This window comes from Rhizorhapis sp. SPR117 (assembly GCF_021742065.1).
On sequence record NZ_JAKKIE010000003.1, the window covers coordinates 1 to 55,977 of the forward strand.

The following is a 55,977-nucleotide window of genomic DNA, read 5'->3' on the forward strand; positions in this document are numbered from 1 at the left end:
TCATGCGTTACCTGGACCGGCATTCCCACAGAAACGGCTTCAGCCCCTCCACTTGATCCTACCGGCATCAGCCGGTCAGTCATTCAGGTGACTAGGATGATATTGTCCTGAAGCATACCGGCCGGTTGAGGTTTTTGTTCGATGCTGTTTTATGCCGTGTATGACCGAACCATTACCGAAATTCCGGGTCCGTATATCATGCAACATACTGAAAAGGTTGGTGACCCCTACGGGAATCGAACCCGTGTTTCAGCCGTGAAAGGGCCGCGTCCTAACCGCTAGACGAAGGGGCCCCGAAACAGGGCTGTGCCAGAGCCGACGCCATTAGGGTAGGGGGCGATGCGGGTCAAGCCCGGATAGCGGCCAAATACAAAGATTCTTGCGCCGGCTTCGGTTTACATCTGATCTGCCCAGGCGGCATCCTCAAGATGGAGTTCGGCGGAGGGGCGCGTACCCCAATCATCAAGCTTTGCACGGCCTGCCATCCACAGGCGACGGTCGCGGGGAGCGCCCAGCAAGGCTTGACCGAGTTCGGATTCGGCGTGGCGGAATGCAACCGTTTTAAGACTGCAACCATCATCCCCAGACACGATGGCGCGGACATGGCCGTTGCCGACGATATCCGCCTTGATCACCCGTACAGGGCCAGTCGCAATACGCGGTGCTGGCCAGCCCGTGCCATAGGGGCCGCCTTCCTCTATCGCCTCCAGAAAAGTGGGATTAACGCCTCTTGGCGACAGGATGGCGTCCAGCAACAGCGCCCGTTCACCTCTTGCCCGCGCGACGTCGGCAGACAGGCGTTCGTCGAGAAAATCGGCCAGCGCGTCCATCTGTCCTTCCGCCACCGTTATGCCCGCCGCCATCGCGTGACCCCCACCGGCCACAAGCAAACCATTGTCCTTTGCCGCCAATATTGCCGCGCCCAAATCTACCCCGGTGATCGAACGCCCCGATCCTTTGCCCAAGCCATTCTCGTCAAGCGCAATGACAACGGCGGGGCGGCCCAGTTTCTCCTTGAGCCGGCCAGCAACAATGCCGATGACGCCAGGATGCCAGTCCTTGCCCGCCATGATGGCGACGGCACGGTTATGCTGGCTGTCGCTCATTGCTTCGGCCTCTTCCTGAACGTTTGCCTCAATCACCCGGCGTTCGGTATTCAGGGCGTCAAGCTGCGCCGCAATATCACGGGCCTCCCCAGGGTCCAGCGTGGTTAGCAGGCGAACACCCAGATCGGATTTGCCCACACGTCCGCCCGCATTGATACGCGGTCCAAGCGCGAAGCCCAGATCGGAACAGATCGGTGCGCGCTGTAGCCTTGACGCTTCGATAAGGGCAGCCATCCCTATATTGCGGCGGTTGGACATGATCTTGAGCCCTTGTGCGACAAAAGCGCGGTTGAGGCTGCGAAGAGATGCCACGTCCGCAACGGTTCCCAGGGCGACAAGGTCAAGCAGATCGATCAGACGTGGTTCAGGGCGATGTTCAAAATAGCCCCGTCCACGCAATTCCCGTATAACAGCCGCGCCCAGCAGAAAAGCGACGCCGACCGCCGCAAGATGTCCATGGGCTGCGCCTGCTTCGCTTTCATCCAGGCGGTTGGGGTTAACCAGCGCAAAGGCGCGGGGGAGGGCGCTCGCGCATTTATGGTGATCGACCACGATGACATCCACGCCGGCCGCGTGCGCCATGTCCAGCGCTTCGAATGCCTGCGCGCCGCAATCGACCGTAACGATGAGGGAGGAGCCACCCTGCGCCAGCCGCACCAGGGCTTCGCCGCTTGGTCCATATCCTTCCATCAGGCGGTCGGGAATATAGGCTGCGGCATCCACGCCAAGATCGCGCAGCAAGCGGATGAGAAGCGCCGCACTGGTCGCTCCGTCAACGTCATAATCGCCGAAAATCGTGATGTTCTCACGCGCTTCGACGCCGTCGGCAATCCGGGATGCGGCTTTGTCCATATCCTGAAATATGCTGGGGTCCGGCATGAACGCTCGAATGGTCGGGTCGCGGTGGGCGGCCATATTCTCCTGCGTACAACCACGCGCCATAAGGATTTGCGTCACCAGATCATTGGGTTGAAAGCCGCTCTCTCTTCCATCCGCGCCCGCGCCTCTCCATTGCCATGGTTGACCGAGGATGGAGCGGGTTACGTTAAGAGCGTTGGACATGGAGTTCTGTTATCCCGTGCGCCATCAGGGGGAAAGGCGAAGATGTCACATTTTTTCAAAGAAATTGGTTATGCGTGGTGGGTAAACAGGTTTGAACCTTGATTTGCTTGTAAGCGGGGGTTTTCTTCCTACCTTCACCGCACGTCCCAAGGTTTATGTTCAGGAATTCCAGCTCCATGTCATCCATGATTTCCGTTTCCGGCCTGTCCAAAAGCTATGCTTCTGGCACCAGGGCGCTCGATGCCGTTGATCTGGACATCAGGAAAGGAGAAATATTTGCGTTGCTGGGCGCCAACGGTGCGGGCAAGACGACGTTGATCAGTATCATATGCGGTCTTGTGACGCCCAGCAGCGGCAGCGTGCTGGTCGATGGCAAGGATATCGTGCGCAATTACAAAGCAGCGCGTGCGAAAATCGGCCTCGTCCCCCAGGAAATTTCGCTCGATATGTTCGAGGACGTTATCTCTACCGTCAAATTCAGCCGCGGTCTGTTTGGCAAAAGGCCTGACCCCGTTCTTATTGAAAAGGTTCTGCGTGACCTGACGCTTTGGGACAAACGCCATGCCAAATCGATGGAATTGTCAGGCGGCATGAAACGTCGCCTGATGATAGCCAAGGCTTTGGTGCATGAACCCGAAATATTGTTCCTGGACGAACCAACTGCTGGCGTTGATGTCGAGTTACGCCGGGATATGTGGGAACTGGTCCGGCAAATGCGCAAGGAAGGCGTCACCATCATCCTGACCACCCATTATATCGATGAGGCAGAGGAGATGGCGGACAGGGTCGGGGTGATCAACAAGGGACGGCTTATTCTGGTTGAGGAAAAAGAAACGCTCATGAAAAAACTGGGCAGAAAAACGCTCACCGTGCAATTGGCCGATCCTTTGAAGGCAATCCCGCCCGCCCTTGCCGACTGGAACCTGTCGCTGAGCGAGGATGGCAACACCATCGAATATGTTTTCGATACCAAAGCGGAACGGACAGGGATTTCTGCGCTATTGGGACGCATGGCCGATCTCGGCATCAGCTATCGGGACCTGAACACGCAGCAAAGTTCGCTGGAGGATATTTTCGTCGATCTGGTACGCACGCCTATGGAGGCTGCGGCATGACAGGATTCAGTGTGCGCGCCGTCCTGACGATTTACCTGGCGGAGCTGGCGCGGTTCCGGCGCACGATGCTGACCAGTTTATTGACGCCGGTCATTACAACATCACTGTATTTCATTGTCTTCGGCTCGGCCATCGGATCGCGGATGACCGATATTGGCGGCGTGGCCTACGGTGCATTCATCGTCCCAGGCCTCATCATGCTTTCGATGTTCACGGAGAGCATTTTTAACGCCAGCTTCGGTATCTTCATGCCCAAATGGACAAAAGCGATTTACGAGCCATTATCCGCGCCGATTTCGCCTTTCGAAATTGTCATGGCCTATGTCGGCGCAGCGGCAACCAAATCGATATTATTGGGGCTCATCATCTTCGCAACGGCGCACCTGTTCGTTGATGTTCAGGTGGCTCATCCGGTTGGCATGATCGCGTTCATGGCGCTGATCGCCATCAGTTTCAGCATGTTTGGCTTCATTCTGGGTATATGGGCAAAATCATTCGAACAGTTGCAGGTGATACCTCTACTCGTCGTCATGCCGATGACATTCCTTGGCGGAGCTTTTTACTCCATCGACATGTTGCCGCCAGCCTGGCGCGTCGTGACCTTGTTCAATCCTGTGGTCTATCTGATCAGCGGTTTCCGCTGGACTTTTTTCGAGCGGGGCGACGTCAGTATTGGCATCAGCATGGCTTTCGTCATGCTGATGCTCACAATATGCATGGCCGCTATTATAATGATTTTTCGGACGGGCTACCGATTGAAAGAATAAGGGGTTTTACCGCTTATATTCTGTGTTGACCCTTTACCCAGCGGATCGTGCCGGAGCTTGCGCGCATGACGACGCTTTCGGTCGTCATTGTACCGCCACGCAGGCGCTTGACGCCTTCAAGCAGTGAACCGTCGGTAACACCTGTCGCGGCGAAGATGCAGTCGCCTTTTGCCAGGTCATTCAACTCATAGATTTTGTCCAGATCCTCGATACCCCATTTACGGGCGCGACTGCGCTCGTCGTCATTGCGGAACAGCAGGCGCCCCTGGAACTGACCGCCGACGCAACGCAAGGCAGCAGCGGCCAATACCCCCTCGGGCGCACCGCCTGCGCCCATATACATATCGATGGTCGTGTCCGGATCGGTAGTCGCAATAACGCCAGCGACGTCGCCGTCGGGTATCAACATAATGCCGCACCCAATATCACGCAATTCGGCAATCAGTTTTTCATGGCGCGGGCGGTCCAGAACGCAGACGATGATCTCGTTCGCATTAACACCCTTTTCCTTGGCTACAGCTTCCACATTTTGCCGGACCGATTTGTTCAGATCAATAATGCCGGGGGAATAACCGGGACCAACGGCAAGCTTGTCCATATAGACGTCGGGTGCATTCAGAAGGCAGCCTTCTTCCGCAATTGCCAGCACTGCCAAAGCATTCGGTCCGGCCTTGGCTGTGATGGTCGTGCCCTCCAACGGGTCGAGCGCTATGTCGATTTTTGGACCTTTTCCCGGCGACGCGCCGACCTTTTCACCAATATAGAGCATGGGCGCTTCGTCGCGCTCTCCCTCGCCAATGACGACTGTGCCATCAATATCAAGGCCATTGAAAGCTTTGCGCATGGCCTCTACCGCCGCAGCGTCCGCAGCCTTTTCATCGCCACGGCCGATCAATTTTGAAGCTGCAATTGCGGCGGCTTCGGTGATCCGCACCATTTCAAGGACAAGAACGCGGTCAAGAACGTGGCTGGCGCTTACCATTTTAATTCCCTCTAACATCGACAAGTTAAACTCCCGATAGGCGAGGGGTGTTACATTGTCGAGAATGACGGACGTGGCGCAGGCGCTTTTTGTCGCATTTCCATCGCTGTATTAGACAGCTGAGATTGCGCGCCGTTCCATCCGCCCCCGTCGAAAGCTGTCTGCCGTGTACAGGATGAGGCCGGTCCAGATAAGCCCAAAGCTCCATAGCTGACCACGACCGAGTGTTTCGCCAAAGACCAGCACGCCCAGCAGAAATTGCAGCGTCGGCGCGATATACTGCAGAAGACCAAGCGTTGAATAGGGCATGCGCTTTGCCGCTACTGCAAACAATAATAGCGGCACCGTCGTAATCACGCCTGAAGCGACAAGCAAGCTGTTGGTGGTGAGATCCGAAGCTATGCCAAAAGCCCCGATATCGCCAAGCCAGATGAGGTAGAGGACCGAAACGGGCGTCAGGATTAGCGTTTCGCCTGCCAGCCCCTGCAGGGGCGTGACCGGGGCCATTTTCCGGATGAGACCGTAAAGCGAGAAGGAACAGGCCAATGTCAGACTGATCCATAGCGTGTCCAATGCAGTGGCCGCCAGAATAGCGACACCCAGCGCGGCAAGTCCCACCGCCGCCCATTGCAACCTGCCATGCCGCTCCTTCAATATCCAGAATCCAAGAAGCACATTGACGAGCGGGTTGAGAAAATAGCCGAGGCTGGCCGCAATGACATGGCCATTGTTGACGGCCCATATATATCCGAGCCAATTGCAGGCGATCAGCCTGGCGGTCGCGCCCAGTATCAACATGGACTGCTTGTTGCGGACCAGTTTGCCGAATTGCCTCAGCGTCCTGCGAAAGGCGAGGATAACGAGCAGAAGAAAAAATGACCAGATGACCCGGTTAGCGACGATTTCCATTGCCCTGACATGATCCAGCATGCGGAAATAAAGTGGCAGGAAACCCCAGGAAAAATATGCGGCAAAGCCATATATGATGCCGTTCCGATGAAACCCTGCACTATTGCCGGCCGTATCGTCGGTTGCGGCAGTATTCTGTGATGTTTGATTCATGATAGCGACTGCCGGATCAAAGGTCATTACGGTCGGGCTCGGCGCTCCAATACACTGAATACGCGTATGAAAGTAGTCGGCCTGAAAGCCGATGTAGGTCCTGACTCTAGATAATGCCACCACCAATGAACAGGCGGATGATACCTAGAGCCGCAACGATCAGGCAGAAGTTGCGTCCGGTGTTATACGATGAAAAGCTCCCGACGACCGCACCCAGCAAAGCGATGGGAACGATCAACCAGTTGGCCCAGCCCAGAAAGGGTACCACGGTCGGGATCATCAGAAGAAGAGCAGCTATGCCGATGATAGAGGCTAATACGCTGAGCATCGCACAGGAATGCCTGCAATAGCCGCACACAGCAAGCAGTTTGTACCGGAAAAACCCCGGCATTGTACCAAATTCCCCCGATTGTGTTTGATTCCTAACGGAAATTTAACGCAATTGCGAGAAGGCTGTTTTTGAACAGAAGGAGCAAATCGGCATGGTTGCCAAGCTATTCACTCTTACTGCTGCGGCTCTTGTGCTACCGTTCGCGCTGTCCTCTTGCGGCGGTGACGATGAAGCCGGTGGCAACTTGACTGCATTGGATGAAAGTCTGGCCAATGCTGACGATCCGGCATTGCGTGGGGCATTGGAAGATCAGATTGTTGTCGACCCGGAATTGGCGGGGCAGTCCAACGCCCATGCCGTGCGACCAGGTGCAAAGCCCGCGAATGGTGCGATACCGGCTGCTGTCATTGCTACGGAATATCAGGCTCCGGTTGGGGGCAAACTTTATCGCGCGCCCAAGGCGGTCAAGGCAGCGCCATGTAAAGCATGCGATACGGACAAACCCGTTACATTAGGCGCGCTCGCACGTGAGCAGGGTAATCGCCAGGGAGGCGGATGCGACGCCAAGCTGGAATATGGCATGGCTTGGGCCAATCGCTTGCCAAGCGAATTCCCATTGTATCCCAAGGCCAAGCTGATGGAGGCCGCCGGGGCCGACAGCGATTCTTGCAACTTGCGTGTCGCAAGCTTTGTCACTGGTCAACCCATGCAAAACGTCATTGATTATTATTACACCAAAGCGCTTAAATCCGGCTTTGACGCCGAACACCAGCTTCTAAACGGGGAACATGTTCTGGGCGGCGTGCGCCAAAAGGATGATGGCGCCTATTTCATTACCTTCGCCGATCGCAAGGGTGGGGGCACTGCTGTTGATATTGTCGCCAATAATGGACGGTGAGTTCTAACTTTTTCTGAAATGCCCAGAGGCGGCCTCCGCCATTGACAGCTTGATCGGCGGAGATTATCTGCCCGACCTCTGCTGTGCACATCGGCAATGCGCTGTTGCAGCCGTGCACATGATGCCCCGTCGTCTAATGGTAAGACAGCGGACTCTGACTCCGCTAATCGAGGTTCGAATCCTCGCGGGGCATCCATAGAAATTTCTGAAAATTCCTACGAGCGAGGCACTTACCGCAGCGGCTATGGCGCGATTGCGGCCCATTTTCCAATATGTTGGGGCGTTCTTATTCCTATGATACCCATCCGGTTACTTGCGTTCCTGGCGTGGTCCGATAGGAGGCGTAGAGACGCAATGGGGAGTATTTTGTGATATTGCCGTCACTCCACGCTATTGCCGCGATAGGTATCTCAGGCATTACCTTTTGGCTTTTCGCCAGTGGGCGGATGCGTGTGGAGCTTGTCTCGCTTCTTCTGATCGCGGTTCTGGCGGTCGGACTGTATTTTTTCCCGATCAAGGTGAATGGCGCTTATACTGGGTTGGAACTCGCGTTCGGCGGATTTGGTCATGAAGCGCTGGTCGCTATTTGTTGCCTGATGATATTAGGCCGCGGCCTTGTCGTCACCGGTGCTCTGGAACCTGCGGCCCGGGTCCTGACAAGGCTTTGGCGATTCAGCAGTTTGCTTGGCCTGCTATTTTCCCTGGTCCTGGGCGGCATGATGAGCATGTTTGTCAACGATACGCCCGTTCTTGTGCTGACAATGCCGATACTTCTTAACCTGGCCTTACGAACAGGCGTTCCGGCATCAAAGACGTTGATGCCCATGAACTGCGCCATTCTGATCGGTGGAATGGCCACGACCATTGGCACATCCACCAACTTGCTGGTCGTGTCCATTGCCGAAGATCTGGGCCTGCCGCGCTTTGGCATATTTCAGTTCACCGATACGGCGCTTATCGCCGGAGCAGTCGCACTGCCTTATCTCTGGCTTGTCATGCCGCGCTTGCTGCCGGCACATAGTTCCAGCGACGATCAGCTTTACCGGAAGTTTCACGGAACACTTTTCGTTACTGCGACATCGAACCTTGAAGGGCTTTTGCTGGGCGATCTTCGCCGGAAACTGGGGCAGGGCATCAGCATTCTGGGCGTTAGCCGTCAGTATGGATCGATGGACGATATTGCTTCGCCGCTGGCAGCCGGGGATATGGTTCAGATTGAAGGGACCAGCGATCAATTGCGCGATGCCAGTCTGGCCATGAATGCACCGCTTTCGCATGATGCCATATTGGAAGTTGCGCGCGACGTGGGCGGCCAGGCGGGCGGCGATGAAGTCATTGCCGAATTGGTCGTTGGCGCGGATTCCGCGCTCATAGGGAAAACGGTCAAGACGGCGCAGATTGCCGATCGCTACGGCGTAGTGGTGATCGGGCTTTATCAGCCGGAACGTACATTGTTTCATGGCAAGTCGCATCCCGATGACGAGCGGCTTGAAATCGGCGATGTGCTGTTGGTTCAAGGCACCAATGGTGCCTTGCGGCAACTGCAACTCGGCGAAGGGGCGATGGTTCTGGAAGGCGCAGCGGAAATGCCGCGCAGTTCCAAAGCCGGTGCGGCCTTGTTGATTTTCGGGGCGGTCATCGTCTTTGCCGCTACCCATCTGGTGCCGATAGCGATTTCCGCGTTGGCGGGTACTATTGCGATGTTGGCGACGGGATGCGTCAAATTCGATAGCCTTGGCCGCGCCTTAAGTGCGAAAGTCATCGTACTCGTTGCCGCAAGCATCGCTCTTGGCCGGGTGCTATTGGAAACGGGTGCAGCCGAATGGCTTGGCACGGTATTGGCGTACACATTGCAGCCATTCCCGGCAGCGGGTGTTCTGGCAGCCGTCATGGCATTTGCCGCCCTGCTCACCAATTTTTCATCCAATACGGCAGCTGCTGCCGTGGGTACGCCGATTGCTGTCAGCCTCGCTAACCAGATGGGCGTGCCCGCCGAACCGCTGGTGCTTGCGATCCTGTTTGGTTGCAACCTGTGTTATGCAACGCCGATCGCCTATCAGACGAATATCCTGATCATGAGTGCAGGCGGATATCAATTTCGCGACTATGTGCGCGCGGGCCTGCCGCTGGTGTTGCTTATGATCTTCACACTGTCATTCCTGCTGGTGGCGAAATATAATCTTTAAAATTCATTTCAGGCTTGATGGGATCAGCCTGCCTTCTTCGCCTTATGTGCACGAAGAAGTGCATCTATCTCAACGATCCTCAAGCGTTCGGGAGTGCCTTGGGCAAGGCCCTTCAATCGGCATGCGGCCCAAAGGCTGCGGCGCTCCGATTCCAGCGCCTTCAAATAATAATCCGCCATTATGGTCTCCATGCCTTGCAGCTACAGCATAGTTGCGGGACGCGATCAGTAGATACAGCAGGCCCCGCCAACGCAGGGGGGTAGCAGGAATCCAGCTATTAACCCCGTGATTTGCGCTTCTTTCGCGCTGCATATTGCGCATCGCGGGCCAGCTTCTTCTCGGCTTCCGTTGCAACGATGGCGTCTTTGGCAATTTGTGCCGCAGCTTCAGCTTCAGCAGCTTGAGCCAGCTTGTCCGCCTTGGCTTGCTCCAATGCCTCTTTCCGGGCGCGGGCCTTTTCTGCCTGCGCCGCTTCCCGTTCAATGCGTGCGGCTTTGCGCTTGGCTAAAACCGCTTCATCGACGGGCGGCTTGGCGCGTAGTTGTTCCAGTGCCCGTTGCCTGGCCTTCTGGGCGAGCGCCACCCTCTCCTGAAAACCGGGATCCTTGTACGAAGCCATAGTGAGTTAAACTTTCTGATCTGGGTAATCGTGACTGCGACTGGCCTATATGCCATGATGCCAGACTGGTAAGGTCTGGACTTGGTCGCGTCATCATTATTGCCGGATGGATATGCGTGAACATGGTCCAAGCCACGCCAAGCATCCATGCACGGATATAGAGGAACGAAGGCGCGGAAAGCCTGTTCAGGCCGTCCGCGCCCTCAAACACATGTCAGGCAGATTGAAGATTTACAGCCGACATCTTGCCGCGCTGATCTTTTTCAAGTTCGTATGAAACGCGCTGATCTTTATCCAGCGTCCGCATCCCGGCGCGTTCAACAGCTGAAATATGCACGAATGCATCATCGCCACCCGATTCAGGTGCGATAAAGCCATAGCCCTTGTCGGCGTTGAAAAATTTTACAGTTCCAGTGATCATTCAGGTATCCTTTGACCCTATTTGCATAACGAACATGTACCCGCGTTGGTACATGTCGGCTTCGGTGAGGCTAGAAAGGGACAGAAGGGCCGTAATGGTCCGATATCCGTGACAGGCAACTTCGGCTTCGCTGACATAGAGCATTTATATGCAAAATGCAAAGGAACTGAAACAGATGGGTTCTATTTCAGAAAATGCGGGTCAGCCGCAAGAGTTTTGGCATCGGTAAAACCTGCTCATGCCTTTATGCGCGGCCTGCCAAGATAGTCACGTTTGCCGATCGGAACACCTTTCCAACGCAGAATGTCGTATGTCGTGGTGGCGTGAAAATAGAAATTGGGTTGCGAGAACGAGAGAAGAAAATTCTCGGCGGTGAAGTCCATCTGACGTTGGCCCATGGAAAAACGCATATCCTGGCCCACAAAGCCATCGATTTCGGCCGGGTCGATCGCCTCCAGCTTGGCACGCGTTTCGTCAATGCGTGCCTTGAGCGCGGAAAAGGTTTCGGGGGGAGGTGTGACGTCCGGTGAGAAAATGCCTTTCCGCACGCCTTCGATCGCGCCGATCGAATGCACCGCACAGGATTTTACTTGATAGGCAAATGGCAGCATGTCTTCGTAAAGGCAGGCCTGGATGATGTCGTCCGGGGCCATGTCCCTTTCAGTGCAGAAGGCTTCCGCCTTACCAAGCAGGCGCGAGATGGATTCAAGGATTTGCTGATAAGTAGGGATGGTGGCCGCATAGAGTGAAATGGTCATGCTGTTCCTCTCAATTTATCGACGAATGGTATAGTCGCCCCCGGCGTTCCAGTCATGCCTCAAATCACGGCGCTGCCCTCGCCTCCGGCTAGGACTGACCAGATTGCGATCAGACGGTTGTGGAGAGGATGACCTTTCTTTTCGGCTACGCAATCGCTCTTTTCGTCGCAGGTAGCGACATAAGGCGTCATCCCGCGTTGTTAATTGCACCTGAAACATGCTCAAATCCCCTAATGCAACGACTCGCATTAAACCCGAACCTTGGCCCCCTTGCGAGCGCGATAGCAGAGCTTCCCGAATGGGTTCGGCTCGAACTTGCCTCAAAAAATGAAGATCTGCGCCAACGTGCGGAGGAAGTGCTGGTCGCGCGGATTGCAGCACATTTGAACCAGACAGCCCAATATGATGATGAACAGCTGATTTTGCCTTTGCAATAATTGTGGGTCACAGGCCAATCGCTATTCGTTTGAGCGACTCACATCGAACTGCTATGAAGGTTAAGTCTTGCCGGGAACCCTCCGCCGGGAGTGACCGGAGAGAGGGCGCGCTGCAAAGAGATTTGCAGGCGAACCAGGGCAAGAAGATACGCATCCCTCGATCTGAGAGTTGGCTCAGAAAACCTCTGATATGCCAACAAGTCTCTGAGTTGAGGGGTGCGTTTTTCATTCATCCGCGGTGGCTTTACGGCTAAAGCGGGCAGCATGAAATCTGAATCAACATGCCTGCCAAGACTTTGTTATTGAACCGTTTTTTGTAGAGGACTGGTTCCACTTTTCCGCACGATGCTCTGGTTTTTGGTCCTGCGGGAAATTTATCCGATTCAAAGCCCCCATGCACCCCCTGCCTTTGAGATATCCGGGCTAGCGCCGATCAGGATTTCTCCTTTCGCGGCCTGCTGCGGTGTCTTTTTCTTCACCCTTCCGGGTCATCGTGCGGGGATTATAATCGGGCGGGATAGCGCCGCCGCTTTGAGGGTCGCGATCGGGTTCACGATCCAGCGTGTCACTCGGTCTTCCCGCTGCGCCTTCCGGCTGGTTTTCGGTGGATATATTGGGCCTGTCGATGTCTGCATCAGGCTTTCGCCCGCGACTGCGGTACTTCTCATTCATGGTCGTCGTCCGGCTGTTTGTGCTATCTGAAAAAAGCCTGACGGCCTCCTGCGTTCCCGTTCGCTAACTTTATCTTCCTGAGAGGGGAGCAATGGAACGCATAGCATTCCGCACCGTTTTAAAGCGCAATCGAATGTAATGGCGGTGCGATTGTCAACGGAGGCCGTCTCGAAATGGTGACAGCACGTTCCGATGGCGGAACAAATCTGGCACAAGCGCCTGAATGGGAGACGGTGCGTGATGAGGCAAGCCAGTGCAGGCGCTGCCATCTCTATTGCGACGCTACGCAGACGGTTTTCGGAGAGGGGCCGTCCAACGCCGCTCTGCTGCTGGTTGGCGAACAGCCCGGCGACCGGGAGGATATTGAGGGGCGTCCCTTTGTCGGTCCCGCGGGCCGAATTCTGGATTGCGCCCTTGATGAAGCGGGGATAGATCGCACGCGCGTCTATGTCACCAATGCGGTCAAGCATTTCAAGTTCCAGCAGCGTGGCAAGCGGAGGCTGCATTCCAGACCCGATGCAGGCGAAATCGAAGCCTGCCGCTGGTGGCTGGACCGGGAACGTGAAATCATTGATCCGGCGCTCTCCGTTGCATTGGGAGCGACGGCGGCACGTGCGCTACTGGGAAAGACCGTCACTATCTCCCGCTTGCGTGGCGAGGTTCAGATTTCGGATATTGGAAAACGCGTACTGGTGACGGTCCATCCCAGCTATTTGCTGCGGATTCGTGACCGGACGCGGGCCGAAGCCGAATATGGGCGCTTTGTCGCCGATCTGGCTCAGGCTAAACGGTTGGCCCGGCGGCGCTGAGTTCGCGCTGGCGAGCGCAGGGGCGAAAACCCAAAAGCAGGAATTGGCTCCGAGTAGGACTATAACTATGTTTGAATAAGTAATTGAAAATATTAAATTAAATAATAAAATATGACACCATAGTATTGCATATTCCCCCACTCATTCCCCCACAGTGGCGCGGATAAGGGCGAATGTGCGCGGTCAGACTGGAGCGCATCTCGCCTTCTGAATCCGCCGATTTTCAGGCACCAGCCCATGAGGTGCCACCTTGCCGTGCCTGCGTCATCAGGTGCGCCAGCACAGCATCGGTCTTCGCTTCGATTTCCGGCTCGTCATAGCTGCCCGGAAGCCCCTTGTTTTCGTCCCAGAGGTAGTTTCGGATCGTTACCCTGATCTGATCGCGCGTGGCTTGCTTTGCGGCGAAATCCTGCATTGCGTCTATTTGCGACTGAAGGGTTTCATATAGGCCTACCGCCACCTGCTTCAGCCGTTTGATGTCGGCCTTGTCGAGATCGGGTTTCATCAGCAGGTCGAATAACGCCTGTGTTTCTTCCGTCAGCCCTTCCCGAACGGCCCGTTTCTGTTCCTCGTCCAGTTCCCCCGCGAGCACCAGCAGCGCCTCGAACACGCGCTCGATGTTCACCGCATCCTTCTCGCTGTTGTATTCGGCAACCAGTTCTTCGTAGTGCTTCTGGAAATCGGTGCGCAGCGGGTTCTGGCGCAGCATCAGTTCCAGTTTGCGCTGCAAGGCGTCCTTCAGGCTCTGGACCGTGGTGTTCTTTGTCGGGCTGCGCTCGAACTCTCGCTTAAGCTTCTCGAAGTCAATCTTGCTGATGTCATAGAGCCTATCGCCATCGGCGGCTGGATCGGGCTGAATCTCGATGCTGTCATCGACCACGCCCTGCAAAATCCGCATGATGTCGGAAATGTCGGCCTTTTTAACGTCCTCTTCCAGGCTGTTGTAGATCACCTTGATCGCCGCAAACCGCTGGCGATAGGCGTTAACGGCGCGGAAATTGACGCAGGCCTTGAACTTCTTGAACACTTCGCGCGCCATGATCTGGAAACGCTTGCGGCTCTCGTCGTTCTCGTTGACTGCTTCCTTGGCGTCGATGATCGCCTTGTTACGCTCGAACCCGGCTTTTTCGAGAATGTCGAGCAGGCGGAAATTGCGCGCGGCGAGGAATCCTGCGGCGGCGTCGATCGCCTCTTCCAGATCGGCCAGCAGTTCCTCGGGCGGGCGGACAGGATCAGTTTCAGGGCTATCAGGTCCTGCGCCACTGTCGCCAAGAGTCCCGGCATAGGTCGCCAGAGCCTTGCGCAGGTTCTTCAGGATGCCGCAATAATCGACGATCAGGCCGTTGTTCTTGCCCTCGTTTACCCGGTTTGCCCGCGCTATCGCCTGCATCAGTGTATGCGCCTTCAACGGCTTGTCGAGATAGAGCGTGGCAAGCTGACTCGGCTGTATGAGGCCATTGAGAATGGTCTCGCTGAAATGGACGATTCCAACCTCAAGGGACGGATTATCGAGTTGAAGCGGATCCGTGATTCGGCACGGGCCGATGCGGACCGGGCCGAAAACAGGGGAGAGGGCGACGACAATCGAGTGACGCCGGAGCTGCTGCGTCGGTTCGGCATCGAGGCTCGTAAGAAGATCAGGGATCGAGAGGGCGGTTTCCGGCGCCATCATCTCCAGGCGCTAGTTCAGCGGGTGGAGGTCGGAGCCGACGAAATTCGGATCAGGGGATCGAAGCCAAGGCTCCTCCAGACGCTTGTGGCGTCTGGAGGAAACTATGGAGTGGAAACTGCGGCGCACGGCGTTCGCAGTTTCGTTCCGAATTGGCTCCCATTTCCGGATACGTCTAAAACAATTTTACGATTTGCATCAGACGAGGCCCGACAAACCATATCACGATATCGAGCTGTCGCAAGATCTTCCTTATTCCAGCGTGCAGAAGAATCTACCGCATTTGCGTCTGACGCGACCCTCGCACCTCCTCGGGAGCCGACACACGGAATTCGAAAGCGTGACCGCGATCGCGCGGAGCGCGTGCGCTTGGCGGGAGGTCCGAAGCAATCATTGAGGGAGCGTGCCGTCGCCTTCGCTCGAAAGCGAGGTGAGGTTCGGACAAAGGATCTCACCGAGATTGGCGTCCATCGCTGCTATCTAGCCCGCATGTGCGACGAAGGCTTGCTCGTGAAGGTGGGCTATGGCCGCTACCGGGCACCTGATTCAGGGGCTGACCGCGCGGGCGGCGCTGCTTGAGCGTGGGATTACCCAGGTGCAGTCCCATAACTTTTCGTCCCACTGGCGGTCGCGCCTTAGGTGTGATGGAGCCAGCTTATCCGCGGCTTATCCCAAGCAATAGATTGATACACCAAACGTGCTACGTCTTCATTCGAGATCGCTGATCACCTCGGCGCATTGGTGGCCAGAAAGTGAGGCCCGGTCCCGACAGACCGGGCCGTCACGCTTCAATATTCCATCGCCGGCGCAGGCATGGCCGCGCCCTTTTCCTCCTTCGGGGCCTCGGCGACCAGCGCTTCGGTCGTGATGAGGAGCGAGGCTACCGAGGCCGCGTCCTGCAGCGCGGTGCGCACAACCTTGGCCGGATCGATCACGCCCGCCTGGACAAGATCCTGATATTCGCCGGTCGCGGCATTGAAGCCCCAATTATAGTCTGGGCTTTCGAGCAGCTTGCCGACGATCCAGGCTCCGTCCTCGCCGGCATTCTCCGCAATCTGGCGGGCCGGGGCGCGCAGCGCCCGCCGGACAATATCGATGCCCGACTGCTGGTCGTCGTTCGCGGCCTTGAGGCTGTCGAGCGCCTTCAGGGCCCGGAGCAGCGGGACGCCGCCCCCCGGAAGAACGCCTTCCTCTACCGCGGCGCGGGTTGCATGGAGCGCGTCGTCGACCCGGTCCTTCTTCTCCTTGACCTCGACCTCGGTCGCGCCGCCGACACGGATGACCGCGACGCCGCCGGCCAGCTTGGCAAGGCGCTCCTGCAGCTTCTCGCGGTCATAGTCGGATGTGGTGGTGTCGATCTGCTGGCGGATCTGGGCGACACGAGCATCGATATCCGCCTTGGTGCCGACGCCATCGATGATGGTGGTGTTGTCCTTGTCGATCGTGACCTTCTTCGCCCGGCCGAGCATGTTGATCGTGACATTTTCGAGCTTGGTGCCGAGTTCTTCGCTGACGACATTGCCGCTGGTGAGCACGGCGATGTCCTCGAGCATCGCCTTGCGGCGATCGCCGAAGCCCGGCGCCTTGACCGCCGCGACCTTGAGGCCGCCGCGCAGCTTGTTGACGACCAGCGTCGCCAGCGCCTCGCCCTCGACATCCTCGGCGATGATCAGCAGCGGCCGCCCCGATTGGACGACCTTCTCGAGCAGCGGCACCAGCGCCTGCAGGTTCGAGAGCTTCTTTTCGTGGATAAGGATATAGGGATCGTCCAGTTCGACCTTCAGCTGCTCGGCGTTGGTGATGAAATAGGGCGAGAGATAGCCGCGGTCGAACTGCATGCCCTCGACCACTTCCAGTTCGGTGGCGAGACTCTTGGCTTCCTCGACGGTGATCACGCCCTCATTGCCGACCTTCTCCATCGCCTCGGCGAGGATACGGCCGACCTCGCCGTCGCCGTTGGCGGAGATCGTAGCGACCTGCGCGATCTCGTTGTTCGCGCTGACCTTCCTGGCATGGCTTTCGAGATCGGCGACTACCGCGCTGACCGCGAGATCGATACCGCGCTTGAGATCCATCGGATTCATGCCCGCGGCCACGGCCTTCGAGCCCTCGCGGACGATCGCCTGCGCGAGGACGGTGGCGGTGGTGGTACCGTCTCCCGCCAGGTCGTTGGTCTTCGAAGCGACCTCGCGCAGCATCTGCACGCCCATATTCTCGAACTTGTCGGCAAGCTCGATCTCCTTGGCGACAGTGACGCCGTCCTTGGTGATGCGCGGCGCGCCGAAGCTCTTCTCGATCACGACGTTGCGGCCCTTGGGGCCGAGCGTGACCTTCACCGCGTTCGCGAGCGTATCCACGCCGCGCAGCATGCGATCGCGCGCGTCCGACGCAAACTTGACTTCCTTGGCAGCCATCTTGGCTCAACTCCTTTCCAAATTCCTTCCTGAATGTTTGAGGAATGGCGGTGGTCAGGCCGCCTGCTTGAGTTCGGCGTGCGTCTCGATCACGCCGAGGATGTCGCTCTCCTTCATGATGAGCAGCTCCTCGCCGTCGATCTTGACCTCGGTGCCCGACCATTTGCCGAACAGGATCCGGTCACCGGCCTTGACCGACAGGGCAACGAGCGTGCCCTTGTCGTCGCGGGCGCCCGGCCCGACGGCGACGACCTCGCCTTCCTGCGGCTTTTCCTTGGCGGTGTCGGGAATAATAATGCCGCCCGAAGTCTTTTCCTCGGCTTCGATGCGGCGGACGACCACACGGTCGTGCAAGGGGCGGAATTGCATAGGCAGAACCTCCGGTTGCAAAACAAGATGTGATGGTCCTGTCGTTCATCGGAACGACAGGTTCCGCCGAGCTAGGAAAGCCGATTTTTCGGTTCAAGAGGGCATGTGAAAAAATTTGGCACTCGCAGTACAACGGTGCCAATGTTGTCCTTATCAACCACTTGACGCGGCGCGGGGCCGCACCAAAATTCTTCACGCGGCTGTTTGCCGCACCGACGAGAAAGGAGCGACACAAGGAAAGGAGGCGTGCCCATGTCGCAGCCATTTTCGCGTTTTCTGCATCCCTTCGAAGTTGCGCGCCATCCGAGCCTGGAGCCGGAAGTCAAGCGCGCACTGCTCGCATCCTGGGCGTCCGACCGCTCGGCGGTCAGGGATCATCCCGCGCTGCGCAAGCCGCCCGGCGCGCGCCGCGCCGTTCCGATCGACGATGTGCTCGCCGCGATGCGCTCGCTCGACGAGGGTGCCGATCGAGGGCCGTCGCGGCAATGAGCGATCCGGAGTTCATCGCCCAGCTGGAGGGCTATCGCCTCACCACCGCGGAGGTCCACTTTTACCGTCCCGACGCGCCATCGCTGCTGCAGCTGTTCGTCTGGCAGGCGTATGACCTAGCACCGAATTTTCCAGTGCTGTTCGAGTTCCTCGACCATTGGCGGCGCGAGATCGAGGCCGTGCTCCACTCGGTGCGGATCGCGCACGAGCGGCTGATCCGCCCCGCGGAGTGGCGCCCGATCGACGGCGTCATATCGATCCAGTGAAGCGTGGTCCGCTCCGGCGCTGGCGTGAGCGAGGCGGGCGCAACGTCCGCCTCCTGCTCCCGTTCGACGATATCATGGAGTTCGCCTTCGCGCTGCTGTCGCTGTCACCGACCGAGCTGGAAGGCCTGGGCTGGACTTTTGCCGACCGCAAACGGCTGCTCGATCATTTCCTGCGCTCGGGCAAGGCGGCGCAAGGGGTCGCCCCGGACCGTCTCGGAACCATGCCGATCGCGCTCAACCTGCCGCAGCGCGACGTCGACCGGCTGCAGTATTTCGCGCGCCGCGAGCTTCCCAAGGCGGCGAGCAATGCCGGCATGATCGACCGGGTGCTGGCCGCGCTCGATCGCGCTTCCCATCGATAGCGCGGGTGATCCATGAAAGGCCCGGGAGCCAACTGCTCCCGGGTCATCGCTCAACTGCTGTTGGGGCGAGCTTCCGGCTTTTCCGGCGTGGCAACGGCCGGAATTGGCGCGCGCGTTGGCGCTCCGCAGTCGCCCGAGCTGCTCGAGACGACCTTCGGCTGCCGATCGGCCCCGAGCGAGATCACCTGGATGCTTCGGCTGCACATGCCGTTGCCCGTGCTTGTCGAGACGAAGCGATAGCTCACCGTTCCGGCTGGCAGGCTGTCGAACGTGGCGCGGTCCTGGGTTGCGCCGGTTGCCGTCGCGGCGTCGATCATTCGCACCCGCTGCAACATGGCATAAAACTGCCGATCCATGTCGGCGGCGATCCGGTCGAACAGGGTGATAGGCGAGGCGATCGCCAGGTCGGTGAGGCCCACGGGCACGAACTGCAACACCGGTTCGACAGTGACCTTGGGCGCCACATCGCCCTGATACTCGATCCGCGCCAATGAGCCGTCGGGCAGGTCGACGGTCATGACCCGGTTGTGATTGGCGGCCGCCAGGGCCGTTCCCGCAATGGCAGCCGCCGCCGCGCCGGCCAAGACGGCTGTACGAAGCAATTTTCGCATCAAACGTCCTTTCATTGCTGGTTGTGGAGTCGTGAAATCTATCCGGCCAAGCTGAACCGCGGATGACAATCCTCCTCCATATTGGAGACCGGATCGACGGCGCACCAACGTGCAGGCGGCCCCTTGGACGAGCAGCATGAAATGCGGAGCTGCTCTGTTGACAGGGGAGCGGCGACCGAACGCCGATCGGAAGGCGGCCCATGGATCGAGAACCGCACGCCCTGACGCCGGCAAAAGTCCATCGCCGAATCGCGATCGGCGAAGCGCAGCTCGATCGTCTCGAGCGGATCGCCGCTGCCGGTCCAGCCGGTCAGCGGATCCGCTCTCGGGGCCCAGCGGGGCGCGAAGCGGATCCGCCACTGGCCAAGCCGGGCGCGCCCGCCCTGATGGGTGGCGCGCGGCACCGGCTCGACCACGGCGCAGGCATCGGGCGGCAGCGCGCTCGCTGTGCCGGGCCCGGCGCTGTTGTCATTGGCGGATGGCCCGGAACCGGGGTTCCGGGCCGGGCCGTCAGGCCGCCTTGCCATTGACGGGAATGCGGCGGACATTCTCGTTCGCCGCCTCCGTCTTAGGCAGGGTTACCGTGAGCACACCGTTCTTGAAGGTCGCGTTTGCCTTGTCGCGGTCGACACTCTGGGGCAGGCCGATGCGCCGTTCGAAGCGGCCATAGCTGCGCTCCGAATAGCCGCGGTCCCTGTCCTCGACCTCCGAGCGCTTTTCACCCCGCAGGGTAAGGACGCCGTCCTCGACGGTGATCTCGACATCCTTCTCGTCGAGACCCGGCAGTTCGGCCGTGACGCGGATCTCCTTGTCGGTCTCGCCGAGCTCGACATGCGGCCAGCCGGCAGCGCGGTCGAAGCCGGCGAAGGCGGGCACGCCGAAGCCGCGGAAGGCGTCGTCGAACAGCCGGTTCATCCCGCGATGGAGCGAGAGCAACGGATGAGTGTCATTGTCGCGGTTGCGCTCGACGCCGACCGGGACGGGGAGCCGGTTTTCCTGCCGGCTCCAGGGAATGAGATCACGAAATGCCATGATGATCATCTCCTTTTCTGGCTGGAAGTTGGTGGACCCTGCCGGTCGCCGCTGGCGGGGGGTTGCGGCGGCGCCGGCAGGCCACTTTGCCAAGGATCAGGCCGCTTCGAGGGCCTTGTCCTTGGGCGCTTCGATCCGATCCTGGGCAGTCGTGCTGCCGCTGATCGTGATCTTACGCGGCTTCATCGCCTCGGGGACGACACGCTTGAGCGCGATGCTCAACAGGCCGTTCTCGAAGCTGGCGTTGCCGGCCTCGACGAAATCGGCGAGCTGGAAGCGCCGCTCGAAGGCGCGCGCGGCGATACCGCGGTGCAGATACTCGGCCTTGCCGTCGTCGTCGGCGCGCTTGCCGGTGACGCTGAGAAGGTTCTGCTGGGCGACCACCTCGATATCCTCGGGGCGGAAGCCGGCGACCGCCAGCGTGATGCGATAGCTGTCATCGCCTTCCCTCAGAATGTCGAAAGGCGGATAGCCATCGTCTTCACGCGCGCCCGCCTCGAGCAGGTTGAAGAGGCGGTCGAAGCCGACGGTCGAGCGCCGATAGGGCGCAAAGTCGAAGTTGGTTCTCATCTCCAAATCCTCCTGGTGAAGCAACTTGGGCATGAGAAGCGCCGGAAACGGAGAGCCGGCACCCTCTGTGTCCAGCCGGACCCGGTATTGGCGTCCGGCATGGATCAGATAGGAGCGCAAAAGCTCTCTTCAAGATCCTATAAATCATGTCGCAATCGCGTCGGGCGAATTGATATTTCCTCGTCCGTAGATTCGCCAGCGCCGAGAAGGGCGGCCAGCCAAGCTCCCGCCAGGAACCACCAAAATCGAGAAGCAATGATAGCAACCAAATGCTGTTCCTCATTTTCCGATGGCACGTTCGCGCACTGCTAACGACGGGGCGCATCGCCGATTCGCTAGCCTTGTATTGCTCAGGGCAGATATCGGCTTGGAGGAACACCCAAAATACGTCGGAACATCGTCGAGAAGTTCGCCGGGCTGTCATAACCGAGATCGAGTGCGATCGCTGTCACAGATTCGCCCGCAGCGAGCCGCGGCAAGGCCACGGACAGACAAGCCTGCTGGCGCCACTCCGCAAAGCTCATTCCCGTCTCGCGCCGGAAAAGCCGAGTAAAGCGACGGCGATTCATCGCGAGAACATCCGCCCATTGGTCGATCGTCGCTGTCGCTTGCGGTCGCTCCAGAAAAAGGTGGCACTGCGCTGCCAGCTTGGCCTCGCGTGGAAAGGGAACGGCCAGCGGGATCACCGGCGCCTCTTCGAGTTCGGCCACGAGCAGCTTCATGACAAGTCCGTCGCGCCCGACCTCGTCATATTCGAGCGGTACCACGGCGGCTGCGAGCAGGAGCTGGCGCAGCAAAGGTGAAATCGCGACGACGCGACAGGATCGGCCGAAGTCGCGACAGGCACGCGGTTCGATCAGCACGCTGCGGGTTTGGACCGCGCCAACCATGCGTGTCGCATGTGGTGTTCCACCCGGAATCCAGACGGCGCGCTCTGGCGGTGCGACCCAGGCGCCGTCGGGCGTGCTCACTGCGATGACGCCGCTTGCCGCATAGAGCAACTGTACGCGCCGATGCTTGTGCTCGGCGAGCTCGAAGGACGGCGGATAATCATTCCCGATCCCGACCACGGGCCTCGGAACATCCTCATGATCATCTGGATGGCGGTGCATAGGACTGCCCTGCTCTCAAAGTCGATTGGCCCATATGTCGAAGCGGGACGCGCTGGGAAAGGCTAAGCGCCCCTCTCCAGGGAAGGAGCGCGAATGAACGAGACGATAACGCCGACGTCGAAGCCTCAGGCAGCGACCGAGACAGTGTTCGGCGTGATCGTTGCGATCAGCTTCTGCCACCTGCTCAACGACATGATGCAGTCGCTTCTTCCGGCCATCTATCCGGGGCTCAAGGCCGAGTTCGGTCTAAGCTTCGGCCAGATCGGCCTCGTAACGCTCGCCTACCAGGTTACCGCCTCGATCCTACAGCCTTTGGTCGGCCTGTATGCGGACAAGAGGCCGACGCCGCTTGCATTGCCGGGCGGTACGCTCTTCTCGCTCGCCGGCCTCGCGGTGCTATCCGCGGCGCACAGCTACGCCCTTGTGCTGCTCGGCGCGTCGCTGCTCGGTGTAGGTTCTTCTGTCTTCCATCCCGAATCCTCCCGCGTCGCCCGCATGGCCGCGGGGCGACGGCACGGCCTAGCGCAGTCGCTGTTCCAGGTCGGCGGTAATGCCGGCCAGGCGCTGGGCCCACTCGCCGCCGCTTTGGTCGTCGTGCGCTGGGGGCAGTCGAGTCTCGCTTTCTTCGCATTGCTGGCGCTGCTCTCGGGCGCCGTGCTTTGGAACGTCGCCAGCTGGTATCGCCACCACGGCTTGATTCGCTTGAAGGCGGGAGTGCGGGTTTCCGCCGTGGGTCGGCTGGCCGAGGTTCGCGCCGCTCGTGGTATTTCGATCCTGCTGGCGCTGATCTTCTCGAAATATGTCTATCTCGCCAGCCTCACGAGCTACTTCACCTTTTATCTGATCCACCGCTTCGGCGTGTCGGTGCAGAATGCGCAGCTCCATCTTTTCGCCTTCCTCGCGGCGGTAGCGATGGGCACTGTCGCCGGCGGTCCGCTCGGCGACCGCTTCGGACGCAAATACGTAATCTGGTTCTCGATCCTGGGCTGCCTGCCGTTCACACTGCTGCTGCCTCACGTCGGCCTGTTCTGGACAGGGCCGCTGACGATTGTGATCGGCCTGATCCTGGCCTCCGCGTTTCCCGCGATCGTCGTGTTCGCGCAGGAGCTGGTGCCGGGCAAGGTCGGGATGATCTCGGGACTGTTTTTCGGCTTTTCCTTCGGCATGGGCGGGCTCGGCGCAGCGGTGCTCGGCTGGCTCGCCGACCTGACCAGCATCGAGACGGTCTATCAGCTCTGCGCCTTCCTGCCTGCGATCGGGTTGCTCACCGCGCTGCTTCCCGACATCGAACAGAACTGAGTGGCCGGCCTTGCGGTGCCGGTAATGCAGCAATTGCCGCATCTGAAGCGCGCCGATGAAGAGGTCGGTATGCCTTTCATGCCAGAAAAGGAGAGCCGTTGTACCTCTTCGGCTGAGCGCGCCCGGCTATCGGACGCCTTGGCAGATCCCGCAAAGCTGCGGTCGTCTGACCCATACGTAGATGACCCGATAGGGAGGCAAGGCTTCGTGGCCTAGTGACTGCGAAACGCGGGATTAAAGCCCAGCGGACCGACACATCGCAGGAGGTTCACAGGTGAGTTACGCACGTCTGATGGTCCATCTCGAGCTCGGCAAGTCGAACGCCGCGCTGCTCACTGTCGCCGGTGATCTCGCCGAGCGATCTCATGCCAGCCTTGTCGGAATTGCCGCCGCGCAGCCATTGGTCGCCACCCCATATGCCGGCGCCTTCATCTCCGGAGAAGCGATCGAGCTCGACCGAGCGGAGATCGAACGCGAAGCGAAGGTCGCACAGTCCGAATTTCAGACGATATTGAGTGGTCGCGTCGCTGATCTGGAATGGCGCTGCATGGAAACGACCGCGCTGCTTTCGGACTACTTGGCGAGCGAGGCGCGCAGCGTCGATGTCATTGTTACGGCACCCGATCGTGGCGGAGGGTTGCTTCCGGATACCCGACGCACCAGTGTTGGTGACCTGGTGATGCGCGCCGGACGGCCGGTAATCATTGTTCCGACGCATGCTACCGGGCTAAAGCCGGAGCGCGCGCTCGTCGCCTGGAAGGACTGTCGCGAGGCACGGCGCGCCGCGCTCGATGCTTTGCCGCTGCTCGAAATCGCCGGTCATGTGACAGTGGTCGAGGTCGCGAGGAAGGAGGACGAGGCTGCGGCGAGGCGGCGCCTGACAGATGTGGCCGATTGGCTCAAGCGCCATGGGATCCTGGCAGAGATCCTCGTCTCGCCGGCGACCGGTGATGATGTCGCGGCCCTTTCGACACTCGCGAGGGCAGAACGCGCCGACGTCATCGTCGCGGGTGCCTATGGACACAGCCGGCTCCGAGAGTGGACGTTCGGAGGCATGACCGCTGATTTGTTGCTGAATCCCGCATGTTGTGTGCTGCTGTCCCGCTGACCATTTTCGAGACGCTGCAGGACAGCCGGGTTCGGCGCGAATGCGCGATCAATGCCGATGACCGGACATAATCGCGCTGCTCGTGCCGCACACGCGCGCCTCGCCGGCGAATTGACGCTCGCGCCAAATAGCGACGAGTATCCGTAACACTACCGATATGCCCGTCAGGGTCGCAAAGCGAAGCTTTCCTCGCTTACGAAAAGGGGAATCTCCATGCATACGATAGCTAGAATTCGTCAGTCGGTCGATGTCATCTTCCTGTACGGTTTGGCAGCGGGGCTGATGTGGCTCATCGCCGCAACCATCATGGCAAAGCTCCCGGAATGAAGTGTCATCCGCGTGGCGGATGTCTGCTGGCGCTTGGTCTGAGCGCCTTGCTCGCCTTTCCGGTTTCCGCCCCGGCTCGAACCGCTTCTGCCGCCGCCGAAGCAACCACCCCTACCGGCTTCCGCCTCGATCCTGACGGAACCCTGGTGCATGAGGGAAGCGGCACTCGCTTTCCGCGGACGCTCGCGGGCTTCACGCGCGTGACGGAACAGGGCTATGATCCGAGCGGCCAGTATGTTTCGGTCGAATATCGTGCGCCAGCGCGTGATTCAACAATCGTCGTGCGGATTTCACTGGTTCACATCGAGCAGATGTCCGCCAGAGATCACTATGAAATCATGAAATGGCTTGCGCGAAGGTATTTCGATGAAAGCACACCGGTATCCGAAGGCCCCGTTCTTCTTCCCGACATGCCTGAAGATTCGGTGTGGCGCGGGCGATTCCGCGGCAACCGACAAGGCCGGCCGTTTGAATTCAGCCTTACGACGGTCGATTTGGGCTATTGGGGTGCCCGAATTGCAACGGCCTATCCCGAAGCCGGGCATATCGAAGCGGAACAGCGGCTCGATGCATTCATACATGGATTGCGCGCCTTGGCACCGTCCAGGACTGCCCGTTAGGGTCGACTTCTTCCGCTGGCTGTTTGCGCAAGCAGCTCTTCAGGGACGATCTGCGACAATCTATCCTTGGGCGCGCGTCGACCCTTCAATGCGATCTGCAGGATAGGGGTCGCTGCATCTGAAAAGGTCCGGGTGAAAAGCAGTGTTGTGCACGCGCTTTCGCCGACCAGCCGCTGGGCCGCCCACGAGATGGCCAACATCGACGGCTGCTTCCGTCCGAAGCTTCGCGAAGGTAGCGCAACAGCCGGGCGATAATCTCGCGATCGAGTGCCGATCCCGCGATCCACCTTCACCTGGGAAATTTACGGAGTTCGGAGCGTTCACCCTGGCGTTAGATTCTCTGAACCGAATTCCCGGAGGGTAGCTCAGATTGCCTGCTGCGCGTGACAGATAATCCCGCAGATCCGCAGGTTTCAGAACCGATGGTCCTCGTGGTCGAAAGCGACGCCGGGCTAAGGCGCGCGATGCACCTTTTGCTCATCGCGCGGGGTTATGGCGTGAAGGCCTACGCAGATGAGGGCTTCCTCATCGGCGACCCTGCGACGAGGGATGGAGCGTGCCTGATCGCCGAGTACCGCCCCCCATATGCCGACGGCATCGGTCTCCTGCGTCAACTTCGGGCTGCCCGCTGGCACCATCCCGCCATCTTAACAACTGACGATCGTTCGGCCGAGACTGAGTCGCGCGCTCACGGTGCGGGCTATGCGCATGTTCTCCGCAAGCCATTCGCTCATCACGTCCTACTGGACCTCGTCGACGGGGTTCTGTCGCGCGGCCCGCGTCAGGCGCGAGAATGACACTTCCGGCCATCACGCATTTAAGGTTTGATCGCCGGCATAGGTCTGCGGTGCGGTTTCACGAGGGAGCCGTACTGAAGGCGGCTGGGTTCGCCGTGATACGGGCGACTGCGTCAACAAGCGCGTGCTCGCGCAACGGCTTGTCGATGACTATGCTGAAGCCATCCTTCGTCGCCCGCTCCACCAGTTCTGGTGATATATAGGCGGTGATGAGTATCGCCGGTTGCTGCCATCCTCTCGCACGAAGGAATCGCAGAACTTCGATTCCGTCCATTCCCGGCATGCGATAGTCCGCAACGAGGCAGATCGCCTCATCCGCGAGCGGATCTGCAAGCAGCGCCGCGCTGGATGCGTATGACCGTATGTCATAGCCTTTGCCATGAAGGAGAAGCTGGAGGGACCGCCGCACGCCCGGGTCGTCCTCCACTAGCAGGATCTTCGGGCGCGCCGTCGGGAGAACTCCGATGTTGCTACTCATGCTCGTCTCACATTGACCGGCTCAAAAAGCTGGCCGGGTGCAAGGAATCGCAGCAAAACCGGATCAAGTCGCTACGTAGAGGTCCCTATGACCCCTGTCCGACATTGGCGGCGAACGCGATACGTAGCGCGTCGGAGAGGCTGCGGACCCCCAGCTTTGCCATCAGATTGGCGCGATGCACCTCCACGGTTCGTGGCGATATGCCAAGATCATAGGCGATCGTCTTGTTGGGCAATCCATCAGCCAGGCCCTTGAGAACGTCCTGCTCGCGCCCCGTCAGCGCCGAAATCATGACCGCGGCGTCGGCGGCGCGGGCCGCACGCCGGCCGCTGTCGTCGAGCCGCTCGAAGGCGGCGGCGATGGCGTCCAGCATCACTGCCTTCTCAAATGGCTTTTCGATGAACTCGACGGCCCCCGCCTTCATCGCGCGCACTGCAATTGAGATGTCCCCATGTCCGGTGAGAATGATGACGGGCATGACGACGCCCCGTTCGCGGAGCGCCTGCTGCACCTCAAGGCCGTCCATCTCGGGCATGCGCACATCGAGCAGGATGCATCCCGGCTCGGCGTGGCGCACCTCGCGAAGAAAGGCGACACCCGACGGATAGGTGGAGACCGAAAATCCAGCAGTCTTGAGCATGAAGCCAGCGGATCGCCGAATCGATTCCTCATCGTCCACGATATGGATCATACGTCTAGTCGTCATTGGCGTTCTCCGGCTCGGCTTCAACGAGCGTAAAGTGAAATTGAGAGCCGCCCTCGGCGCGCGGTTCCAGCCATATTCGACCGCCATTCGCCTCGACGATGGTGCGGCAGATCGAAAGCCCAAGCCCCATGCCCTCGCTCTTCGTGCTGACAAAGGCGGTAAAAAGCTGCTCCGCAACTTCAGACGACACGCCGGGCCCTGTGTCGGCGACCGTGACGCGGATGAAGCCTGCTCTCTCGCGGCGGGAGATGACCCACAGATGCCGTTCGGATGAGCCAGCCATCGCCTCCACCGCGTTGCGAAGGAGATTGATCAGCACCTGCTGGATCTGCACCTTGTCGAGGAGCACTTTCGAGGCGCCGGGATCGAGATCGAACTGGGCGTCGACACCTTTCTCCTGAGCGCCCATAAGCCCCAGCGCCGCCGCTTCATGGATGAGGGAAGGGAGGTCTTCGACCGTCTTCTCGACCTCCCCGCGCGCCACGAAGTCGCGTAGCCGCCGGACGATCTGTCCGGCGCGAAGAGCCTCTCGAACCGTATCCTCGAGGGCTTCGCGGATCATCGGCAGATCCTCGGGATTCGCCTCGGCGAGAAGGTCGCGCACAGCCTCCACATAATTGGCGACCGCTGTGATCGGCTGGTTGAGCTCGTGGGCGAGGGTCGACGCCATGGTCCCCATCGCGCTCACCCGCGCGACATGGATCAGCTTGGACTGCAGTTCATCGAGGCGCTCCTGGGTCTCCTGCCGTTCTGTCAAATCCCGGATGAAGCCGGTAAAGACACGCTGGCTCTCGCCGATGGCTTCACCCACGGACAGTTCCATCGGGAAGGTCGAACCGTCGCGCCGCGCACCGATCACGACACGTCCGATCCCGATGATCCGCCGCTCGCCGGTCGAAAGATAGCGCTGGAGATAACCGTCATGTCGCTCGCGATCGGGCGATTGCATGAGCATGCTCACGTTCAGTCCTCGAACTTCGCTCTCGGAATAGCCGAACATGCGTTCCGCCGCGGCGCTGAACGAGAGAATGATGCCTTGCTCGTCGATCACGATCATTCCATCGGGAACCGTCGAGAGGATTGACCGGAGATGGTTGGCGCTGGCCTTGTGAGCGCTCTCGGCCGCACGTTCGTTCGTCGCGTCGCGGACCACCTTGCCAAAGCCCCGCAACTCTCCACTGTCATCGCGAAGCGCCGTGATCGAGACATGCGCGAGGAACTCGGAACCATCCTTTCGCAGCCGCCAATCTTCCTCCTCGAATTTCCCCTGCTCGCGCGCGCGTCTCAGATCGGCTTCGGGCTTGCCGGCCTGGACGGCATCCGCCGGATAGAAGACGGAACAATGCTTGCCGACGATCTCCTGCTCGGTCCAACCCTTCAGCCGCTCGGCTCCCTCGTTCCAGATCGTGACGCGCCCTTCGGGATCGAGCATGTAAATGGCGTATCCCTGTGCGCCATCGATGAGGAGGTTGAGTTCGTCGGCAATCTCCGAAAGCTGGCTCCGGCGGCGCTGGTCCAGCGCGGCACGTCCGCGTCGCAGGAACGTGCTGCGCACGTCGAGCAGGGCGATGCCTGCGGCCACCAGCAACGACAGCACGAGATCGAAGGAGGTGGTCGCGGGCGATGCGCGATATGTCGCGATCAGCCCGCCGATCAGGATCGCGAGAACGGCCGCGATCGTCGCCGATCCGGTCGGACCCAGTGCTGCGGCGATAATGATCGAAAGAACCAGGAGGAGGTAAGGGCTGTGGTTGACGCCCGAAGCCCGAAGCGCAAGTTCTAAAGGGACGACGAGAAGGACAGGCACGACGGCGATTGCACAAGCCCCGCCGGAGGGAGGAGTGAATTTATCGTCGACATCGCCCTTCATTGCACTTCCATCTAAAATTCGTCCGTTCCTTCGCGCGCGTGCTGCATTCTGCTCCTCGGGATATCCGATTAGACATTTTTTCATCAATCGCTATTCGCCAGGAGAAGATCGTCTGTTTTCCTTCAGCCATCCGCCTTTCTGCGGTTCCAGAGCGCCACCCGGAAAATGTGCGAATCGGTCGATGCGTCCGTTGCGCCGTTCGCACGGCACCCGAGGCTTCTATCTGCGGCGCGGCCATTCGGCAGCATCAAAACGCTCCTCCACGACAGGGCTCGCTCACAATCTCCCGCCGCCCCAACGTCCGGCCGGAGCGGACCGGCTTGCCACAAACAGCCATCCATCGTTTGATCGGGGGGCAGAAATCTAGGATGCATCACGCCGCATAGTGGCTTTCCAATGCTGCCGCGCGCCCCGCCAGCCGGGACGGTTGATCGCGCGCAAACATAGGAAAACGCGCCCGGCGTATTCCCCGAAGGTATTGTATTCCGCAGGCCGCCCGACCGAAGCCGAGAACCCATGTTTGCCGCGCGATTGCGGACCCCTCCTCACGATCAAGATTGGAGGGGCAAGGTGAGGCTATGCCGATCGTATCCGCTTGTCCATAAGCTAACCCGACCGGTGCCTTCGCCGGCGTGCCAAGTTGCTGGAAATTAAGGCTAGTCGCCGACGCATCGGCTAGGCTGGCCCGAGCGATCGCTCGCACCGCGCCGGACCGCGCGACCGCCCCGCCTGGTGTGTGGAGGCTTCAGGGCTGATATGATCGCAGGAGGGCCAGGATATCCGGAGCGTCGCGTTGAGCGAAGTCCTTGGCAATCTCCGCGAGAATTTGGGCATGCCTCTTCGGGTCGAGCTCGCTCCGGAGCGTGCCCAGCATATGCGGCGGCGCGATCAGGATCAGGGGGGCGTCCTCCCGATTGAGCGAGGCGATTGCCTGCAGCGCTGCGTGGCCGAACCTGTCCTCCCTGCGCTGGTGAAGGTCGGAATTCTGATAGGCACTACGTTTCGGAACCGCGCTGCCGAAGCTGCGTCCTGGAGCGCTCGTGCCCATGGCGCTGGTCGGTGGATTTCTAATTGTCTGCTCTTTCAGAAGCTCCAGATCGGGTGCGGCGTCGGTGCCACGGTTGCGCAGCACCTGCATGTGGCTGCCATCGACGACCAGGATTGTCGTATCATGAGGAATGAGCATCTTCTGTTCCTTATCCGAGGGCTGATCTGTCAACCGCGAAAGGAGGGGGCGCGCGCTGGCAGGCGCCTCGGCCGGCCGAAGGCACGGGCCTCGCGAACCAGCCGGATCACCTCCTCGTCCGTCGTCTGGTCGAACACGACATAATGCGCGCCGACGGCATAAAAGGGTTCGGGCTGCGTGAGGCAGACGACCTCGTCGCACTCCGGAGCAATCTCCGCGAGGCTGTCGCGCGGGGCGACAGGTATGGCGAGAACGAGGCGGGCCGGGTGATTCTTGCCCAGCCCCATGACCGCGGCCTTGACGGTGCCGCCGGTCGCGATGCCGTCGTCCACGACGATCACAGTGCGTCCCGTCACCTCCGCGGCGACGCGACTGCCCACATAAGACCGCCGGCGGCGATCGATTTCAGCGAGCTGGCGTCGCATCTCGGCGCGGATATAGTTCGGGCTCGGCGCGAGCTGGCGGACGATGTCCTCGTTGAGCACGAGTTGCGGGTCGGCGCCGTCCACCACCGCGCCGATGCCCAGTTCCTCATGACCCGGCGCCCCGAGCTTGCGGACGAACAGCAGATCCATCTCCGCGTCGAGCGCCCTGGCGACCTCGAACGCGACCGGCACACCGCCGCGCGGGAGCGCCAGCACCAGCGGATGTGCCGCCGCCAGATGCGTCAGCGCCGCCCCCAGCGTGCGGCCCGCCTCAAGCCTGTCCTGGAATTCGGGTTGCTGCTGGACCATGTTCATATGTCCCGGAAATATCGCAGGAACCACCGCGCGGCGTGGTCGATCACTTCGTCGAGCGTTCCCGGCTCCTCGAATAGGTGGGTCGCGCCGGGTACGACCGCCAACTCGCTCTCCGCGTGAAGGTGCCGCATCGCCACGCGGTTGAGCTCGATCACCGGCAGGTCCCGGCCGCCCACGATCAGAAGCGTGGGCGCGCGCACATGTGCGAGGGCGGCCGAGCCCGCGAGGTCAGGCCGACCGCCGCGCGAGACGATCGCGGCCACGCGCGAGGCGCCATCGGACGCGGCGAGCAGGGCGGCGCCCGCGCCCGTGCTCGCGCCGAAATAGCCCACCGGCAGCGCGGCGATCCCGGGCAGCAAACCCGTCCATTCGGTGGCGCCCTTCAACCGGCTCGCCAGGAGCGGGATGTCGAACACATTGGCGCGTTCCTGCTCTTCCCTCGGCGTCAGCAGGTCGACCAGCAGCGTCGCCAGACCCGCATCGCGGAGACCCCGCGCGACATGATTGTTGCGCGGACTGAGGCGCCCGCTGCCGCTGCCGTGCGCGAAAATGACCATTCCCCTAGCGCCGGGCGGCACGCCCAGCAGCCCCTTGAGCCCATCCGGCTGAACGGTGACGGGAATCGGATCGTGCGCGGCGATGGCGACCATGGTCACAGTCCGAAGGGCCAGGTTTCGGGCCGCCGTGGGGGCGCTCATGTCCCAGCGGGGTCACCGCTGTCGTCTGCTCGAACCAGACCCAGGCATCGAATTGCTCCGCCAGCACGGCCTCGAAATAATGGCTGAGGCGCTCGGTCTCCGGGCGGTAGACGACGCCTATCGCGCGCTCGAGCAATGGCTCGCGCAGCAACTCGGCGAGCGCCGGGTTCCTGCGCCAGTCGGTCAACGTCCGAACGAGGCCGGTGGACCGGAACGCATGCTCGTAGCTGTCGGGGCGTGCCGGCTGCACGGTCTTGATCTGCATGTCGGCGCCCCAGTCGCTGGCGGCGGCGACTGTGCCGGTATCGGTGCCGAAGCCGATCGACACGACGTCATCGCCATGCGCCATCCTGCACAGCTCGCCGATGTTGAACTCTCCCTGCCAGCCCATCGCGGTGGCGGCGGCGTTGCCGACATGGCTGTTGTGCGCCCAAACCACCGCCTTCGCGCCGTCGCCGCGATGCGCGAGCAGCGCTTGGAGCGTTTCGAACATGTGCCGGTCGCGCAGGTTCCAGCTCTCGGTCGAGCTGCGGTACATGGCGCGATAATAGCGCTCGGCCGCCCGCACGATGCGAGCATTCTGCACCGCGTCGAACCAGGCTTCGCCGTCTCCGGCCAGATACTCCAACCGATGGACCAGCAGCTCACGGAGCTGCGCAATCGCCCGGTCCTCGCAACTCGGCCGGCCGCCGTGAACCACCGCGCGACCGTAGTGCGCGGGCTCGTCCTGCCATGGTGTGAGGCAGCCATAGCGATGGCGCGCGTCGGCCGCCGCCGCCGGATCGACCTTGTCGAGATAGGTGAGGACGGCATGGATCGACTCGCTGAGGCTGTAGACGTCGAGACCGTGGAACGAGACGCGTTGCGCCTCGGCCAGCGCGGCGTTGTGGCCGCGCATCCAGTCGGCGAACTGCAGCACCTCGGTGTTGCGCCACGTCCACGTCGGAAACCGCACGAAGGAATCGCCGCGGCGCGGGCGCGGCGCCTGATGGCGGACATAGTCGTCGATCTGCGCCGCATCCGGCCAGTCGGCTTCGACGGCCACGATGTTGAAGCCATGGCGCTCGATCAGGCGGCGCGTGATCGCGCCGCGCGCGCGATAAAATTCGGAGGTGCCGTGGGTCGCCTCGCCCAGCAGGACGACGCGCGCATCGCCGAAGCGATCGAAGAAACCGCCGAACTCGTCGAAGCGATCGGGCGGGGGGAGGGGCTCGGCGTGGCGGCGCAACGCCGCGACAAGGTCCGCCGGCGCTTTCCTGCCGATCGGATCGTGCAGTGCCGCGTTCGCCATCACGCTCTCCTTTCAGCGTCGCCGCGTTCAATGGCCCAGGAGGAGCGGCACCGGGCTCTCGGCGAGCATCCGCCGGGTTACGCCGCCGAGGAGGGTCTCACGCAGGCGCGAATGGCCATAGGCTCCTACAACGCAGTAGGCCGGCTGACGCTCCCGACAGAGAACCAGAAGTGCATCGCTCACCTTCGATTCCGGCGGAACGTCGCGATCGATGCGGGCATGGATGCCATGGCGCGAGAGATAGGCCGCGGCATCTTCCGCGGGCGCGCCGTCGGTCTTGCCGATCTCCAGGATCGTCACTCCGTTCGCGAGTGCGAGGAGCGGCGTCACCGCGCGAAGCGTTTCGGCGACCGCCGGAGAACCGTTCCACGCAACCAGCACATGCCCGCCGGCATCGAGTTTCCGGGCCTGCTGCGGGACCGCCAGGATCGGCTTCCCGGCACGCATCACGACGTCCGATACGATTGCCCGCATGTCTGGAGGTTCGTGATCGGCGAATGCGGTGTTGAGCACGATGATGTCGGCGAGGCCAGCCTCTGCTTCAACCAGCGCCGCAATATCGCCGGTTCCATCAGCCCAGTCCCAGGCGACGTCCTCAACGGCAAGCCGCGCCTCGATCCGGCTCTTATTCAGCGCTTCGCGGTCGCGAGCGTCGGCGAGCAGGGCAACTTCGGCATCGATCATCGTATAGTCCATCACGGCTGGCAGCTGCACGACATCGAGGCACGTGAGATGCCCGGACAGGGCCCGGACGAGATCAAGCGCCGCCTGAAAGCGAGCCTCTTCACCCGCGTCGTCGTGTATCAGCAGCAGAACATTTTTCATGTCGTTCTCCGGTCCGTCCAGCCTGCAAGGGCATTGAAGTGCCGCTAGAATGGCGGCGGACTTTCCGAAGATCATTACGTGAGGATACGGAGGCCGCGGCGGATCTGCGCACTGCGTAGACTTCCGGATATCGAGCATGTGCCGCGCTGCATACGATTGTCCGGATTAGAATTGAGGAACCAAAGTAGGAGGCCAGCATGAACCGGCCAGTCGAAGTACACGCCAAGCGTCCCAGCGACGGTGCCACTCGCTTGCGGATCGGATTGATCATGCTCGGTGGCGTGGTCGCAAGCCAAGTCATCGTAACGGTGGCGGTCGGAGCCGACCCCCTGCAGCGATGGGCGCCGACGCCGACGGTCCACGTCCAGGCCGAAGCGCGCGATTCGGGCGTGACGCAACATCTTGTCAGCTCGCGCTGACGCGCATCCAGCTTGGCTCGGCTGCTGAACGGTCGGCATTCTGGCGCAAGCAAAGGCCGCGCCGGGTCAGAGAAGCAGTCGATCATCACCCGCGCCCGAGATCTCGGATCGCCGGGTTGCTGCAATTTGCTGATGGGATTTCAACTTATTGCAAGGTGCTGATCCTCAGCAACAGCGCGCGCATCCTTCCGTTCGGCGCAGATTGTCAGGAGGGCCGCCGGGCAGGCCCGGCGGCCCTCGACGCATCCGGCTCGGTAACGCTCAGTAGGCGACGACGATATTGTCATCGACCTTGGTGACTCCGGGAGCGGACCATGCGGCACGCTCGGCAATCTGGCGCTCGTTCCACGCCTTGACCTTTCCGCTCAGCGTCACCTTGCCGCCGTCGGTAAGCACCGTCACCGTCGCCGCATCGAGGTCGGCCTGGCGCTTGATCGCGGCCACGATCCGGTCCTTGACATCGTGGGCGGTCGGCAGCCTACGCAGTTCGATCTGGTTGCTGACGCCGGTGACGCCAGTGACCTTTCCGGCGACCTTGCGGGCTTCGTCGCTCTGATAATACCAGTCGACGGTGCCGGTAAGCGTGACCCAGCCATGCTCGACCTTCACCTTGATCTTGTCGTCCGGGATCGAGACATTCCAGGCGAACATGTCGAGGATGCGCTTGGCGATCTCGTGATCGGCCGTCTTCGGATCCGACGCGAAGCGCACCTTGATCTCCTCGGCGATCGCCTTGACGCCGGCCACGCGCCGCGCCGCCTTCTCGGCCGCCAGCTTCTCGGAGTAGGTTTTCACGAACCCCGACAGTGTCACCACGCCATCGGTCACCGCCACGCCGATATCGGCATGGTCGACGCTCGGCTCCCATTCCAGCTCCGCCATCACGTCGCGCTGTAGTTGACTGTCGCTCTTCATCTCAGCTCTCCTTGCTCGCAGAAATGACCGTCCCAAGCCGGGAGGCCACAGATTAAGGACCATCGGCACATCATCGCAGGTTCGCCGACGGCTTGCTCACGCATCGAGGACTCCTGCAGCATCTCTTGTCTGTCGGGCGGCGCGACGGCAGAATCCGTAATGTCCCGGAGGCGTCGAACATCTGCGATCGTGCGCGGCGCCCTGCGGCGCGCCTCCCTCAGCCAGCCGGCAGACTTCACGGTTTGTGTGGCGGGCACGGCGCCGGCTAGGTAAACTCCCCAATATAGACGCTGATGGGCGACCCCTATTCTCCGACAGACTCGGGCAAGGAGGTCAGCATGAGCTACGAGAAGACCATCGGGGCGGGCCAGCGTCCGGGTGATCCCGACCCAGCCGCAGCGGTGCTTGGTGCCGAGGGTTTCTGGCAGCTGCCCCTGACATTCTATACGAACTGGTGGAACGCGGGTGTCGAGGCCCTTTGGCCGCGTACGCATTCGCACCATCCCGTCCATCGCGACGAGCATGACCAGCTCGTGGTTCCCGAGCCGCTCGAGGCTGACGGCGAACATGTCCTGTTCGCCTGATGACGCGTCCTTCCCGCATCACGGGATCGACCATCTTTAACTTGAGGAGAAGCAAGATGAACGATGTGACCAATGTTCCGGTGACCAAAGCGCGTCCGACATCATCGCTGCGCGATTTCGCAGCCCAGTTCGAGCCGGTCGGCTGGTTGAGGTCGGAAATCGACCGCTTGTTCGACGGTTTCGACAGCCCGGCCCGCGGCCTTTTCAGCTTCGCGCCGCGCGGCCCGTTGGCCATCGTGCCGGCGCTCGAGATGGTCGATGATGAGAAGGCCTATCGTCTCACCGCCGAGCTTCCTGGCCTCGACGAGAAGGATGTTGAGATCAACGTCGCCGATGGCGTGCTCAGCATCTCGGGGGAAAAGAAGGAGACGGAGGAGCGCAAGGAAAAGGGCTTCCTGCTCAGCGAGCGCCGTTATGGTTCGTTTCAACGGCAGATTCCACTTCCCGCCGACGTCGATCCCGAGGGCATCAAGGCGCAGTTCAAGGACGGCGTCCTGTCGGTGACGCTGGCCAAGGACGAAAAGGCTGCGGCGCGCACGCGCAAGATCGCGATCGAAAAGGCCTGAGCCGATGGCGGCGACGTCGCATGGTCCCGGGACGCCGGACGGCCAGGCTGATGTCGTCGCCTTCCTCGAAGAAGGCAATGCCTTCGAAGGAACGCGCCCGGCGCGCATCGATACCCACTGCGCGACGATTTTCCTCGCCGGCGACCAGGCATGGAAGCTCAAACGCGCGGTTGAACTCGGCTATCTTGATTTCTCAACGCCGGACAAGCGCCACGCGGCGCTCGAGGCGGAGCTTCGCCTCAACCGCAGAAGCGCACCCGACCTATATCGTGGCCTTCACGCGGTCACGCGGGAATCCGGCGGGCTCCTGGCGATCGACGGCACCGGTGACGTTGTCGACTGGCTTCTCGAAATGCGACGCTTTCCCGATGATGCGCTGCTTACTCACCAGGCCGACCGAAACCGCCTCGATGAGCGCCTGCTGATCCGGCTAGCGGACCGCATTAGCGCCTTCCACTCCGCGGCGGAGATTGATCGGACTCGTACGGGCGCGGCATCGTTCCGGCGCGTCGTGGAAGGCAATATCACCAGTATGGCTGCCTTTTCCGATATCCTCGACCCGGACAAGGCAAAGCATCTCGGCGACAGCCTGCTCCAGATCACCGATCGCATGGCGCCGCTGCTCGACAGCAGGGCTCGGGAAGGCCGTGTCAGACATGGTCATGGCGACCTCCATCTCGCCAACATCGCGCTCGTCGATGGTGAACCGACCTTGTTCGATTGCCTCGAATTCAGCGTCGAACTGGCCACCATCGACGTGCTTTATGATCTCGCCTTCCTGCTGATGGATCTCTGGCATCGCGATCTCCACACTGAGGCGAACATTGTCTTCAACCGTTATCTCGACCTGTCGCAGGCGGATGAGAGCGGATTGGAACTGCTGCCGCTGTTCCTGTCGGTTCGCGCCGCGATCCGCGCGCATGTGCTCGCGGCCCAGAGCTTTCGTGCCAGCCGGGACATGATGCTTGCGCGAGAAGCGCGATCCTATCTGGATCTTGCGCTTGCCATGCTGGCGCCGGTGCCGGCACGGCTGGTTGCGATCGGCGGGCTTTCGGGGACCGGAAAGTCCAGCCTCGCGCGCCGGCTTGGCGGCGCACTCGGACACGCGCCCGGTGCGAGGATCCTTCGAAACGACGTCTTGCGCAAACGGCTTGCGGGCCTGTCTCCGGAGGCCAGGCTCCCCCGCGAAAGCTATTCACCGCAAGCTGCCAGGCGAGTTTATGAGACCACCGACACGATGGCCGCGTCGGCGCTCGCGGTCGGTCAGTCCGCCGTGGCCGATGCAGTGTTCGCACAGCCGGTCGAGCGCGGGAGGATCGAAGCCGTTGCGCGCCAGCTGGGCGTCGCCTTCGACGGGATATGGCTCGAGGCACCGGTGGCGGCGCGGCTCGGTCGGGTCGAGACGCGCGCCATCGACGCGTCGGATGCCGACGTTGCCGTAGCTCAGGCCCAATCCGAGCTGGACATTGGCGACCTCGGCTCCTGGCACATCGTCCAGGCCGGCGGATCGCCAGACGAGACGGCTGCCAATGCCCGCCTCACGCTGAAACTCGGCTGAGAAAGCGAGTCCTCGACAGGCCGAGGCGCACGTCGCGTCGCGTGCTCGGGCAGCCTATTGACCCTCGCCGGTAATGACCGTGAGCTGCCTTCCGGTTTCACTCCTGGCGAGGCTATCATTCGTGACCAACACGGTTGTCCCCTCGGTCAGAATGGCTGCCACCGAACGCCGGAATTCCTCAGCGACCCGGAATCGATTCCGGCCATCGGAGATGGCGTCTTGCGCGGGAGATGTGTCCGCGAACAAGGGGATTCGCAACCAGTGAAGCCCGGCGCTGTCGACAGCGCGCAGCGTGTAGGCCGTCGTCCGGTCGGTGCCGGCGTCGGCTGCGATGGACGCCGAACCGATTTGGCGACCATTGCGCAATACCACCATCCGCCGATCCGCGGTGCTGATAACGATGGAGACGGGCCCCGAGGGCGACCGCTCGGGATGCCACGTGAACCCGCCGGGGGGTGGAGCATCATCGATATCGGAGGCGACCGGCCGCAAGGGATCGGGCACTGGCGCAAGGCGAGGAACAGACGACTCGTTCGTGATCACGACGGTCAAGCCGAGCCGCGTGATCCCATAGAGCAGTTTGGCGAAGCCCAGGGGCAAGCGGATGCAGCCATGGGACGCGGGGTAGCCGGGAAGGTTGCCGCCGTGCAGCGCCACACCCCCCCATGTCAGGCGTTGCATAAAGGGCATTGGAGCATCGTCGTAGAGGTTGGATTTGTGATCGATATCCTTTTGAAGGATCGTGAAGATCCCCGTCGGCGTCTCATATCCGGCCTTTCCCGTCGAAACCGTCGACACGCCGATCGGGATCCCGTTTCTGTAGGTGACGGCTCGCTGGTTGGTAAGGCTCACGACGATCAGCACAGGACCCGCCGGAGCGATGTCGGGCGCCCAGATATATTCCCCGGGCTTGAGCCGCTCGACCGCTTCAAGGGCCGACCTCGTGTCGGGCGCCGGTTGCAGCGCGAACAACGGCGAAGATGCGCCAAGCAGCAATGTCAGCATGAGGGCCATGCCGGAATGAGGTCTCCAACTATCGGTCATGCGGCGTTCGTCCAACGTCCTTTGCCTGGGTCACTGGGTTGTCCTTTGCCCTCGCGGATGCTTGCACGGAATTACTCCTCGTCGCGCACGATAGGGTCGGGTCCGACGCACCACTCCGATTCAAAGCTCCGAGGTCTCTCATATCGCTCCTGCCAAACAGAATGTCTCGCAATCGCCGAGGGTGATAAATGATGCCCGCCGCACCATTTCGGCATTGGTATTATCCCCTAGTGACCGGCGCTGCCTCCACCCTTAGCGTTTGCTTTCAAAACGGAATCATAGCGAATGCGAGGAGACCCGCGTGAAATCGATGCTCCTTCACGTCCACCACGATAGCGGCCAGGAGGAGCGGCTTGCCGTGGCACTGGATCTTGCGCGCGCACATCAAGCGCACATCACCTGCGTCCAGGTCACCCCGTTCAACAGCTATGTCATCGGGGACCCCTTCGGCGGCCTCTATGCCTCCTCGCAGCTGCTCGAGGCCCTTCAAGCCCACGACGCTGCAGAGCGCGAGCGCATCGAGCATCGCCTCAAGAACGAAGGCGCTTCCTGGGATTGGGCGCACGTCGACGGAAATCCCGCCGATGCACTGGTCAGCTGCGGACGCCTGGCAGACGTGCTCATACTGAGCCGCCAGAACAAGGGACAGGATGACGCCGCGGAGCCTCTTCCGATCGTCGCTGACGTGGCCGTCCATGCGCGCGCGCCGGTGTTGGTGGTGCCCCCCGGCACAACCTGCTTCATTGCCGATAACCCCGTCCTCATCGCCTGGAACGGATCGATCGAAGCCGCGCATAGCCTGCGCCTGACGCTTTCTTTCCTGCGGCTGGCGACGGAGGTCCACATCGTCACCATCGCAAGCAGTGGTAGCGATTTTCCATCGACCGACGCGAGCCGTTACCTCGCCCGGCATGGCATAGCTTCTCAGCTGCACGAATGGCCCGCGGAAGGGCGGACTATCGCCCAGGCGCTTTCGGACGCCGCGCGAGACCTGGGGGCATCTTCTCTCGTCATGGGCGCTTACGGGCACTCGAGGCTGCGCGAGACGGTGCTCGGCGGCGTGACCCGCGAGCTGCTGTCCGATACGTCCGTTCCGTTGCTTCTGGCGCACTGACCCGTCCAACCGCCGATTGTTCTTGCGCTCCTCGATCAGGACCCTGCGAATGTGGCTGTTGGACAAATTGCTTTCTCGCCTCATCAAGTCCGGCGAGCTCATCCTGTTCGAGGCGGATGGCACCCGACATGACTACGGCTCTCCGCAAGAAGGGCGCCAACCGGTGACGGTCCGGTTCACCGATCGTGGCGCGCCGAATGCCGTCGCCAGAAATCCGCGTCTGGGGGCTGCCGAGACCTGGATGGATGGCAGGCTGCTAGTCGATGGCGACGACATTCTCGGTCTCATCGATCTCGTCCAATCCAACGCAGCGTGGGAGGAGGAGGAAGGCGACGCGTTGCGCGGAAATCTCATAACAAGTCTCGCCTCTTCACTGATGTCCCGGCAGGACCGGCTCAACTGGAAGCGCCGCTCGAAACGCAATGTCGCGCATCATTACGATCTCGACCACCGCCTCTATGATGCCTTCCTCGATTCCGACCGTCAGTACAGTTGCGGTTATTTCAGCGACTTGGCCGCCGGCCTTGAGCAGGCGCAGACGGACAAGAAGGCGCACATCGCCGCGAAGCTTCAACTCAAGCCAGGTCAGCACGTACTTGACATCGGATGCGGCTGGGGCGGGATGGCCCTCTATCTGAACCGCGTAGCTGACGTGGATGTGCTGGCCATCACGCTCAGCGAGGAGCAGCTCGAAATAGCGCGACGGCGCGCTCAAGAGGCAGGGGTGGCCGGCCGTGTGAAGTTCGAGCTGATCGACTATAGAGACCTAACCGGCACATTCGACCGTATCGTTTCGGTCGGCATGTTCGAGCATGTCGGACCACCCTATTATCGGCGCTTCTTCCAAAAATGCCGCACGATGCTGGCGGAGGACGGCGTGATGCTTCTGCATACCATAGGGCGGATGGGCAGGCCTGGCAGCACCGATCCCTTCACCAGCAAATATATTTTCCCGGGAGGGTATATTCCCGCTCTGTCGGAGATCATTCGCTCGAGTGAAGTCATGAAGTTGATCGTCGCCGACGTAGAGACATTGCGGCTCCATTACGCTCATACGCTCGAGCATTGGTATCGCCGAACAGTAGCAGGAAAAGATAGGATCGCAGCGTTGTACGATGCGCGTTTCTACCGCATGTGGACGTTCTACCTGGCCGGTGCGCTCGCAGCCTTCCGGCACGGAGAGCTATGCAATTATCAGATACAATATATCCGCCGCCGCGACGCCCTCCCGATTGTCCGTGACTATATGCTGACGCTTCCGGAGCGAAAATGAGGTTCCGGATCGGCGCCAGAGCGAGAGATATTCACAAGCTGCACTGTGGCGACCTTTCCTGATGCGGCGGGAGCGCAATCCGCTTCCGGATCACCGCTACCAGCGCGCGCCGTGCCTCGGTTCCCGTCCGGCAACGGCTTCCACCTAGCGCCCACCTCCGTAAACACCCGTATTTCGAGCCATTCCGGGATGGCTCACCGTGCCCGAAAGCCAAGGCGCGGCGTTGAGGCGAGCGGAGAGTCGCGCTCGAGCTCGGCGCTGTGCGCGATACCGCCCATGCTGGTGGGCCGGAAATAGCCGCGTAAGGCAACAGGAGGCCGGAACATGTCGAGATCAAGCGCACTCTTCCCCGTCGGTGTCGACTCGCAGGCGGGAACCGGCCACGTCGTCGCATGCCTCGATCGGTCCGAACACGCCGCCGGCGTCGTTTCCCATGCCTTCGCGATCGCCCAGGCGCTCGAAGCTCCGATTACCTTGCTGCAGGTGCTCGAAGCACAGCCCGCCAAGGAGATTAGGCCTGATCCGATCGAGTGGGATCTGCGCCGACATGAAGCGAGGCGCACGCTCGGGAAGCTCGCGGCCCCTCCGGTTCCTGCGAAGACGATCGCCGAGGTCCAACTTGCCGAAGGCGCGACCGCCGAGGAGATCTGCAGATTTAGCTGCGGACAGCCTGATTGCCTTCTCGTGCTTGGCACCCGTGGCGAGAATGGCGCAAGGCAAAAGGGCATCGGCGGCACCGCCCACAATGTTCTCGATCGCGCCCCCGGCTCGATTCTGCTCGTGCCGATCGCAGCGTCTCCGGCGCCAGCACCGACGTATCGGCGCATCCTGGTCCCGCTCGACGGATCGAGTTGGGCAGAAAGCGTCCTTCCGCTTGCGGTGCGGCTTGCCAAAGCGGCGCAGGCCGAGCTGGTTCTCGCGCACATCGTGCCGAAGCCGGAACTCACCGAGACGAGGCCGCTCGAGCCGCGCGATCTCGAACTCCAGCGCAATGTGGTCGAACGAAACGAAGAGACGGCGCGCGGCTATCTCGACCGCGTCCGGACCTATGTTGCAGCGATGGGGTTGAGGGTTCGAACGATTTCGGCGCGTGGCGACGATGTTCGCACTTCGCTGGCCGGGCTGATCCGCTCCGAGTCCGCCGACCTTGTCGTGCTGTCGGCGCGCGGGCATGGCGGGCGGCATCATGCGGACGTTCCCTATGGCAGCGTCGCCGCCTATCTCATGGGCCATTCGGCAACACCAATGCTGATCGTCCGGCCGTCCGGCATGCCCCAGGAGCCCGCCCCATTGAAGACGATCCAGGATACGCGCCTCCCGGCCGTGGGGCCGGCTTGAGGATGGCTGACATTGAAGGTGCGGACCCGATAGTCGCCGCAGCGCACGAGCTTGCGCGCCGTCACCGTCTCGCAGGTTTGACCCGCAAACCGTCAGCGCTCGCTGCCTGGTCCGATCTGCCGGAGCTGCGTGGGTGGCTGAACATGGCGCGCGCCGCCGCAGGTGCCGCTGAGCCGCAAAGCAGCTCAGCGGCCGAATGGCTGCTCGACAACGATTATCACGTGCAGCGCGCAATTCTCCAGATCAAGGAGGACATGCCTGCCCGTTTCTATCGACGCCTGCCCGGGCTCGCAGGCGAGGCGGCGAGGGGCCTTCCTCGCATTTATACGCTGGCCCACGGGTTGCTCCACGCTTCCCATCTGCAGGTGTCGCTCAACACCGCCATCCTGTTCATGGCACGCTATCAGGATGACGAACCGTTGAGCATCGCCGAGCTTTGGGCATTTCCGGCGATGCTCCGCCTGGCCTGTCTCGAGATTCTGATCATCGGCTTCGGCCGCATCTTCCCGGATGTGACGCCGCCGTTCGAAGTCGGCCCCGACGCCGCCTTGTCCGCGGCGGCGGACGACACCGAATGCGTCTCGCGCGCGATCGCCAATCTCGCGGTCATCTCGACGATTCAATGGAAGGAGTTTTTCGACAAGACGAGCCGGGTAGAGGCGATCTTGAGGCGCGATCCCGCCAAGGTCTATCCGCACATGGATTTCGACACCCGTGACCGTTACCGCCACGCGATCGAGCAGCTGTCGGATCATGGCGGATTGCCCGAATGGGAAGTTGCCGAGCGGCTGCTCGTGCAATGCCGAGCCGATGACGAGGTGGCGGCCGATCACGTCGGCTACTGGCTGGTCGGCGACGGCCGACCGGCATTCGAGGACGCGATCGACGTCCGGCCGCTGGCGCTGGAGTCGATCGGCCGAAGACTTTTGCGCTATCCAGCCGCGCTATATACGGCAGCGCTGTTCCTGGCCGGCTTCGTCAGCTTTCTCGTTCCCGCTCTCTACCTCGCCTTGGTCGAGGCGACCGCGACCGGCTGGCTTCTGGGCATCGCGCTTACGACGCTCCCGGCTACGATCCTGAGCGTCACCCTCGTCAACTGGATCGCGACATCGCTTGTCTCGCCGCGTGTCCTGCCGAAACTCGACTTCGAGAAGGCGATCGCCGACGATTGCCGTACGGCGGTCGCAATGCCGGTTCTCGTCGGACATGCGGAGGATGTCGCTGCGCTTCTCCAGCGCCTGGAAGGCCATTATCTCGCCAACCCCGACCCAAGGCTGCAATTCGTTCTGCTGAGCGATTTTGCCGATGCGGACGAAGCCAGCGTTCCGGGCGATGCTGATGTCGAGGCGGCGCTGACCAATGGCATCAAGCGCCTCAACGACACCTATGGCAGCGCGGGCAACGGTCCGTTCCACGTGCTGCACAGGCCGCGTCTCTATAATCCTGCCCAGTCGGTCTGGATGGGGTGGGAACGCAAGCGCGGAAAGCTCGAGCAGTTCAACGGCTATGTTCTGCGCGGGGATCTTGCCCCTTTTTCGCTTACCGAAGGCCGTATCGAGGCGCTGCGCGCGGTACGGTTCGTCGTCACCGCCGATGCCGACACCCGCCTGCCGACCGGTGTGGTCAACCGGATGGTGGCGACGCTCGCCCATCCGCTGAACAAGGCGCGTTTCAATCCGCGGACCGGGCGGGTGGCCACCGGCTACACGATCCTCCAGCCCCGCGTCGAGATTGCCCCGGAAACCAGCGGACGGTCGCTGTTCACCCGTTACTTTGGCGGTGATACGGCCATCGACATCTATTCGCGCGCCGTGTCCGACGTCTACCAGGACCTGTTCGGCTCGGGCATCTATGTCGGCAAAGGAGTCTATGAAGTTGCTTCGTTCGAGCGCAGCGTCGAAGGACGAATTCCCGAAAACAACCTGCTCAGCCACGATCTGTTCGAGGGACTCCATGGCCGCGCGGCGCTCGCCAGCGACATCATCGTCTATGAAGGCTTCCCCTCCGGCTATCTCGAGTACCGCAGACGATGGCATCGGTGGGTACGCGGCGATTGGCAGCTGCTGCCCTGGCTTTTTCCCTTTGTCCCCGGCCGCGGCGGAACGCGCCTACACAACCGTCTCACCTGGTTCGACCGGCTCAAGATCTTCGACAATCTGCGCCGCAGTCTCGTTCCGCCCAGCCTCGTCGCTCTCCTGCTGGGCGGATGGTTCGTCCTCGGCGGCAGCCCCTGGATATGGACGCTTCTCGCGATCGTCGCACCGGCGGCCTATCTCTTCACGGATGTCGTCACCGGTCTGGCGCGCGGCCGGCGGCGCGGCGTTCTCCAGGGGGTGCTGCGACGCCTGGGCGACGAACTGGGGCGATGGGCGCTCTCGATTGCCTTCCTGATCAGCGATGCAGCCATCGGACTCAATGCCATCCTGATCACGCTCTGGCGGCTCGGCACCGGGCGCGGGCTGCTGGAGTGGACATCGGCAGCGCACACGACCGCGCATTTTGCCACGCTCGACCCGCGTCGGGCCGCCTGGCGCGAGATGTGGGCGTCACCCGCATTCGCGATCGCGGCCGGCTCGGCATTGGCGCTCCAACATGCGGCGGCGCTTCTGCCCGCCGCGCCGCTCCTGCTGCTGTGGCTGCTCGCGCCTGAAATCGCCTACCGGATCAGCCGTCCGCGGCGCCCATCGGTCGAGACACTCGGCGCCGACGACCGCCTGTTCCTGCGCAGCATCGCGCGGCGCACCTGGCTGTTCTTCGAAACCTTCGTGAGGCCGGAGGACAACTGGCTGCCGCCCGACAATTATCAGGAGCCGCCCGAGGAGGAGATCGCCCACCGTACATCGCCGACCAATGTCGGGATGATGGTGCTGTCGATGTTGACGGCATGGAAGCTGGGGCACATCGGCGCGACCGATCTCGAGACGCGGCTGCGAAATGCGCTGGATGCCCTGGATCGTCTCGAGCGCTACCGGGGGCATATGCTCAACTGGTATGACACACGCTCATTGCAGCCGCTCGAACCGCGCTACGTCTCGACCGTTGACAGCGGCAATCTTGCCGTCAGTCTCGTCGTCGTGAGCGAGGCGTGCGGCGAAGCCGTGCGGGGACCCGTGCTATCAAAGGCGTTGTGGTCCGGCCTGGACGACACGCTTGCTATGCTCGCGGGCGCCCTCGCAGCCGATGGCTTCGATGGCGATCATGCCTGTGGCACGCTTATCGCTGCGATGCGGCACTCAGCCTCCCTAGCGGCTGACGATGGGGCCGGCTGGACCGATCGGCTGGACGCGCTTGTCGATCGCGATTTTCCCGAGCTTCAGGAGCGTATCCGGAAAGGCGTTGCCACTGCGGGGACGCTGCAGACGAAGATCATCCGCGATGTTCAGGTGTGGCTCGAGCGGGTCGAACATCATCTGCACAGCATGCGCCGCGAGGTGGGGATGTACCTCCCCTGGCTGCCGCTGCTGGCGCGCGCGCCGGCCGATTGCGCAGAGATCGCCACCCGGATAGCGACGGCGCTGGCCGGCGAGCGTGCGTCCGCCGAAGTCGAGACCGCATGCGCGCAGGCGCGTGCGCCGCTCGACGAGTTCGCTCGTTCTCTCGACCCTTGCGAGGCGAAGACCTGGGCGGAAGAACTTGACTCGGCTCTCGACCGAGCGGCAGGGGCGCACAGGGCGATCCACGATCGGCTGAACGGCATTGCCCAACGAGCGCGCGATTGGGCGGCTGGCATGAATTTCAGCCTGCTCTTCGATCGCAGCAGCCGGCTGTTTCATATCGGCTACAATGTCACGGCCGACCGGATCGATCCGCACCATTATGACCTGCTCGCGAGCGAGGCGCGGCTGGCGAGCTTCTTTGCCATCGCCAAGGGCGACGTGCCTCCCGAACATTGGTTCTTCCTCGGGCGTCCGATTACCAAGAAGGCCTCCGGGCTGTCGCTGGTCTCGTGGAACGGATCGATGTTCGAATATCTCATGCCGAATCTGTTCCTGCGAAGCGATCCCGAGACGCTTCTGGGCCAAAGCGACCGGACCGCCGTTGACCTTCAGCATTCTTACGGCGCTAGCCACGGCATCCCGTGGGGCATCTCGGAATCCGCCTTCGCCTCGATGGGCCCCGATCGCGTCTATCGCTACCATGCTTTCGGCGTCCCCGGGCTGGGCCTTCGCCGTGGGCTCGCCCGCGACCTGGTGGTGGCCCCTTATGCGACCGTGTTGGCGCTCGCCGCGCGAACGACAATGGCGGTCCGCAATCTTCGCGAGCTGGCCGGGCTAGGCCTGGTCGGGCGATATGGCTTCTATGAAGCCGCCGACTTCACGCCCGAGCGCGTGCCGGAGGGAGAGCGCTTTGCGGTCGTCCGATCCTATATGGCGCACCATCACGGGATGAGCATGGCGGCGCTCGGCAATGCGCTGTGCGGGGACATGTTCGTCCGCTGGTTCCATGGCGATCCCCATATCCGAACGATCGACCTGCTCCTCAACGAGCGCATTCCCTGGGAACTTCCGCCCGAGATTTCGCGGATTGAAATCCGCGAGCCGCAGCCGGTCGCCGAGGGGGCCATCCCCCGCCTGCAGCCGTGGATCCCCGAGTCCATCGGTGGCACGATGCCGCTGCATGCGATCGGCAATGGCCGACTGACCAGCCGCATGGCCGTGAATGGCGGCGGTGGCCTTTCCTGGCAGCGCTATGCGCTCACCCGCCCCGATCGGATGGCTGGCGATGCTGGGCTCTGGATCTATGTGCGCGACAGGGAGAGCGGCGCTCTCTGGTCGGCGACGCCGGAGCCGGTTCGCGCGCCGGCGACCGATGCGCGCATCGTCTTCCAGGCGCACCAGGTGGAATATCATCGCCGCGACCATGACATCGCCCTGAACATGGTCGTCGGCATCCCGCACGGGGATGATCTGGAAGTGCGCCGGATCACGGTCGTCAACGAGAGCGATCGACCGCGAACGCTCGATTTCACGAGCTATGCCGAGGTCATGCTCGCACCCCCGCTCGACGCTGCGCGTCATCCGGTATTCAGTAAGCTCTTCGTTGGCAGCGAACTGCTGCCCGGCACGAACGGGCTGCTGTTCACCCGCCGACCCCGCGATGCGGGCGAGCGGCCGCCCGTGCTGCTTCACAGGGTGATCGCCGACGACAAGGGCTTCAGGCCACGTGGCGTTGAAACCGACCGCGCGGCCTTCTTGAAGCGCCATGGCGATCAGGGGAGCCCAATGGCGATGCAATCCGATGAACTGGGCGGCACCACCGGCTGGACCCTCGATCCGATCCTGGCGATCCGCGCCGAGGTGCAGCTTCCGCCACATGGGCGGCGCGAACTCGCTTTCGTCACGATCGTTGCCGGCTCGCGCGAATCCGCCGTGGAGATCTCGGAACGCTACGCAACCTTGACGGCGCTCGAATGGGCAATGAGCGACGCCGTGGCGGATACGGCGCGTGAGATGCATCAACTCGGCCTGCCGCCCGACCGCGTGCCCGACGCGCAGAAACTGCTGTCCGCTCTGCTCCAGCCCGTTCCGGCGTCTGCCGATAGCCAGGGCGCGCTTGCTGCCGATCATCATGGCCGAGGCGATCTCTGGGCGCTCGGAATATCGGGCGACAATCCCATTCTGCTGGTGCGCGCAGGCGATGGCGAGCGGACCGCATTGCTACGGTTTCTTGCCGCGGCCCAGCAGCTATGGCGGCGGCGTGGAATCGCGATCGATCTCGTGATCATGCATGAGGGAGCGGCGGGCTATCTCGAGCCGGTGCGCGAGCGGCTGATAGAACTGCTCCGGGATACCGGCGTTCAGGAACAACTCGGGCAAAATGGCGGCGTCCACCTGGTCGGGATCGGCCACGCCGACGCCGACCGTGGCCGGTTTCTGGAGCGCGCCGCGCAAATCATACTCGATGAGGCGGCCGGCGCGCTGCACGATCAACTTGCGGGTGCCGATTCTGCCCAGCGCCGCAGCCCGCGGTTCGAGCCGGTCGGCGGGATCGGATCGCGGTCGACGTCATCCATCGCGATTGCCGCACCGGGGGAGCTGACATTCGAGAATGGCCTGGGCGGGTTCACGCCGGAGGGCGATACGTATGTGATCCATCTCGCGCCCGGCGAGGCCACCCCCGCACCTTGGTCCAATGTTCTCGCCAATGACGGCTTTGGCACGATTGTCACCGAAGCCGGCCTCGGGTTCACGTGGGCAATCAACAGCGGCGAGAACCGTCTGACTCCGTGGAGCAATGATCCCCTCAAGGATCCTCAGACCGAAATCCTTTATCTGCGCGACGAGGAGAATGCGCGCCTGTGGACCCCGACGCCGGAGCCTGCCGGAGCCGGGTCCGCCTGCAACATCCGGCATGGGGCCGGGTATACGAGCTGGGAAAGTGCCAGCGAAGGCCTGGATCAGGAGCTTGTCGTCTTCGTTCCGGTCGACGATCCGGTCAAGATCGTTCGGCTGCGGCTTCGCAACCTCCTGCCGCAGGCCCGCCGGATCACGGCCACCTATTATGCCGAATGGCTGCTGGGCGCGGTTCAAGGCGAGCCGGCTCCGCTACGAACCGCGGAATATGATGCCGAGGCCCATGCACTGATAGCGAACAATCACTGGAATGACGAGTTCGGCGACCGGACGGCCTTCCTGACGAGCACTCGTCCTCCACACAGCCTCACGACGTCTCGGCTGGATTTCCTGGGCCACGACGGCAACTCGCGCCGTCCCGAAGCGCTGCTCAACTGGGATCTTGGAGGGTGCCAAAGTTCAACGGGTGCCGACTGTTGCGGTGCCTTTCAAGTTCATCTCGACCTGGCACCGGGAGAAAGCAGCGATGTCGTGTTCATACTGGGCCAAGGAGATCACCAGGCCCATGCAAAAACGCTGGTTCGACGGTGGCAGGATCCGGCCGAGGTCGAGCGCGCCCTCCAGGAATGCCGGGATGATTGGGACAGGCGGCTGGGCGCCGTCACGGTGAAGACGCCGGATCCCGCGTTTGACACACTCGTCAACAGATGGCTCCCTTACCAGACCACCAGCGGGCGTTTACGGGCTCGCGCGGGCTTCTATCAGGCCAGCGGCGCGTTCGGATATCGCGATCAGCTTCAGGACGTGCTCGCCTTGCTTCATGCCGACCCCGACCTGGCACGCCGGCACATTCTTGCAGCCGCAGCACACCAGTTCGAGGAGGGTGACGTCCTCCACTGGTGGCATCCGCCGCTGGACCGGGGTGTCCGGACACATTGTTCGGACGATATGCTGTGGCTGCCTTATGTCACGGCCGCCTATGTGGAAGCCACGGGCGACGCCAGTCTTCTCACTGAAGACGTGCCCTTCCTGCGCGGACCTCCGCTCGCCAGCGATGAGCCTGACCGCTACGCGCGGTTCGACGTCACCGAAGAGCGCAGAACCTTGTTCGAGCATTGCGAGCGTGCGCTTGAATGGGGCCATCGGCTCGGAAGCCACGGACTACCGCTCATCGGGAGCGGCGACTGGAACGACGGCATGAATCGCGTGGGGGATCAGGGCCGCGGTGAGAGCGTCTGGCTGGCATGGTTCCTGATCGCCACGATCGATGGCTTCGTCGGCCTCTGTAGCCGGCTGGAACGCAGCGATCTGGCTGAACGCTGGAAGCCCCGGGCGGCTGCGCTGGCCAAGGCGGCCGAGCAATCCGCCTGGGATGGCGAGTGGTATCTGCGGGCCTTCGACGACGACGGTCGGCCATGGGGCTCGGCTACCGATACCGAGTGCCAGATCGATTCGATCGCTCAATCCTGGGCGGTGCTGTCGGGCGCCGGCAGTCGCGAGCGGATCGCGCGCGCCATGGCCGCAGCCCAGCAGCATCTGGTACGCGACGACGACAGGCTCGTCCGGCTTCTCTCGCCTCCGTTCGATACCACGCCGCGCGATCCCGGCTATATCAAGGCCTATCCGCCCGGCATTCGCGAAAATGGCGGCCAATACACGCATGCGGCCGCCTGGCTCGGCATCGCGCTGGCCCGGCTCGGCGACGGCGAGGGAGCGATGCGGGTCTTCGACCGCATCAACCCGATCAACCAGACCCGGTCGGCCGAAGACGTCGCGCGGTATCGGGTCGAGCCTTATGTGGTTGCCGGCGATGTCGGCGGTACTCCCCCGCATGTCGGCCGTGGGGGCTGGAGCTGGTACACGGGCGCTGCCGGGTGGACATGGCGACTGGCGGTCGAGGAGATATTGGGACTGCGGCTGGCCGAAGGAAGGCTTCATCTTGCGCCTTGCCTGCCAGCGAAATGGCCGTCCTTCGAGGCGACCATCACAAGGGCGGCGGGCAGCCTGCATATCCGTGTCGAGAATCCCGAGGAACTTAGCTCAGGAGAGGCGCGCATCGCCGTCGATGGCGCGGATTGGCCCTCGGAGGGAATTCCCTTTCCGCGGAAGGGCGAAACCCGCGAGGTGCGATGCCGGCTGACGCGCCGTGCCGCCTTGGCGTCCTGAATCTGCGGCTTGTCGACAAACCGATTGCTGGCAAGGCTGATACCAGAAGCATGTGCCCTTATCGCGCGCTTCGTGACCGCTGACGCTTGCGCACCGGTCGTGTGCGATGTTGTCGGTGCGCGCCGCCATGGAGGTGCCTCGGGGGACCAATCGGCCTGTGCTCGCGGGGGCCGGTCGGCGGTCAGCACCCGGAATAGACAAACGTCATCCCAGCCGTGGCTGTCGTCGTTGAGAGCATAGCAGGAAAACCCGTGCTCCGATTGCGGGGCTTTCATAGGTACTGTTACGGAACCCGGTCGGCTTTTCCGGCTGCTATCACCTCAATGCCGGTCACCCTACGGCCGATCTCGGCGCCTCGATCTCGACAGACGTCAAACCCCGATGCGATAGCGTCGCACAGGAGCAATCGATGGAGCATGCGCACGGTCACCATCACCAAGGGGCGTTCGCCGCGGGACAGGCGTTGACCAAGGATCCTGTCTGCGGGATGACCGTCGATGCGCAGAAAACCGCCCATCACGCCAAGCACGCAGGTACCGATTGGCATTTCTGCAGCGCCGGATGCCACGACAAGTTCATCGCCGACCCCGATCATTATCTTGCCGGGCCGCGGGTCGCCCCGTCCGGCACGGATTGGACGTGCCCGATGCATCCGGAGGTTCGGCAGGATCATCCCGGCAGCTGCCCGATCTGCGGGATGGCGCTTGAGCCTGCCATGGTGACGGCGGATACCGGGCCAAGCCCCGAACTTGCCTACATGACGCGGCGCTTCTGGATCGCGCCCGTGCTGACGCTGCCCGTGTTCGTCCTCGAGATGGGCAGCCATGTCTTCCCTGCGCTGCACCATCTGGTCCCGATGCGGATTTCGGCATGGGTCCAGCTCGTGCTGGCGACTCCGGTGGTGTTGTGGGGCGGCTGGCCATTCTTCGAGCGCGGCTGGGCCTCGCTCCGGACACGCCACCTCAACATGTTCACCCTCGTCGCGATGGGAACGGGGATCGCATGGTCCTACAGCATTGTCGCGACGCTGGCACCGTTCGCCTTCCCGCCGGCGTTTCGATCACCGGATGGGACGGTCGCGATCTATTTCGAGGCGGCAGCGGTCATTACCGTGCTGGTGCTGCTGGGGCAGGTGCTCGAATTGCGCGCGCGCGAACGGACGTCGGGGGCGATCAGGGCGCTGCTCGACCTCGCGCCCAAGACCGCGCGACGGGTGACGGCGGGCGGCGAGGACGAAGACGTCGAGCTCGACCGGATCGTGGTCGGCGATCGCCTGCGTGTCCGGCCGGGCGAGAAGGTGCCGGTCGATGCGGTGGTCGAGGAGGGCCGCTCGTCGCTCGACGAGTCGATGGTCACCGGCGAGTCCATGCCGACGACCAAGGCGGTCGGCGACACGGTCATCGGCGGCACGCTCAACCAGACGGGCGGTCTTGTCGTCCGGGCCGACAAGGTCGGCCGCGACACGATGCTCGCGCGGATCGTCCAGATGGTCGCCGCGGCACAGCGCTCGCGCGCGCCGATCCAGCGCATGGCCGACCGGGTCGCCGGCTGGTTCGTGCCGGCGGTGCTGGCGATCGCGGTGCTCGCCTTTGCGGGCTGGGCGATCTGGGGACCGGAGCCACGCTTTGCCTACGGTCTGGTTGCCGCCGTCGCCGTGCTGATCATCGCCTGTCCTTGCGCACTGGGTCTCGCGACACCGATGTCGATCATGGTCGGCATCGGCCGCGGCGCGAGCCTCGGCGTGCTGATCAAGAATGCCGAGGCGCTCGAGCGGATGGAAAAGGTCGATACGCTGGTCGTCGACAAGACCGGAACGCTCACCGAAGGCCGTCCATCGGTGATCCGCATCGTCGCGGCCCCGGGTTTCGATGAAGAGGAAGTGCTGCGGCTGGCGGCCGGGGTGGAGCGCGCGTCCGGGCATCCGCTGGCGCGGGCCATCGTCGAGGCGGCGGGCAGCCGTCGGATCGCCATTCCCGAGGTGAGCGATTTCGACTCGCCCACCGGCAAGGGGGCGCTCGGCACGGTGGAGGGCAGGCGAGTACTGCTTGGCAACGCGGCGTTTCTGACGGAGCAAGGCGTCGATGCCGCGCCCCTGTCCGGGCAGGCCGACACATTGCGGCGCGACGGCGCTACCGCCATCTTCGCGGCGCTCGATGGCCTGGCAGCGGGCGTGCTGGCGATTGCCGACCCGATCAAGACAACGACGCCCGAGGCGCTCGCCGCGTTGCGCGCCGAAGGCATTCGCGTGGTCATGCTGACCGGCGACAACCGGACCACCGCCGAGGCCGTGGCGCGGACGCTCGGGATGGAAGAGGTCGAGGCCGATGTGCTCCCCGAGCGCAAGAGCGCCGTCGTCGACCGGCTGAAGCGCGAGGGCCGCATCGTTGCGATGGCCGGGGATGGCGTCAACGACGCGCCCGCGCTGGCCGCTGCCGAAGTGGGGATCGCGATGGGCTCGGGCACCGATGTCGCGATCGAGAGCGCGGGCATCACTCTGGTCAAGGGCGACCTGATGGGGATCGTTCGCGCGCGCCGGCTCAGCCAGGCGACCATGTCCAATATCCGCCAGAATCTGGTCTTCGCGTTCATCTACAATGCGGCGGGCATACCGCTTGCGGCGGGTCTGCTCTATCCGCTCTTCGGAGTCCTTCTATCGCCGATGTTCGCCGCCGCCGCGATGGCGCTGTCTTCGGTCAGCGTGGTGACCAACGCGCTTCGGCTCAACCGGCAGCGGCTCTGAGCGGCGGCCGGCTGGGATGAACAGGTCGCCGCTCCGAGGCGAAGCGGTCAGCCGATCAAGCGCAGCTGGGGAGGGCGGCGCGGGACGGGTGCGGCGGATGCGGCGGGATGGCCGATAATGATCGGGGCAACCGGAACGAAATTGTCCGGCACGCCCAGTGCACGCTTGCCCTCCGCCGTCTCGAGCCATCGCTGGGCAAAGCCGATCCAGCACGATCCCAGGCCCTGCGCGTGAGCAGCGAGCATCAAATTCTCGGCCGCCAGCGTGGCATTTTCGACAGCCCACGCCCCCATGCGTGCCGAGATGGTGATGAGCACGGGCGCGTGATAGAAGACGTGGAAATCGGGGCTTTCGAGACTCTCGTGGAGATGCTCCGGAAAGGATACGCTCGGCACCGTCGCGGTCATATGCGCCTTTGCCGCCGTGGAAATCCGGTCGAGCAGCTGTGTGTTTTGAATAATGGTAAAGTCCCAGGGCTGTTCGTTGACAGCGCTGGGCGCCTGAATGGCGGCATCGACCAGCCTTTCCAGCACTTCCTTCGGGACAGGAGCCGCTGTGTAGGCACGCGTCGCGCGGCGTCCGTAGATCGCATCGGTCAGATCCATCTCATGCACTCCGCAATAGATTGAGCTCGTATTACGTCCGATTCCACTGGCCTCCCGCGCGGAGCGCGGGGTCCGCGGACTCTCAGTTGGTCCAGATTCGATCGGAAATGCAGTGTCTCCTATCCGTATAAGAACGGAGTGTCCGGCCCGTCGGTGGGAATAAAGTGCCTGCAAAATTCTCTTTTGAGCGGTTCCCAGGATGGACAGGATCGACGTGGTGGCGAGGCCGGGAGCAAGGAGGCCTAAATCGGCCGCCGCGGTCATTCTGGATTGCCTTATGTGGCGCAACCACAGCCAATCGCCGCGCGGGGATATGGCATGACGGAGCCAGCGAGATCGATAGATCACAGTGCGGTGCCTGGAGTCTCCACGGGGGAGGCGGCCCTGGTCATTCAAACTTCGGGACTATCGAAATCGTTCGACCGCCGGATTGTGGTGGACCGTGTCGATCTGAAAATCCGCAGCCGGGAGATTTTCGGGCTGATCGGGCCGAACGGCGCGGGCAAGTCGACATTGATCAAGATGCTCACGACCTTGCTACCGCCATCTGCCGGCAGCGCCCGGGTCGCCGGCTATGATCTGACTCGAGAGCCCAGGGCGGTGCGCAGTCACATCGGATACGTTCCCCAGCTGCTGTCCGCCGATGGCTCCTTGACCGGCTACGAAAATCTTCTTCTCTCCGCGCGCCTGTATCTCATTCCTCGTGTCGAGCGTGCACAGCGGATCAGGGAAGCTCTTGAACGAACAGAGCTGACCGATGCCGCCGATCGACTGGCGCAGCATTACTCTGGCGGCATGCTCCGCCGACTCGAAATCGCCCAGAGCACGATGCATCGGCCCGCGCTGCTCATCATGGACGAACCCACGGTCGGCCTCGATCCGGTGGCCCGCAACACGGTGTGGACCCACGTCCGCGATCTTCGCGACAGCTACGGGACGACAATCCTGCTGACGACGCATGTCATGGAGGAAGCCGATGCGCTGTGCGACCGGGTCGGCATCCTGCACGGCGGGAGGCTCGAGACGGTGGGAACGCCAGCCGAGCTGAAGGCCGAGATCGGCGCGGACGCCACGCTCGACGACGTCTTTGCACGTATCGCAGGAAGCGACGAGCGGACGGGCGGCGACATCCATGACGTCGCCCAGACGCGCCGGAGTGCGGCCGAGCATGGCTGACATCACTCGCATCGGGAACTATGCCACGGAGGTCCATGCGGTGGCGGACGCCGAGGTGCGCAAGCTCCGGCATGACCCGACTGAACTGCTCACCCGCGCCATCCAGCCGGCGATCTGGCTCG

The 55,977-nt window shown here is 62.0% G+C and carries 52 protein-coding genes, 2 tRNA genes and 1 pseudogene (1 of these 55 only partly in view); 25 read left to right on the plus strand and 30 right to left on the minus strand.

Features of this window, described 5'->3' with window-relative positions:
* Positions 1–218: 218 nt before the first annotated feature.
* Together L3X40_RS01780 and recJ are read right to left on the minus strand one after the other, a co-directional pair.
* Positions 219–293 (minus strand) — tRNA-Glu (locus L3X40_RS01780).
* Positions 294–395: 102 nt separating this feature from the next.
* Positions 396–2,168, minus strand: a complete 1,773-nt coding sequence (gene recJ, locus L3X40_RS01785; RefSeq protein WP_237364165.1) for a single-stranded-DNA-specific exonuclease RecJ — start codon at positions 2,166–2,168, stop codon at positions 396–398.
* 176 nt (positions 2,169–2,344) lie between these two features.
* Here recJ and L3X40_RS01790 point away from each other — a divergent pair, with 176 nt between their 5' ends.
* Positions 2,345–3,283, plus strand: a complete 939-nt coding sequence (locus L3X40_RS01790) for an ABC transporter ATP-binding protein (protein WP_237364166.1) — start codon at positions 2,345–2,347, stop codon at positions 3,281–3,283.
* A complete protein-coding gene (locus L3X40_RS01795; protein ID WP_237364167.1) occupies positions 3,280–4,050 on the plus strand; it encodes an ABC transporter permease in 771 nt (256 codons plus the stop codon). Before L3X40_RS01790 ends, L3X40_RS01795 begins: the two co-directional genes overlap by 4 nt.
* A 13-nt stretch (positions 4,051–4,063) precedes the next feature.
* Here L3X40_RS01795 and glpX read toward each other — a convergent pair whose 3' ends face one another.
* The 3 genes from glpX to L3X40_RS01810 all read right to left on the minus strand — a co-directional run bounded on the left by glpX (position 4,064) and on the right by L3X40_RS01810 (position 6,422).
* Positions 4,064–5,032: a class II fructose-bisphosphatase gene (gene glpX / locus L3X40_RS01800; RefSeq protein WP_237364168.1), complete on the minus strand. Its 969-nt coding sequence runs from the start codon at positions 5,030–5,032 to the stop codon at positions 4,064–4,066.
* Between the two features lie 111 nt (positions 5,033–5,143).
* Positions 5,144–6,094, minus strand: coding sequence for an EamA family transporter RarD (gene rarD, locus L3X40_RS01805; protein ID WP_237364170.1), 951 nt, complete (start codon positions 6,092–6,094; stop codon positions 5,144–5,146).
* Positions 6,095–6,200: 106 nt separating this feature from the next.
* Positions 6,201–6,422 carry a hypothetical protein gene (locus tag L3X40_RS01810; protein ID WP_237364172.1) on the minus strand — a complete coding sequence of 74 codons (222 nt, stop codon included), beginning with the start codon at positions 6,420–6,422 and terminating at the stop codon, positions 6,201–6,203.
* A 154-nt stretch (positions 6,423–6,576) separates the two neighbouring features.
* Here L3X40_RS01810 and L3X40_RS01815 point away from each other — a divergent pair, with 154 nt between their 5' ends.
* The 3 genes from L3X40_RS01815 to L3X40_RS01825 all read left to right on the plus strand — a co-directional run bounded on the left by L3X40_RS01815 (position 6,577) and on the right by L3X40_RS01825 (position 9,509).
* The gene (locus L3X40_RS01815) at positions 6,577–7,323 is read left to right on the plus strand and encodes a hypothetical protein (protein WP_237364174.1); all 747 of its coding nucleotides are present in this window, start codon (positions 6,577–6,579) and stop codon (positions 7,321–7,323) included.
* A gap of 122 nt (positions 7,324–7,445) precedes the next feature.
* Positions 7,446–7,519 (plus strand) — tRNA-Gln (locus tag L3X40_RS01820).
* A gap of 172 nt (positions 7,520–7,691) precedes the next feature.
* Positions 7,692–9,509 (plus strand): SLC13 family permease, encoded by a 1,818-nt coding sequence (locus L3X40_RS01825; RefSeq protein ID WP_237364177.1) that lies wholly within the window; start codon positions 7,692–7,694, stop codon positions 9,507–9,509.
* 23 nt (positions 9,510–9,532) lie between these two features.
* Here the strand turns inward: L3X40_RS01825 and L3X40_RS01830 are convergent, their stop codons facing one another.
* From L3X40_RS01830 to L3X40_RS01845, 4 genes are all read right to left on the minus strand, one after another.
* A complete protein-coding gene (locus tag L3X40_RS01830) occupies positions 9,533–9,688 on the minus strand; it encodes a hypothetical protein (protein ID WP_237364179.1) in 156 nt (51 codons plus the stop codon).
* 98 nt (positions 9,689–9,786) lie between these two features.
* Entirely contained in the window at positions 9,787–10,128 is a 342-nt protein-coding gene (locus L3X40_RS01835; RefSeq protein ID WP_237364180.1) for a DUF6481 family protein, read from the minus strand.
* A 214-nt stretch (positions 10,129–10,342) separates the two neighbouring features.
* Complete coding sequence (locus L3X40_RS01840; protein WP_237364181.1) at positions 10,343–10,549, minus strand: cold-shock protein; 207 nt, start codon at positions 10,547–10,549, stop codon at positions 10,343–10,345.
* A gap of 236 nt (positions 10,550–10,785) precedes the next feature.
* Positions 10,786–11,307: a DUF1993 domain-containing protein gene (locus tag L3X40_RS01845; protein WP_237364182.1), complete on the minus strand. Its 522-nt coding sequence runs from the start codon at positions 11,305–11,307 to the stop codon at positions 10,786–10,788.
* A 128-nt stretch (positions 11,308–11,435) separates the two neighbouring features.
* Here L3X40_RS01845 and L3X40_RS01850 point away from each other — a divergent pair, with 128 nt between their 5' ends.
* Positions 11,436–11,744, plus strand: a complete 309-nt coding sequence (locus L3X40_RS01850) for a DUF6771 family protein (RefSeq protein ID WP_237364183.1) — start codon at positions 11,436–11,438, stop codon at positions 11,742–11,744.
* 423 nt (positions 11,745–12,167) lie between these two features.
* Here L3X40_RS01850 and L3X40_RS01855 read toward each other — a convergent pair whose 3' ends face one another.
* A complete protein-coding gene (locus tag L3X40_RS01855; protein WP_237364184.1) occupies positions 12,168–12,416 on the minus strand; it encodes a hypothetical protein in 249 nt (82 codons plus the stop codon).
* A 188-nt stretch (positions 12,417–12,604) separates the two neighbouring features.
* On the opposite strand from L3X40_RS01855, the pseudogene L3X40_RS01860 reads away from it, so the two are divergent.
* Positions 12,605–13,225 (plus strand): annotated as a pseudogene (locus L3X40_RS01860) (UdgX family uracil-DNA binding protein); the annotation flags it as partial.
* Positions 13,226–13,448: 223 nt separating this feature from the next.
* Here the strand turns inward: L3X40_RS01860 and L3X40_RS01865 are convergent.
* From L3X40_RS01865 to groES, 3 genes are all read right to left on the minus strand, one after another.
* The gene (locus tag L3X40_RS01865) at positions 13,449–14,897 is read right to left on the minus strand and encodes a type I restriction enzyme endonuclease domain-containing protein (protein ID WP_237364185.1); all 1,449 of its coding nucleotides are present in this window, start codon (positions 14,895–14,897) and stop codon (positions 13,449–13,451) included.
* 785 nt (positions 14,898–15,682) lie between these two features.
* Positions 15,683–17,308: a chaperonin GroEL gene (gene groL, locus L3X40_RS01870; RefSeq protein ID WP_066556309.1), complete on the minus strand. Its 1,626-nt coding sequence runs from the start codon at positions 17,306–17,308 to the stop codon at positions 15,683–15,685.
* 54 nt (positions 17,309–17,362) lie between these two features.
* Complete coding sequence (gene groES, locus L3X40_RS01875) at positions 17,363–17,677, minus strand: co-chaperone GroES (protein ID WP_066556311.1); 315 nt, start codon at positions 17,675–17,677, stop codon at positions 17,363–17,365.
* A gap of 252 nt (positions 17,678–17,929) precedes the next feature.
* On the opposite strand from groES, the gene L3X40_RS01880 reads away from it, so the two are divergent.
* The 3 genes from L3X40_RS01880 to L3X40_RS01890 all read left to right on the plus strand — a co-directional run bounded on the left by L3X40_RS01880 (position 17,930) and on the right by L3X40_RS01890 (position 18,794).
* Positions 17,930–18,166, plus strand: coding sequence for a hypothetical protein (locus tag L3X40_RS01880; protein WP_066556320.1), 237 nt, complete (start codon positions 17,930–17,932; stop codon positions 18,164–18,166).
* Complete coding sequence (locus L3X40_RS01885) at positions 18,163–18,432, plus strand: usg protein (protein ID WP_066556322.1); 270 nt, start codon at positions 18,163–18,165, stop codon at positions 18,430–18,432. The genes L3X40_RS01880 and L3X40_RS01885 overlap by 4 nt, the downstream gene beginning before the upstream one ends.
* Before the next feature lie 74 nt (positions 18,433–18,506).
* Positions 18,507–18,794, plus strand: coding sequence for a hypothetical protein (locus L3X40_RS01890; protein ID WP_236036561.1), 288 nt, complete (start codon positions 18,507–18,509; stop codon positions 18,792–18,794).
* Between the two features lie 50 nt (positions 18,795–18,844).
* On the opposite strand, the gene L3X40_RS01895 is transcribed toward L3X40_RS01890, so the two are convergent.
* The 5 genes from L3X40_RS01895 to L3X40_RS01915 form a co-directional block, all read right to left on the minus strand.
* Positions 18,845–19,405 carry a hypothetical protein gene (locus tag L3X40_RS01895; protein ID WP_145907229.1) on the minus strand — a complete coding sequence of 187 codons (561 nt, stop codon included), beginning with the start codon at positions 19,403–19,405 and terminating at the stop codon, positions 18,845–18,847.
* A gap of 38 nt (positions 19,406–19,443) precedes the next feature.
* The gene (locus L3X40_RS01900; protein WP_066556325.1) at positions 19,444–19,932 is read right to left on the minus strand and encodes an NADH dehydrogenase ubiquinone Fe-S protein 4; all 489 of its coding nucleotides are present in this window, start codon (positions 19,930–19,932) and stop codon (positions 19,444–19,446) included.
* The gene (locus L3X40_RS01905; protein ID WP_066561595.1) at positions 19,916–20,437 is read right to left on the minus strand and encodes an Hsp20/alpha crystallin family protein; all 522 of its coding nucleotides are present in this window, start codon (positions 20,435–20,437) and stop codon (positions 19,916–19,918) included. The genes L3X40_RS01900 and L3X40_RS01905 overlap by 17 nt, the downstream gene beginning before the upstream one ends.
* Positions 20,438–20,533: 96 nt before the next feature.
* Positions 20,534–21,007 carry an Hsp20 family protein gene (locus L3X40_RS01910; protein WP_066561596.1) on the minus strand — a complete coding sequence of 158 codons (474 nt, stop codon included), beginning with the start codon at positions 21,005–21,007 and terminating at the stop codon, positions 20,534–20,536.
* A gap of 350 nt (positions 21,008–21,357) precedes the next feature.
* Positions 21,358–22,119: an AraC family transcriptional regulator gene (locus L3X40_RS01915; RefSeq protein ID WP_066556329.1), complete on the minus strand. Its 762-nt coding sequence runs from the start codon at positions 22,117–22,119 to the stop codon at positions 21,358–21,360.
* A 93-nt stretch (positions 22,120–22,212) separates the two neighbouring features.
* Between L3X40_RS01915 and L3X40_RS01920 the strand changes: the two genes are divergently transcribed.
* The 4 genes from L3X40_RS01920 (at position 22,213) to L3X40_RS01935 (ending at position 26,270) form a co-directional block, all read left to right on the plus strand.
* Positions 22,213–23,418: an MFS transporter gene (locus L3X40_RS01920; protein WP_066556332.1), complete on the plus strand. Its 1,206-nt coding sequence runs from the start codon at positions 22,213–22,215 to the stop codon at positions 23,416–23,418.
* A gap of 274 nt (positions 23,419–23,692) precedes the next feature.
* On the plus strand, positions 23,693–24,526 hold the full coding sequence (locus L3X40_RS01925; RefSeq protein ID WP_066556336.1) for a universal stress protein: 834 nt from the start codon (positions 23,693–23,695) through the stop codon (positions 24,524–24,526).
* A gap of 323 nt (positions 24,527–24,849) precedes the next feature.
* Positions 24,850–25,473 (plus strand): hypothetical protein, encoded by a 624-nt coding sequence (locus tag L3X40_RS01930; protein ID WP_066556339.1) that lies wholly within the window; start codon positions 24,850–24,852, stop codon positions 25,471–25,473.
* A 383-nt stretch (positions 25,474–25,856) separates the two neighbouring features.
* Positions 25,857–26,270 (plus strand): response regulator, encoded by a 414-nt coding sequence (locus tag L3X40_RS01935; protein WP_237364187.1) that lies wholly within the window; start codon positions 25,857–25,859, stop codon positions 26,268–26,270.
* A gap of 58 nt (positions 26,271–26,328) precedes the next feature.
* On the opposite strand, the gene L3X40_RS01940 is transcribed toward L3X40_RS01935, so the two are convergent.
* The 8 genes from L3X40_RS01940 to L3X40_RS01975 form a co-directional block, all read right to left on the minus strand.
* Positions 26,329–26,748: a response regulator transcription factor gene (locus L3X40_RS01940; RefSeq protein ID WP_237364189.1), complete on the minus strand. Its 420-nt coding sequence runs from the start codon at positions 26,746–26,748 to the stop codon at positions 26,329–26,331.
* An 85-nt stretch (positions 26,749–26,833) separates the two neighbouring features.
* On the minus strand, positions 26,834–27,454 hold the full coding sequence (locus tag L3X40_RS01945) for a response regulator transcription factor (RefSeq protein WP_066556351.1): 621 nt from the start codon (positions 27,452–27,454) through the stop codon (positions 26,834–26,836).
* Entirely contained in the window at positions 27,444–29,324 is a 1,881-nt protein-coding gene (locus tag L3X40_RS01950; RefSeq protein WP_066556353.1) for a PAS domain S-box protein, read from the minus strand. The genes L3X40_RS01945 and L3X40_RS01950 overlap by 11 nt, the downstream gene beginning before the upstream one ends.
* A 745-nt stretch (positions 29,325–30,069) precedes the next feature.
* On the minus strand, positions 30,070–30,510 hold the full coding sequence (locus L3X40_RS01955; protein ID WP_145907232.1) for a baeRF12 domain-containing protein: 441 nt from the start codon (positions 30,508–30,510) through the stop codon (positions 30,070–30,072).
* Between the two features lie 29 nt (positions 30,511–30,539).
* On the minus strand, positions 30,540–31,250 hold the full coding sequence (locus L3X40_RS01960) for a phosphoribosyltransferase (protein ID WP_237364191.1): 711 nt from the start codon (positions 31,248–31,250) through the stop codon (positions 30,540–30,542).
* Complete coding sequence (locus L3X40_RS01965; protein WP_066556360.1) at positions 31,247–31,900, minus strand: dienelactone hydrolase family protein; 654 nt, start codon at positions 31,898–31,900, stop codon at positions 31,247–31,249. The genes L3X40_RS01960 and L3X40_RS01965 overlap by 4 nt, the downstream gene beginning before the upstream one ends.
* The gene (locus tag L3X40_RS01970; RefSeq protein ID WP_237364193.1) at positions 31,812–33,239 is read right to left on the minus strand and encodes an erythromycin esterase family protein; all 1,428 of its coding nucleotides are present in this window, start codon (positions 33,237–33,239) and stop codon (positions 31,812–31,814) included. Before L3X40_RS01970 ends, L3X40_RS01965 begins: the two co-directional genes overlap by 89 nt.
* 27 nt (positions 33,240–33,266) lie before the next feature.
* Positions 33,267–34,064, minus strand: coding sequence for a universal stress protein (locus L3X40_RS01975; RefSeq protein ID WP_066556364.1), 798 nt, complete (start codon positions 34,062–34,064; stop codon positions 33,267–33,269).
* 197 nt (positions 34,065–34,261) lie between these two features.
* Here L3X40_RS01975 and L3X40_RS01980 point away from each other — a divergent pair, with 197 nt between their 5' ends.
* Positions 34,262–34,483 (plus strand): hypothetical protein, encoded by a 222-nt coding sequence (locus tag L3X40_RS01980; protein WP_066556366.1) that lies wholly within the window; start codon positions 34,262–34,264, stop codon positions 34,481–34,483.
* Positions 34,484–34,744: 261 nt separating this feature from the next.
* Here the strand turns inward: L3X40_RS01980 and L3X40_RS01985 are convergent, their stop codons facing one another.
* Positions 34,745–35,398, minus strand: coding sequence for a BON domain-containing protein (locus tag L3X40_RS01985; RefSeq protein ID WP_066556368.1), 654 nt, complete (start codon positions 35,396–35,398; stop codon positions 34,745–34,747).
* Between the two features lie 338 nt (positions 35,399–35,736).
* Between L3X40_RS01985 and L3X40_RS01990 the strand changes: the two genes are divergently transcribed.
* Genes L3X40_RS01990 through L3X40_RS02000 form a run of 3 tightly spaced genes read left to right on the plus strand, consistent with a single transcriptional unit; the run spans position 35,737 to position 38,106 of the window.
* Positions 35,737–35,982 carry a hypothetical protein gene (locus L3X40_RS01990; RefSeq protein WP_145907234.1) on the plus strand — a complete coding sequence of 82 codons (246 nt, stop codon included), beginning with the start codon at positions 35,737–35,739 and terminating at the stop codon, positions 35,980–35,982.
* Between the two features lie 56 nt (positions 35,983–36,038).
* The gene (locus L3X40_RS01995; RefSeq protein WP_066556375.1) at positions 36,039–36,548 is read left to right on the plus strand and encodes an Hsp20/alpha crystallin family protein; all 510 of its coding nucleotides are present in this window, start codon (positions 36,039–36,041) and stop codon (positions 36,546–36,548) included.
* 4 nt (positions 36,549–36,552) lie between these two features.
* Entirely contained in the window at positions 36,553–38,106 is a 1,554-nt protein-coding gene (locus L3X40_RS02000) for a bifunctional aminoglycoside phosphotransferase/ATP-binding protein (RefSeq protein ID WP_066556377.1), read from the plus strand.
* A 54-nt stretch (positions 38,107–38,160) separates the two neighbouring features.
* On the opposite strand, the gene L3X40_RS02005 is transcribed toward L3X40_RS02000, so the two are convergent.
* Complete coding sequence (locus L3X40_RS02005) at positions 38,161–39,120, minus strand: L,D-transpeptidase (RefSeq protein WP_237230013.1); 960 nt, start codon at positions 39,118–39,120, stop codon at positions 38,161–38,163.
* 340 nt (positions 39,121–39,460) lie between these two features.
* On the opposite strand from L3X40_RS02005, the gene L3X40_RS02010 reads away from it, so the two are divergent.
* Both L3X40_RS02010 and L3X40_RS02015 read left to right on the plus strand, forming a co-directional pair.
* Positions 39,461–40,264, plus strand: a complete 804-nt coding sequence (locus tag L3X40_RS02010) for a universal stress protein (RefSeq protein ID WP_066561599.1) — start codon at positions 39,461–39,463, stop codon at positions 40,262–40,264.
* Between the two features lie 49 nt (positions 40,265–40,313).
* A complete protein-coding gene (locus L3X40_RS02015; protein ID WP_066556379.1) occupies positions 40,314–41,537 on the plus strand; it encodes an SAM-dependent methyltransferase in 1,224 nt (407 codons plus the stop codon).
* 194 nt (positions 41,538–41,731) lie between these two features.
* Here L3X40_RS02015 and L3X40_RS22285 read toward each other — a convergent pair whose 3' ends face one another.
* Positions 41,732–41,863 carry a hypothetical protein gene (locus L3X40_RS22285; RefSeq protein ID WP_272907907.1) on the minus strand — a complete coding sequence of 44 codons (132 nt, stop codon included), beginning with the start codon at positions 41,861–41,863 and terminating at the stop codon, positions 41,732–41,734.
* Between L3X40_RS22285 and L3X40_RS02020 the strand changes: the two genes are divergently transcribed.
* From L3X40_RS02020 to L3X40_RS02030, 3 genes are all read left to right on the plus strand, one after another.
* Entirely contained in the window at positions 41,862–42,875 is a 1,014-nt protein-coding gene (locus L3X40_RS02020) for a universal stress protein (protein WP_066556380.1), read from the plus strand. The two genes, L3X40_RS22285 and L3X40_RS02020, sit on opposite strands and share 2 nt — an antisense overlap.
* Before the next feature lie 2 nt (positions 42,876–42,877).
* Positions 42,878–51,334, plus strand: a complete 8,457-nt coding sequence (locus tag L3X40_RS02025; protein ID WP_066556382.1) for a GH36-type glycosyl hydrolase domain-containing protein — start codon at positions 42,878–42,880, stop codon at positions 51,332–51,334.
* 409 nt (positions 51,335–51,743) lie between these two features.
* Positions 51,744–54,074, plus strand: a complete 2,331-nt coding sequence (locus tag L3X40_RS02030) for a heavy metal translocating P-type ATPase (RefSeq protein ID WP_066556384.1) — start codon at positions 51,744–51,746, stop codon at positions 54,072–54,074.
* 47 nt (positions 54,075–54,121) lie between these two features.
* On the opposite strand, the gene L3X40_RS02035 is transcribed toward L3X40_RS02030, so the two are convergent.
* Entirely contained in the window at positions 54,122–54,679 is a 558-nt protein-coding gene (locus L3X40_RS02035) for a nitroreductase family protein (RefSeq protein ID WP_066556386.1), read from the minus strand.
* 318 nt (positions 54,680–54,997) lie between these two features.
* On the opposite strand from L3X40_RS02035, the gene L3X40_RS02040 reads away from it, so the two are divergent.
* Both L3X40_RS02040 and L3X40_RS02045 read left to right on the plus strand, forming a co-directional pair.
* Complete coding sequence (locus tag L3X40_RS02040; protein ID WP_082748509.1) at positions 54,998–55,855, plus strand: ABC transporter ATP-binding protein; 858 nt, start codon at positions 54,998–55,000, stop codon at positions 55,853–55,855.
* Positions 55,848–55,977, plus strand: partial view of an ABC transporter permease gene (locus L3X40_RS02045; protein WP_066556388.1) — the start only. Its footprint extends 659 nt past the window's final position; only the first 130 of its 789 coding nucleotides appear in the window; it begins with the start codon at positions 55,848–55,850; the stop codon falls past the right edge of the window. Before L3X40_RS02040 ends, L3X40_RS02045 begins: the two co-directional genes overlap by 8 nt.

What these genes read in the sequence shown, in the direction of transcription:
- L3X40_RS02020 (WP_066556380.1), top strand. Translation starts at nt 41,862, where the DNA reads ATGTCGAGATCAAGCGCACTCTTCCCCGTCGGTGTCGACTCGCAGGCG.
- L3X40_RS22285 (WP_272907907.1), bottom strand. Translation starts at nt 41,863, where the DNA reads ATGTTCCGGCCTCCTGTTGCCTTACGCGGCTATTTCCGGCCCACCAGC.
- L3X40_RS01880 (WP_066556320.1), top strand. Translation starts at nt 17,930, where the DNA reads ATGTCGCAGCCATTTTCGCGTTTTCTGCATCCCTTCGAAGTTGCGCGC.
- L3X40_RS01835 (WP_237364180.1), bottom strand. Translation starts at nt 10,128, where the DNA reads ATGGCTTCGTACAAGGATCCCGGTTTTCAGGAGAGGGTGGCGCTCGCC.
- L3X40_RS01945 (WP_066556351.1), bottom strand. Translation starts at nt 27,454, where the DNA reads ATGACGACTAGACGTATGATCCATATCGTGGACGATGAGGAATCGATT.
- L3X40_RS02030 (WP_066556384.1), top strand. Translation starts at nt 51,744, where the DNA reads ATGGAGCATGCGCACGGTCACCATCACCAAGGGGCGTTCGCCGCGGGA.
- L3X40_RS01815 (WP_237364174.1), top strand. Translation starts at nt 6,577, where the DNA reads ATGGTTGCCAAGCTATTCACTCTTACTGCTGCGGCTCTTGTGCTACCG.
- L3X40_RS01940 (WP_237364189.1), bottom strand. Translation starts at nt 26,748, where the DNA reads ATGAGTAGCAACATCGGAGTTCTCCCGACGGCGCGCCCGAAGATCCTG.
- L3X40_RS01840 (WP_237364181.1), bottom strand. Translation starts at nt 10,549, where the DNA reads ATGATCACTGGAACTGTAAAATTTTTCAACGCCGACAAGGGCTATGGC.
- L3X40_RS02025 (WP_066556382.1), top strand. Translation starts at nt 42,878, where the DNA reads ATGGCTGACATTGAAGGTGCGGACCCGATAGTCGCCGCAGCGCACGAG.
- L3X40_RS02035 (WP_066556386.1), bottom strand. Translation starts at nt 54,679, where the DNA reads ATGGATCTGACCGATGCGATCTACGGACGCCGCGCGACGCGTGCCTAC.
- L3X40_RS02005 (WP_237230013.1), bottom strand. Translation starts at nt 39,120, where the DNA reads ATGGCCCTCATGCTGACATTGCTGCTTGGCGCATCTTCGCCGTTGTTC.
- L3X40_RS01950 (WP_066556353.1), bottom strand. Translation starts at nt 29,324, where the DNA reads ATGAAGGGCGATGTCGACGATAAATTCACTCCTCCCTCCGGCGGGGCT.
- L3X40_RS01930 (WP_066556339.1), top strand. Translation starts at nt 24,850, where the DNA reads ATGAAGTGTCATCCGCGTGGCGGATGTCTGCTGGCGCTTGGTCTGAGC.
- L3X40_RS01975 (WP_066556364.1), bottom strand. Translation starts at nt 34,064, where the DNA reads ATGAAAAATGTTCTGCTGCTGATACACGACGACGCGGGTGAAGAGGCT.
- L3X40_RS01790 (WP_237364166.1), top strand. Translation starts at nt 2,345, where the DNA reads ATGTCATCCATGATTTCCGTTTCCGGCCTGTCCAAAAGCTATGCTTCT.
- L3X40_RS01900 (WP_066556325.1), bottom strand. Translation starts at nt 19,932, where the DNA reads ATGGCAAGGCGGCCTGACGGCCCGGCCCGGAACCCCGGTTCCGGGCCA.
- L3X40_RS01955 (WP_145907232.1), bottom strand. Translation starts at nt 30,510, where the DNA reads ATGCTCATTCCTCATGATACGACAATCCTGGTCGTCGATGGCAGCCAC.
- rarD (WP_237364170.1), bottom strand. Translation starts at nt 6,094, where the DNA reads ATGAATCAAACATCACAGAATACTGCCGCAACCGACGATACGGCCGGC.
- L3X40_RS01810 (WP_237364172.1), bottom strand. Translation starts at nt 6,422, where the DNA reads ATGCTCAGCGTATTAGCCTCTATCATCGGCATAGCTGCTCTTCTTCTG.
- L3X40_RS02010 (WP_066561599.1), top strand. Translation starts at nt 39,461, where the DNA reads ATGCTCCTTCACGTCCACCACGATAGCGGCCAGGAGGAGCGGCTTGCC.
- L3X40_RS01965 (WP_066556360.1), bottom strand. Translation starts at nt 31,900, where the DNA reads ATGGTCGCCATCGCCGCGCACGATCCGATTCCCGTCACCGTTCAGCCG.
- groL (WP_066556309.1), bottom strand. Translation starts at nt 17,308, where the DNA reads ATGGCTGCCAAGGAAGTCAAGTTTGCGTCGGACGCGCGCGATCGCATG.
- L3X40_RS01920 (WP_066556332.1), top strand. Translation starts at nt 22,213, where the DNA reads ATGAACGAGACGATAACGCCGACGTCGAAGCCTCAGGCAGCGACCGAG.
- L3X40_RS01885 (WP_066556322.1), top strand. Translation starts at nt 18,163, where the DNA reads ATGAGCGATCCGGAGTTCATCGCCCAGCTGGAGGGCTATCGCCTCACC.
- L3X40_RS01895 (WP_145907229.1), bottom strand. Translation starts at nt 19,405, where the DNA reads ATGCGAAAATTGCTTCGTACAGCCGTCTTGGCCGGCGCGGCGGCGGCT.
- L3X40_RS01795 (WP_237364167.1), top strand. Translation starts at nt 3,280, where the DNA reads ATGACAGGATTCAGTGTGCGCGCCGTCCTGACGATTTACCTGGCGGAG.
- L3X40_RS01890 (WP_236036561.1), top strand. Translation starts at nt 18,507, where the DNA reads ATGGAGTTCGCCTTCGCGCTGCTGTCGCTGTCACCGACCGAGCTGGAA.
- L3X40_RS02015 (WP_066556379.1), top strand. Translation starts at nt 40,314, where the DNA reads ATGTGGCTGTTGGACAAATTGCTTTCTCGCCTCATCAAGTCCGGCGAG.
- L3X40_RS01970 (WP_237364193.1), bottom strand. Translation starts at nt 33,239, where the DNA reads ATGGCGAACGCGGCACTGCACGATCCGATCGGCAGGAAAGCGCCGGCG.
- L3X40_RS01910 (WP_066561596.1), bottom strand. Translation starts at nt 21,007, where the DNA reads ATGAGAACCAACTTCGACTTTGCGCCCTATCGGCGCTCGACCGTCGGC.
- L3X40_RS02040 (WP_082748509.1), top strand. Translation starts at nt 54,998, where the DNA reads ATGACGGAGCCAGCGAGATCGATAGATCACAGTGCGGTGCCTGGAGTC.
- L3X40_RS02000 (WP_066556377.1), top strand. Translation starts at nt 36,553, where the DNA reads ATGGCGGCGACGTCGCATGGTCCCGGGACGCCGGACGGCCAGGCTGAT.
- L3X40_RS01905 (WP_066561595.1), bottom strand. Translation starts at nt 20,437, where the DNA reads ATGGCATTTCGTGATCTCATTCCCTGGAGCCGGCAGGAAAACCGGCTC.
- L3X40_RS01850 (WP_237364183.1), top strand. Translation starts at nt 11,436, where the DNA reads ATGACCTTTCTTTTCGGCTACGCAATCGCTCTTTTCGTCGCAGGTAGC.
- L3X40_RS01995 (WP_066556375.1), top strand. Translation starts at nt 36,039, where the DNA reads ATGAACGATGTGACCAATGTTCCGGTGACCAAAGCGCGTCCGACATCA.
- glpX (WP_237364168.1), bottom strand. Translation starts at nt 5,032, where the DNA reads ATGGTAAGCGCCAGCCACGTTCTTGACCGCGTTCTTGTCCTTGAAATG.
- L3X40_RS01980 (WP_066556366.1), top strand. Translation starts at nt 34,262, where the DNA reads ATGAACCGGCCAGTCGAAGTACACGCCAAGCGTCCCAGCGACGGTGCC.
- L3X40_RS01845 (WP_237364182.1), bottom strand. Translation starts at nt 11,307, where the DNA reads ATGACCATTTCACTCTATGCGGCCACCATCCCTACTTATCAGCAAATC.
- L3X40_RS01915 (WP_066556329.1), bottom strand. Translation starts at nt 22,119, where the DNA reads ATGCACCGCCATCCAGATGATCATGAGGATGTTCCGAGGCCCGTGGTC.
- recJ (WP_237364165.1), bottom strand. Translation starts at nt 2,168, where the DNA reads ATGTCCAACGCTCTTAACGTAACCCGCTCCATCCTCGGTCAACCATGG.
- L3X40_RS01855 (WP_237364184.1), bottom strand. Translation starts at nt 12,416, where the DNA reads ATGAATGAGAAGTACCGCAGTCGCGGGCGAAAGCCTGATGCAGACATC.
- L3X40_RS01985 (WP_066556368.1), bottom strand. Translation starts at nt 35,398, where the DNA reads ATGAAGAGCGACAGTCAACTACAGCGCGACGTGATGGCGGAGCTGGAA.
- L3X40_RS01960 (WP_237364191.1), bottom strand. Translation starts at nt 31,250, where the DNA reads ATGAACATGGTCCAGCAGCAACCCGAATTCCAGGACAGGCTTGAGGCG.
- groES (WP_066556311.1), bottom strand. Translation starts at nt 17,677, where the DNA reads ATGCAATTCCGCCCCTTGCACGACCGTGTGGTCGTCCGCCGCATCGAA.
- L3X40_RS01990 (WP_145907234.1), top strand. Translation starts at nt 35,737, where the DNA reads ATGAGCTACGAGAAGACCATCGGGGCGGGCCAGCGTCCGGGTGATCCC.
- L3X40_RS01865 (WP_237364185.1), bottom strand. Translation starts at nt 14,897, where the DNA reads ATGATGGCGCCGGAAACCGCCCTCTCGATCCCTGATCTTCTTACGAGC.
- L3X40_RS01830 (WP_237364179.1), bottom strand. Translation starts at nt 9,688, where the DNA reads ATGGCGGATTATTATTTGAAGGCGCTGGAATCGGAGCGCCGCAGCCTT.